At 72.0% G+C, this 56,465-nt stretch carries 52 protein-coding genes and 1 riboswitch (2 of these 53 running past the window's edge); of the genes, 20 read left to right on the top strand and 32 right to left on the bottom strand.

The annotated features are described in order from the left end of the window. A protein-coding gene (locus ACH35V_RS26110; RefSeq protein ID WP_395975884.1) for an FHA domain-containing protein crosses the window boundary here: on the top strand, nt 1-230 show its final stretch. Its footprint begins 1,069 nt before the window's first position; only the last 230 of its 1,299 coding nucleotides appear in the window; its start codon lies off the left edge, out of view; the stop codon is at nt 228-230. Nucleotides 231-335: 105 nt separating this feature from the next. Here ACH35V_RS26110 and typA read toward each other — a convergent pair whose 3' ends face one another. Beyond that, entirely contained in the window at nt 336-2,189 is a 1,854-nt protein-coding gene (typA, locus tag ACH35V_RS26115; protein WP_395975886.1) for a translational GTPase TypA, read from the bottom strand. A 193-nt stretch (nt 2,190-2,382) separates the two neighbouring features. Beyond that, a riboswitch (cyclic di-AMP (ydaO/yuaA leader) is annotated at nt 2,383-2,517 on the top strand. A gap of 7 nt (nt 2,518-2,524) precedes the next feature. Between typA and ACH35V_RS26120 the strand changes: the two genes are divergently transcribed. Continuing rightward, nucleotides 2,525-3,553, top strand: a complete 1,029-nt coding sequence (locus ACH35V_RS26120; protein ID WP_395975888.1) for an NlpC/P60 family protein — start codon at nt 2,525-2,527, stop codon at nt 3,551-3,553. A gap of 334 nt (nt 3,554-3,887) precedes the next feature. Here the strand turns inward: ACH35V_RS26120 and ACH35V_RS26125 are convergent, their stop codons facing one another. Next, nucleotides 3,888-4,265, bottom strand: a complete 378-nt coding sequence (locus ACH35V_RS26125) for a (deoxy)nucleoside triphosphate pyrophosphohydrolase (RefSeq protein ID WP_395976292.1) — start codon at nt 4,263-4,265, stop codon at nt 3,888-3,890. 37 nt (nt 4,266-4,302) lie between these two features. Beyond that, on the bottom strand, nt 4,303-5,049 hold the full coding sequence (locus tag ACH35V_RS26130; RefSeq protein ID WP_395975890.1) for a Mut7-C RNAse domain-containing protein: 747 nt from the start codon (nt 5,047-5,049) through the stop codon (nt 4,303-4,305). 115 nt (nt 5,050-5,164) lie between these two features. Between ACH35V_RS26130 and ACH35V_RS26135 the strand changes: the two genes are divergently transcribed. Next, nucleotides 5,165-5,689, top strand: a complete 525-nt coding sequence (locus ACH35V_RS26135; RefSeq protein ID WP_165969347.1) for a MarR family winged helix-turn-helix transcriptional regulator — start codon at nt 5,165-5,167, stop codon at nt 5,687-5,689. Nucleotides 5,690-5,704: 15 nt separating this feature from the next. Here the strand turns inward: ACH35V_RS26135 and ACH35V_RS26140 are convergent, their stop codons facing one another. The 9 genes from ACH35V_RS26140 to ychF form a co-directional block, all read right to left on the bottom strand. Continuing rightward, entirely contained in the window at nt 5,705-6,754 is a 1,050-nt protein-coding gene (locus tag ACH35V_RS26140) for an NlpC/P60 family protein (protein ID WP_395975892.1), read from the bottom strand. After that, entirely contained in the window at nt 6,751-7,389 is a 639-nt protein-coding gene (locus ACH35V_RS26145) for a hypothetical protein (RefSeq protein ID WP_395975894.1), read from the bottom strand. The genes ACH35V_RS26140 and ACH35V_RS26145 overlap by 4 nt, the downstream gene beginning before the upstream one ends. Next, nucleotides 7,389-9,881, bottom strand: a complete 2,493-nt coding sequence (locus ACH35V_RS26150; protein WP_395975896.1) for a type IV secretion system protein — start codon at nt 9,879-9,881, stop codon at nt 7,389-7,391. Before ACH35V_RS26150 ends, ACH35V_RS26145 begins: the two co-directional genes overlap by 1 nt. After that, complete coding sequence (locus ACH35V_RS26155) at nt 9,878-12,367, bottom strand: ATP-binding protein (RefSeq protein ID WP_395975898.1); 2,490 nt, start codon at nt 12,365-12,367, stop codon at nt 9,878-9,880. Before ACH35V_RS26155 ends, ACH35V_RS26150 begins: the two co-directional genes overlap by 4 nt. Then, nucleotides 12,364-12,612 (bottom strand): hypothetical protein, encoded by a 249-nt coding sequence (locus tag ACH35V_RS26160; protein WP_395975900.1) that lies wholly within the window; start codon nt 12,610-12,612, stop codon nt 12,364-12,366. The genes ACH35V_RS26155 and ACH35V_RS26160 overlap by 4 nt, the downstream gene beginning before the upstream one ends. Continuing rightward, nucleotides 12,609-15,182, bottom strand: a complete 2,574-nt coding sequence (locus ACH35V_RS26165; RefSeq protein ID WP_395975902.1) for a TcpE family conjugal transfer membrane protein — start codon at nt 15,180-15,182, stop codon at nt 12,609-12,611. The genes ACH35V_RS26160 and ACH35V_RS26165 overlap by 4 nt, the downstream gene beginning before the upstream one ends. A gap of 57 nt (nt 15,183-15,239) precedes the next feature. Beyond that, on the bottom strand, nt 15,240-15,524 hold the full coding sequence (locus ACH35V_RS26170; RefSeq protein WP_395975904.1) for a hypothetical protein: 285 nt from the start codon (nt 15,522-15,524) through the stop codon (nt 15,240-15,242). Between the two features lie 63 nt (nt 15,525-15,587). Then, nucleotides 15,588-16,628 carry a conjugal transfer protein gene (locus ACH35V_RS26175; RefSeq protein WP_395975906.1) on the bottom strand — a complete coding sequence of 347 codons (1,041 nt, stop codon included), beginning with the start codon at nt 16,626-16,628 and terminating at the stop codon, nt 15,588-15,590. Between the two features lie 486 nt (nt 16,629-17,114). Next, nucleotides 17,115-18,206: a redox-regulated ATPase YchF gene (gene ychF, locus ACH35V_RS26180; protein WP_395975908.1), complete on the bottom strand. Its 1,092-nt coding sequence runs from the start codon at nt 18,204-18,206 to the stop codon at nt 17,115-17,117. A 154-nt stretch (nt 18,207-18,360) separates the two neighbouring features. Here ychF and ACH35V_RS26185 point away from each other — a divergent pair, with 154 nt between their 5' ends. Next, the gene (locus ACH35V_RS26185) at nt 18,361-19,815 is read left to right on the top strand and encodes a DNA recombination protein RmuC (protein ID WP_395975910.1); all 1,455 of its coding nucleotides are present in this window, start codon (nt 18,361-18,363) and stop codon (nt 19,813-19,815) included. Continuing rightward, a complete protein-coding gene (locus ACH35V_RS26190) occupies nt 19,812-20,426 on the top strand; it encodes a DUF6542 domain-containing protein (protein ID WP_395975912.1) in 615 nt (204 codons plus the stop codon). The genes ACH35V_RS26185 and ACH35V_RS26190 overlap by 4 nt, the downstream gene beginning before the upstream one ends. A gap of 55 nt (nt 20,427-20,481) precedes the next feature. Here the strand turns inward: ACH35V_RS26190 and ACH35V_RS26195 are convergent, their stop codons facing one another. After that, nucleotides 20,482-21,459, bottom strand: a complete 978-nt coding sequence (locus ACH35V_RS26195) for a 4-hydroxy-3-methylbut-2-enyl diphosphate reductase (RefSeq protein WP_395975914.1) — start codon at nt 21,457-21,459, stop codon at nt 20,482-20,484. Between the two features lie 275 nt (nt 21,460-21,734). Here ACH35V_RS26195 and ACH35V_RS26200 point away from each other — a divergent pair, with 275 nt between their 5' ends. The 3 genes from ACH35V_RS26200 (at nt 21,735) to ACH35V_RS26210 (ending at nt 24,274) form a co-directional block, all read left to right on the top strand. Next, nucleotides 21,735-22,715, top strand: a complete 981-nt coding sequence (locus tag ACH35V_RS26200; RefSeq protein WP_395975916.1) for a hypothetical protein — start codon at nt 21,735-21,737, stop codon at nt 22,713-22,715. Between the two features lie 83 nt (nt 22,716-22,798). After that, nucleotides 22,799-24,013 carry an exodeoxyribonuclease VII large subunit gene (gene xseA / locus ACH35V_RS26205; protein ID WP_395975918.1) on the top strand — a complete coding sequence of 405 codons (1,215 nt, stop codon included), beginning with the start codon at nt 22,799-22,801 and terminating at the stop codon, nt 24,011-24,013. Between the two features lie 24 nt (nt 24,014-24,037). Next, nucleotides 24,038-24,274, top strand: a complete 237-nt coding sequence (locus ACH35V_RS26210) for an exodeoxyribonuclease VII small subunit (protein WP_395975920.1) — start codon at nt 24,038-24,040, stop codon at nt 24,272-24,274. Between the two features lie 37 nt (nt 24,275-24,311). Here ACH35V_RS26210 and ACH35V_RS26215 read toward each other — a convergent pair whose 3' ends face one another. Together ACH35V_RS26215 and ACH35V_RS26220 are read right to left on the bottom strand one after the other, a co-directional pair. After that, entirely contained in the window at nt 24,312-25,022 is a 711-nt protein-coding gene (locus tag ACH35V_RS26215) for a DUF4245 domain-containing protein (protein WP_395975922.1), read from the bottom strand. Nucleotides 25,023-25,042: 20 nt separating this feature from the next. After that, entirely contained in the window at nt 25,043-25,708 is a 666-nt protein-coding gene (locus tag ACH35V_RS26220; protein ID WP_395975924.1) for a TetR/AcrR family transcriptional regulator, read from the bottom strand. Nucleotides 25,709-25,923: 215 nt separating this feature from the next. Between ACH35V_RS26220 and glpX the strand changes: the two genes are divergently transcribed. Then, nucleotides 25,924-26,958: a class II fructose-bisphosphatase gene (glpX, locus tag ACH35V_RS26225; protein WP_395975926.1), complete on the top strand. Its 1,035-nt coding sequence runs from the start codon at nt 25,924-25,926 to the stop codon at nt 26,956-26,958. 5 nt (nt 26,959-26,963) lie between these two features. Here glpX and ACH35V_RS26230 read toward each other — a convergent pair whose 3' ends face one another. After that, the gene (locus ACH35V_RS26230; protein ID WP_395975928.1) at nt 26,964-27,587 is read right to left on the bottom strand and encodes a DUF1707 domain-containing protein; all 624 of its coding nucleotides are present in this window, start codon (nt 27,585-27,587) and stop codon (nt 26,964-26,966) included. Nucleotides 27,588-27,671: 84 nt separating this feature from the next. Here ACH35V_RS26230 and ACH35V_RS26235 point away from each other — a divergent pair, with 84 nt between their 5' ends. From ACH35V_RS26235 to ACH35V_RS26245, 3 genes are all read left to right on the top strand, one after another. Next, nucleotides 27,672-28,625: an ABC transporter ATP-binding protein gene (locus ACH35V_RS26235; protein ID WP_395975930.1), complete on the top strand. Its 954-nt coding sequence runs from the start codon at nt 27,672-27,674 to the stop codon at nt 28,623-28,625. Nucleotides 28,626-28,627: 2 nt separating this feature from the next. Next, nucleotides 28,628-29,425 (top strand): ABC transporter permease, encoded by a 798-nt coding sequence (locus ACH35V_RS26240; protein WP_395975932.1) that lies wholly within the window; start codon nt 28,628-28,630, stop codon nt 29,423-29,425. A 75-nt stretch (nt 29,426-29,500) separates the two neighbouring features. Then, entirely contained in the window at nt 29,501-30,745 is a 1,245-nt protein-coding gene (locus tag ACH35V_RS26245; RefSeq protein ID WP_395975934.1) for an MFS transporter, read from the top strand. Nucleotides 30,746-30,832: 87 nt separating this feature from the next. On the opposite strand, the gene ACH35V_RS26250 is transcribed toward ACH35V_RS26245, so the two are convergent. Next, on the bottom strand, nt 30,833-31,063 hold the full coding sequence (locus ACH35V_RS26250; protein WP_395975936.1) for a hypothetical protein: 231 nt from the start codon (nt 31,061-31,063) through the stop codon (nt 30,833-30,835). Nucleotides 31,064-31,092: 29 nt separating this feature from the next. Next, entirely contained in the window at nt 31,093-32,520 is a 1,428-nt protein-coding gene (locus ACH35V_RS26255) for a PLP-dependent aminotransferase family protein (RefSeq protein WP_395975938.1), read from the bottom strand. Nucleotides 32,521-32,634: 114 nt separating this feature from the next. Between ACH35V_RS26255 and ACH35V_RS26260 the strand changes: the two genes are divergently transcribed. The 4 genes from ACH35V_RS26260 to ACH35V_RS26275 all read left to right on the top strand — a co-directional run bounded on the left by ACH35V_RS26260 (nt 32,635) and on the right by ACH35V_RS26275 (nt 38,125). Beyond that, entirely contained in the window at nt 32,635-33,585 is a 951-nt protein-coding gene (locus ACH35V_RS26260; protein ID WP_395975940.1) for a DMT family transporter, read from the top strand. 1 nt (nt 33,586) lies between these two features. Continuing rightward, a complete protein-coding gene (locus ACH35V_RS26265; protein ID WP_395975942.1) occupies nt 33,587-35,257 on the top strand; it encodes a fumarate hydratase in 1,671 nt (556 codons plus the stop codon). 127 nt (nt 35,258-35,384) lie between these two features. Continuing rightward, complete coding sequence (locus ACH35V_RS26270) at nt 35,385-36,638, top strand: serine/threonine-protein kinase (RefSeq protein ID WP_395975944.1); 1,254 nt, start codon at nt 35,385-35,387, stop codon at nt 36,636-36,638. Between the two features lie 80 nt (nt 36,639-36,718). Then, a complete protein-coding gene (locus tag ACH35V_RS26275; RefSeq protein ID WP_395975946.1) occupies nt 36,719-38,125 on the top strand; it encodes a class II fumarate hydratase in 1,407 nt (468 codons plus the stop codon). Between the two features lie 34 nt (nt 38,126-38,159). Here ACH35V_RS26275 and ACH35V_RS26280 read toward each other — a convergent pair whose 3' ends face one another. The 9 genes from ACH35V_RS26280 to ACH35V_RS26320 all read right to left on the bottom strand — a co-directional run bounded on the left by ACH35V_RS26280 (nt 38,160) and on the right by ACH35V_RS26320 (nt 49,388). Next, nucleotides 38,160-39,131: a lytic transglycosylase domain-containing protein gene (locus ACH35V_RS26280; protein ID WP_395975948.1), complete on the bottom strand. Its 972-nt coding sequence runs from the start codon at nt 39,129-39,131 to the stop codon at nt 38,160-38,162. A gap of 639 nt (nt 39,132-39,770) precedes the next feature. Then, nucleotides 39,771-41,183, bottom strand: coding sequence for a PhoH family protein (locus ACH35V_RS26285; RefSeq protein ID WP_395975950.1), 1,413 nt, complete (start codon nt 41,181-41,183; stop codon nt 39,771-39,773). Nucleotides 41,184-41,261: 78 nt separating this feature from the next. After that, entirely contained in the window at nt 41,262-42,077 is an 816-nt protein-coding gene (locus ACH35V_RS26290) for an isoprenyl transferase (RefSeq protein WP_395976294.1), read from the bottom strand. A 128-nt stretch (nt 42,078-42,205) separates the two neighbouring features. Beyond that, nucleotides 42,206-42,811 carry a hypothetical protein gene (locus ACH35V_RS26295; protein ID WP_395975952.1) on the bottom strand — a complete coding sequence of 202 codons (606 nt, stop codon included), beginning with the start codon at nt 42,809-42,811 and terminating at the stop codon, nt 42,206-42,208. A gap of 116 nt (nt 42,812-42,927) precedes the next feature. Beyond that, on the bottom strand, nt 42,928-43,455 hold the full coding sequence (locus ACH35V_RS26300) for a hypothetical protein (RefSeq protein WP_395975954.1): 528 nt from the start codon (nt 43,453-43,455) through the stop codon (nt 42,928-42,930). 149 nt (nt 43,456-43,604) lie between these two features. Further along, nucleotides 43,605-44,780 (bottom strand): C40 family peptidase, encoded by a 1,176-nt coding sequence (locus ACH35V_RS26305; protein WP_395975956.1) that lies wholly within the window; start codon nt 44,778-44,780, stop codon nt 43,605-43,607. A gap of 227 nt (nt 44,781-45,007) precedes the next feature. Further along, nucleotides 45,008-46,993, bottom strand: a complete 1,986-nt coding sequence (locus ACH35V_RS26310; protein ID WP_395975958.1) for a thioredoxin domain-containing protein — start codon at nt 46,991-46,993, stop codon at nt 45,008-45,010. Between the two features lie 39 nt (nt 46,994-47,032). After that, on the bottom strand, nt 47,033-48,400 hold the full coding sequence (locus ACH35V_RS26315) for a dihydrolipoyl dehydrogenase family protein (RefSeq protein WP_395975960.1): 1,368 nt from the start codon (nt 48,398-48,400) through the stop codon (nt 47,033-47,035). Then, nucleotides 48,393-49,388 carry a ribonuclease Z gene (locus ACH35V_RS26320; protein ID WP_395975962.1) on the bottom strand — a complete coding sequence of 332 codons (996 nt, stop codon included), beginning with the start codon at nt 49,386-49,388 and terminating at the stop codon, nt 48,393-48,395. The genes ACH35V_RS26315 and ACH35V_RS26320 overlap by 8 nt, the downstream gene beginning before the upstream one ends. Before the next feature lie 78 nt (nt 49,389-49,466). On the opposite strand from ACH35V_RS26320, the gene ACH35V_RS26325 reads away from it, so the two are divergent. Further along, nucleotides 49,467-49,943: a pyridoxamine 5'-phosphate oxidase family protein gene (locus ACH35V_RS26325; RefSeq protein ID WP_395975964.1), complete on the top strand. Its 477-nt coding sequence runs from the start codon at nt 49,467-49,469 to the stop codon at nt 49,941-49,943. Between the two features lie 7 nt (nt 49,944-49,950). Here ACH35V_RS26325 and ACH35V_RS26330 read toward each other — a convergent pair whose 3' ends face one another. The 4 genes from ACH35V_RS26330 to mca all read right to left on the bottom strand — a co-directional run bounded on the left by ACH35V_RS26330 (nt 49,951) and on the right by mca (nt 53,370). Further along, on the bottom strand, nt 49,951-50,820 hold the full coding sequence (locus ACH35V_RS26330) for a hypothetical protein (RefSeq protein WP_395975966.1): 870 nt from the start codon (nt 50,818-50,820) through the stop codon (nt 49,951-49,953). Nucleotides 50,821-50,861: 41 nt separating this feature from the next. After that, the gene (locus ACH35V_RS26335) at nt 50,862-52,127 is read right to left on the bottom strand and encodes a low temperature requirement protein A (RefSeq protein WP_395975967.1); all 1,266 of its coding nucleotides are present in this window, start codon (nt 52,125-52,127) and stop codon (nt 50,862-50,864) included. A gap of 65 nt (nt 52,128-52,192) precedes the next feature. Beyond that, nucleotides 52,193-52,516, bottom strand: coding sequence for a hypothetical protein (locus ACH35V_RS26340; RefSeq protein ID WP_395975969.1), 324 nt, complete (start codon nt 52,514-52,516; stop codon nt 52,193-52,195). Continuing rightward, entirely contained in the window at nt 52,507-53,370 is an 864-nt protein-coding gene (gene mca / locus ACH35V_RS26345; protein WP_395976296.1) for a mycothiol conjugate amidase Mca, read from the bottom strand. The genes ACH35V_RS26340 and mca overlap by 10 nt, the downstream gene beginning before the upstream one ends. 181 nt (nt 53,371-53,551) lie before the next feature. Between mca and ACH35V_RS26350 the strand changes: the two genes are divergently transcribed. Further along, nucleotides 53,552-53,956, top strand: a complete 405-nt coding sequence (locus ACH35V_RS26350; protein ID WP_395975971.1) for a DUF4307 domain-containing protein — start codon at nt 53,552-53,554, stop codon at nt 53,954-53,956. Between the two features lie 224 nt (nt 53,957-54,180). Then, on the top strand, nt 54,181-54,681 hold the full coding sequence (greA, locus tag ACH35V_RS26355) for a transcription elongation factor GreA (protein ID WP_395975973.1): 501 nt from the start codon (nt 54,181-54,183) through the stop codon (nt 54,679-54,681). 143 nt (nt 54,682-54,824) lie between these two features. Here greA and ACH35V_RS26360 read toward each other — a convergent pair whose 3' ends face one another. Then, nucleotides 54,825-55,376 (bottom strand): Lrp/AsnC family transcriptional regulator, encoded by a 552-nt coding sequence (locus tag ACH35V_RS26360; RefSeq protein ID WP_395975975.1) that lies wholly within the window; start codon nt 55,374-55,376, stop codon nt 54,825-54,827. Nucleotides 55,377-55,513: 137 nt separating this feature from the next. Here ACH35V_RS26360 and hppD point away from each other — a divergent pair, with 137 nt between their 5' ends. Beyond that, on the top strand, nt 55,514-56,465 hold the 5' portion of the coding sequence (gene hppD, locus ACH35V_RS26365) for a 4-hydroxyphenylpyruvate dioxygenase (protein WP_395975977.1). Its footprint extends 140 nt past the window's final position; 952 of the gene's 1,092 nt are visible here — the first part of the coding sequence; it begins with the start codon at nt 55,514-55,516; the stop codon falls past the right edge of the window.

Here is a 56,465-nt window from a genome sequence, read left to right on the forward strand (position 1 = left end):
CGGGCCAGTCACCGGTGGCGTCCACGTTCACCCAGTACGACAACGTGTCTCGGCGGCACTCGACGGTGTGGCTCGACCCGTCCGGGACGGCGTGGGTGCGTGACGAAGGCTCCACCAACGGGACGTTCGTCAACGGCGAGCGGCTCCCGCGCGGCGTGGAGGCCCCGCTCCGCAACGGCGACCAGCTCCGCCTGGCCGCCGACGTGACCGGCACCGTCCAGCTGAACTGACCCCGCGGCCCAGGCCGGACGACAACGCAAAGAGACGGCAACGCGAAAGGGGCGGCCCCGCGGTTCAAGACCTGCGGGGCCGCCCCTTTGGCGTGACCCTTCCGGTCAGCCGGCGCGCTTGGAGCGGGCGCGCATGCGCTCGCGCTCCTTGGCGTCCAGGACGACCTTGCGGATGCGGACGGCGCGCGGCGTGACCTCGACGCACTCGTCCTCGCGGCAGAACTCCAGCGCCTCCTCCAGCGACAGCAGCCGCGGCGGAGTGAGCCGCTCCAGCTCGTCGCCGGTCGACGACCGCATGTTCGTGAGCTTCTTCTCCTTGGTGATGTTGACGTCCATGTCGTCGGACCGGGAGTTCTCCCCGACGATCATGCCCTCGTACACCTCGGTGGTCGGCCCGACGAAGAACGTGCCCCGCTCCTGCAGGTTCGTGATCGCGAACGGGGTGGCGGCGCCGGCGCGGTCGGCCACCAGCGACCCGGACGGACGGGTCCGCAGCTCCCCGAACCACGGCTCGTAGCCCTCGAACACGTGGTGCGCCATGCCGGTGCCGCGCGTCTCGGTCATGAACTCGGTGCGGAACCCGATCAGGGCGCGCGCCGGGACGAGGAACTCCATCCGGATCCAGCCGGTGCCGTGGTTCGTCATGTGCTCCATGCGCCCCTTGCGGACGGCCATGAGCTGCGTGACGGCGCCGAGGTGCTCCTCGGGGATGTCGACGGTGAGCCGCTCGACCGGCTCGTGCTTCTTCCCGTCGATCGTCTTCGCGACGACCTGCGGCTTGCCGACCGTCAGCTCGTAGCCCTCGCGGCGCATGTTCTCGACGAGGATCGCCAGGGCCAGCTCGCCGCGGCCCTGCACCTCCCACGCGTCCGGACGCTCCGTCGGCAGCACCCGGATCGACACGTTGCCGACCAGCTCCCGGTCGAGCCTGTCCTTGACCATCCGGGCGGTGACCTTGGTGCCCTTCTCGCGACCGGCCATCGGGCCGGTGTTGGTGCCGACGGTCATCGAGATCGCGGGCTCGTCCACCGTGATCAGCGGCAGCGGGCGCGGGTCGTCCGGGTCGGCGATGGTGTCGCCGATCATGATGTCGGGGATGCCGGCGATCGCGATGATGTCGCCGGGGCCCGCCTCGTCGGCGGGCTTGCGGGCGAGCGCGTCCGTCATCAGCAGCTCGGTGATCTTGACGCGGTCCACGCTGCCGTCGTGCCGGAACCAGGCGACCTGCTGGCCCTTCTTGATCGTCCCGGCGTGGACGCGGCACAGCGCGATCCGGCCGAGGTAGCTGGAGGCGTCCAGGTTCGTCACGTGCGCCTGCAGCGCCGCGTCCGGGTCGTAGGACGGCGCCGGGATCGTGTCGGTGATGACCGTGAACAGCGGCTCCAGGTCGGGGCTCGCGGGCATCTCGCCGTCGCCGGGCTTGTCGAGCGAGGCCCGCCCGGCGCGCCCGGACGCGTACACGATCGGGAAGTCGATCTGGCCCTCGTCGGCGTCGAGGTCCATGAACAGCTCGTACGTCTCGTCCACGACCTCGTCGATGCGGGCGTCCGGCCGGTCGGTCTTGTTCACCACCAGGATCACCGGCAGTTTGGCCTCCAGCGCCTTGCGCAGGACGAACCGGGTCTGCGGGAGGGGGCCCTCGCTGGCGTCCACCAGCAGGACGACGCCGTCCACCATGGACAGCCCGCGCTCGACCTCGCCGCCGAAGTCGGCGTGGCCCGGGGTGTCGATGATGTTGATCGTCATCCCGCCGTGCCTGACCGCGGTGTTCTTCGCGAGAATGGTGATCCCCTTCTCGCGCTCGAGGTCGTTGGAGTCGAGCACGCGGTCGTCGACGTCCTGGTTCTCGCGGAAGGCGCCGGACTGCCAGAGCATGGCGTCGACCAGCGTCGTCTTGCCGTGGTCGACGTGAGCGACGATCGCGACGTTCCGGAGGTCGTCGCGCGTGGAGATGGGCATGCTGGCTCGCCTTGGGTGAGAGTTCGGGGTTCGCCGCCGACACGCGGCAGGGCCCATTCTACTTGGCCCCGCATACCCCCCATCCCGGACCGCCCGGGGGCCCTCCGCCGCCCGCCCCCCGATTGGCCAACTCTGCTGATCCTTTGTAATGTGCCCGACGTCCGGCCGTTCGGAGCCCCATCCCCTCGGGGCTGCGGCCGGAGCGCCGAATCTCCCGCCCGCGGGAGAACCGGGGACCCACACCTTCGGGGTGAATCGACACACGTCGTAGGGCGACTCCTGGCCCGAACCCGTCAGCTAACCCGGTAGGCGCGCGAGGAGAGGAGAACACCGGCTTGGCACCGGATCCCCACCGGCGGCGTCGCGTCACGCCCGCCGCCGCGGCGACCATGCTCCTGATCGGCCTCGGCGCCGCCGCGCCCGCAGTCGCTCACGCGGCGCAGCCGTCCGGCCACGGCCTGCCCGCCGCCGCGCCGAATCCGAGCCCTTCCCCTCTCCCGACGACGGAGCAGGGCCTGCGCAAGAGCCTGGACGCGCTGAACGAAGAGGCCGAGATCCTCACCGAGAAGTACAACAAGACCCGCGTCGAGCTGGGCAAGGCGCAGAAAGCGGAGCGTGCCGCCGCCCAGCACGCCGCGACGCTCCGCGCTGCGGCCGCGCCAGCACGGGAGCGGCTCGGGCAACTCGCCGCGGCGAACTACATGTCCGGCGCGCCCGACGCGATCTTCGGCGCGAACGGCTCCCCGGAGGGCCTGTCCGACCGCGCCTACCTCGCGCAGAACCAGACCACCGTCGTCCAGGCCCTGCAGAAGCAGATCGACCAGGCGGACGCGGCCCAGCGCACCGCCCAGACGAAGATCGCCCAGGTCAAGCAGGCCGCGGCGGACGCTGAGAAGGCCCGCCAAGCCGCCAAGGCCAAGGTCGCCGAAGTCACGAAGCGACTCGACAAGCTGACCACCACGCACGTCCGCGACCCGCGCAGCGGCCTCCGCGCCACCGTGAAGGGCACCGGCCTGCCCGCCAAGATGGCCCGCAGGGCCCTGACCAAGCTCGGCTCCCCCTACGTGTGGGCCGCCGCCGGACCGAACTCCTTCGACTGCTCCGGCCTCGTCGTCTGGGCGTACACCAGAGTCGGCAAGCCCGGCCTCCCGCACTACACGGGCGACCTCTACGGCCTCGGGACGAAGGTCTCCCGAAGCGAACTCCGCTCCGGCGACCTCGTCTACTTCGGCGCCAGCCTCCACCACATGGGCGTCTACCTGGACGACGGCAAATACCTGCACGCCCCCCAGACCGGCGATGTGGTGAAGATCTCCAAAATGTCCGACCGCTCCGACTACGCGGGCGCCAACCGAATCTCCTAGCCCCCAGATCTACAAGGCCCCTCCTGCGGCGCGGTAGGAGGGGCTTTGTTTATTGTATTTCTCTCCTCCTTCGGCCCTGGCGGGCCTCCATCGTCGAGAAACACGGTGCGATCGCTGGCATCGCTTCGACTCGCCTGGCGGCTCGCTGCGCGATCAGGTTTCTCGCAAGCTCGAAACCTGCCTTCGGACGCGATCGCAGTGGTTTGGGTTGTTGCGTGGTTGCGGTGGTGGCTGGGCGCCGTTCGTGCCCCAGTAGGCGCTTTGGTTCCTAGCAGGCGTTGAGGTCGTTGCGGGTTGCGGTGGTGGGTGAGCGCCGTTCGTGCCCAGTGGGCGCCTAGGTTCCTAGCAGGCGTTGCTGGGCTAGGGCGTTGATTACGGGGAGGTCGCCTGGGAGCCAGTCGACGTCGTAGAGGTCGTCTTGGGAGAGCCAGCGGAGGGCCAGGTGTTCCAGGGCGCGGGGTTCGCCTTCGATGATGCGGGCCGTCCATACGCGGAGGACGGCTCGGTCGCTCAGGCGCCAGTCGTCGCCGATCCTGCGGCCCAGGCGGACCTTGATGGCGAGTTCCTCGTGGCATTCGCGTACGAGCGCGTCCTCGTCGGACTCGCCCGGGTCGACCTTGCCGCCCGGCAGTTCCCAGCCGCCCGCCATGTGCGGCGGCTCGGCCCGTTGCGCGCTCAGCAGCCGTCCGTCCCGGATGATCGCCGCGCCCACCACCACGAGAACGATGCCGACCAGCCCCTCTCCCCTGTCACTTCGCGGCGCCGGCCGCCTCGACCTGCCGCGTCGCCTCGTGGACGATCTTCTCCAGGTGGCCGCCGTGCGCGCCGCGCCAGTAGACCTGGCCGCAGTCGGCGCAGCGGCCGTAGACGTCGTAGCTGCGGCGGGTGCCCGCCTCCAGGTCGCGTTCGATCTCCTGCTTGTCGACCGGGACGAGTTCGCCGTTGCAGGCGGTGCAGCGCGTCCACGGCCGCAGGACGGGCGCGAAGCGGTCCAGCACGTCGCGGAGCTGGTCGTCCGGGCGCGAGCCGCGGACGTACGCGCCGAACCACAGCGCGCGGCGGCGGAGCAGCCCGCGGTCCTGGGTGAGCAGGACGCGGCGCTCCTCGTTCGCCTGGACGACCAGCGCCGGGTCGTCCATGTCGTTGCGGTAGGCGGTGTCGAGGCCGAGGAGGCGCATCCGGCGGGCGAGCGTGCCGAGGTGCACGTCGAGGACGAAGCGCGGCGCGACCTGCCCCGGCTCCAGCGGGACGGGCTGCGGGCGCGGCACGGCCGCCACGCGCACCTCCGCGCCCGCGTCCGGACGGGTCGAGGGGCCGACGGGCTCGCCGCCGACGGTCATCGGGCCTGCTTCGGGCAGCGGGACGCCGAGCGACTCCACGAGATGCCCCAGCGTGGACGTCCCGTCGGACGGCACGCGGCTCACCGGCCCCCGCCGCGCGGCCGGCAGGAACATCAGCAGCTCGTCGGCGACTCGGATGGTTATCTCGGGCTCCACGCGATCAGCATGCCACGCCGCCCTCCGGTTCCCCTCCGTATTTATCGACGGCGGGCGTCCCGCGTCGGGCCCCGGCGAAGGCGGGTCCGGGTGGACGGACGCGTATTCTCGGGGCGTGCGGGTAGACGACAGCGGGCCGCGGGACGACATCGACGCCGTGGCGGACGCGTGGCGGCGGGACGGCCTGTCCGAACCGCTCATCGCGATGCTGGAGGTCAGCAAGCGGGCCGGGCGGATCGCGATGCTCGTCCAGCAGGCCGTGCGCGCCGAACTCGCCGAACTCGGCCTCACCTACGCCGAGTTCGAGGTGCTGACCGTCCTGCGTCGCGAGGGGGAGCCGTACCGGCTGCGGCCGAGCGAGCTCACCCGGTCGGCGTTCCTCACCTCGGGCGGGACGAGCAACGTCCTGCAGCGGCTGCAGCGCGCCGGGTACATCGAGCGGGAGGCCAACACCGGAGACGCCCGCAGCCGCTTCGTCCAGCTCACCGGGGAGGGGCTGCAGGTCACCGAGCGCGCCCTGGAGGCGTCGGGCGTCGCGCACGAGGAGGTCATGGCGGGCGTGCCGCCGCGGGACGTCCGGGACGCCGCCGACGCGCTCCGCGAGATCCTGCTGGTCATCGGCAAGCGCCGCTTCCGCTGACGCCCGTCGCGGAGGCTACTCGGCCGCCAGTTCGTTGACCTTCTTCTTCAGGTCGGGGCGCGCGAGCGGACGGGTCGTCCCCACCCAGTCGGAGCGCTTGTAGGGCTTCACGCCGATCGCGGGGACGCACGTCGAGCAGCTCGCCACGATCATCTTGCCCTTGCCGATCACCATCCCGACATGCCCGGGATTGTTCGCCGACGTCCCCGGACCGGAGTCGAAGAACACCAGGTCGCCGGGCTGCTCCTTGCCCTTCGCGATCTTCACGCCGTAGGGCCACTGCTCGAAGGTGGTGCGCGGGATGCCCAGGCCGACCGTCCGGTACGCGGCCTGGATGAGGCTGGAGCAGTCCCACGCGTCGGGCCCGTTGGCGCCGAACACGTACGGCTTGCCGCGCTGCGCCATCGCGAACGTGATGATCCGCTGGACGAGCCCGGACGCGCTCGCCGGGAGGTCGTTGTCCTCGCACTCGATCCCGTTCGCCTGGACGACCTTGAAGTCGCCGCCCACATAGCGCTTCGCCCAGTCCAGGACGAGGTTCACGTAATCCCACGAGTGGTTGTACTGGAAGATCGCGGTCCGCATGCGGCGCGGGGCGCCGTTGTGCTTGAGGTACGCGGCGGCGGACGGGATCGCGTCCACCGGGTCGTACCGGTCCTTCTTGCCGTCCTTGTTGCCGTCGACCGCGAACGCGTCCCACGTCGGCTTCAGGAACTGCATCGGCCCGCCCGCGCCCGCGTAGTTCTCCCCGCTCTTGACGCCGGGCAGGTTGGACGTCCCGTGGCTGGTCTCGACCTTGCCGATCCCGGCGAGGACGTTCCACGGGATGCCGGACTTCTCCCCCGCGCTCTTGTAAAGCTGCAGGTAGTTCGCTGGGATGGCCTTCGCGTCGGTCGCCGCGGCAGGCTGCGCCTCGGCGCCCGACACGCTCACGCAGTTGCCGCCCGCGACGCCGCCGCCGAACATGAACCGGCTCGCGCCGAGCAGCACGGGGACGACGATCAGCCCGGAGAACATCACCGCGGCGGCGCCGAGCGCCGCGGCGATCAGCACGCGGCGGTTCATCCCGTGTCACCCGCCTGGCCCACGTCCGCCGGCTGGAAGGAGTAGATCTTCAGCGAGCCGCCGTCGCGCGCCACGGTCACCGCGTACCGCTTGCGGTCACTGCTCTCGGCGTCGCCCTCGCTGACCCGCTGCGTGCCCGTCACCACGAAGATGATCGAGTTGTTCTCGATGGTGCGGACCTGGTCGAGGCTCGCCGAGCCCTGCGCGACGACCTGGTTCCGGCGCCGCTCCTCCAGCAGGCCGGGCGTGGCGGCGTCCCGCGCCAGCTGCGCTCTCAGGTCGTCGGTGACGAAGCCGGACAGCCGCGTGGCGTAGGTCTCGGGCGGCTCGTCGAAACGGTACGTCCCGTAGGCGGCGACGAAGCGCTGCGCCAGGTCCGCCGCGGTGGCGAACTCCGCGCGGCTGAACGGCAGCAGCCGGTAGATGTCGAAGTCGTTCGGGTTCACGGGGTTCTGGATGCCGGGGGGCGGTGACGCCGGGCCGGTCGGGCCGGCGGTGGGCGAGTTGCTCGGACGCGCCTGCCGACGGTCCTGGTCGTCGTCGGGCGCGGCGAACGTCAGGTACAGGCCGATGGCGGCGAGCAGCACGACGAGGCCCCCGAACAGGAACCGGCGCTGCCGGTCGTTCAGGTTCATCAGTCGTCCCGTTCCGCCTCACCGGACGGGCGGTCGACGGGACGCAGCCAGAACGGGAGCGACGGGCCCTGCTGCGAGGCGCCCCTGCCCCACAGCGGCGGAGGCGTCCGCCGCTCTCCCGGCTGGGACCTCGACGGCGCGCTCCCCGTGCCGCCGCGCGGCCGGGGGACGTTCGACCCGGATCCACCACCGGAGCCACCGGAGCCGCCGGAGCCGCCGCCAGAACCGCGGGAACCGCCGCCTCCGCCACCGCCGCCGCCGTTGCCGGAGCCGCCGCGGCCACGGCCGCGCTGGGCCGCGCCGGGCGAACGACCGCCGCCGCCTCCGCCGAACCAGCCGCCTCCGCCCCAGCCGTTCCCACCGGAACCGCCGCCAGAGCCGCCGGAACCTCCGGAGCCGCCGCCGGAGCCACCGCCGCCCGAACCGCCGCTGCTTCGGCCGCCGCCAGATGAGCCGCCATTGCCGCCTCCGCTGACGCCGCCGCCGGAACTGCCGCGTCCCGTCCAGGAGGGCGGGCGCTTGGTCCCCGCGCCCGAGCCGGCATCGGGGGACGACTTGCCCCCGCCGACCACGACACCTTCGACGGGACCGCCGGAACCGCCGCCGCCTTCAGTGCGACGGTCGCCCGCTGCGGCGCGGGACGGCAGGTTAAGGGGCGGAGCGCCGCGCTGGGACCGTCCCTGGCGCGCCGCGGTGCCGGTACCGCCGCCGCGCGGCCGGGCCGCCAGCACCGGCGCGTCCTCAGGCGACTGCCCCTCGGCCGCGCCGGCGCCGCGCCGGTCGGCCGCGATCGCGGTGCCGGGCGCCGTGTCGCGCTGCGCCGTGGCCGCGGCGCCCTCGGACGCCGCCTCCCGCTTGGCCCAGCGCGCGAGCCCGGCGCCGCCGAACGGGGCGACGGCCGCGATCGTGCTCCGGCGCGTCTCGGAGACGGACCGGTCGAGCATCGCCTCGCTCTTCTCCCGCGACCCCACGGCCCCGTAGCCGACCGCGGAGAACAGGTGCTGGAACGGCCTGCGGTACACGAACGCCGCGAACGTCACCAGCGCGATGAGCAGGATCTGCAGGCCCCACGGCAGCGTCTCGCCGAGGATCAGCCCGTACGCCCACAGCAGCAGCGACAGCACGCCGATCAGAGCCGCCTGTTTGAGCAGCATGGACAGCAGCAGTTCCAGCCAGCGGATGGCGATGACGCGTCCGATGCCCGGATGTATCCCGATCCCGAGGAAGATCGGCCCCGCCACCAGCAGCAGCAGGAACGCGATCTTCACCACGATCAGCGCGATGGCGATGACCATGATGAGCACGCCCGCGACGATCGCCGCGAGCAGCCCGCCGAACGCGACCCCCAGCCGGTTCTCCCAGTTCTTGCCCTGGAAAAGCGGATACGTGCCGGGATGTTTCTCCTCGATGTTCTTGGCGACGTCCTTGTAGGCGTCGGCCTTCTTCCCGAGATCGGCGGAGTTGTCGTCGCCGTACGTCTCCGGCAGGTCGACCGCCTGCGACCACAGCAGCTTGTCGGCGTTGTCCTTGACGATCTTGGCGTTGGGGTCGGTGGTGCCGAACACGCCCTGCAGCCACGGTTTGCAGACCAGCGCCACCCACAGCCGGTTCGCGTTGCGGGTCGTCTCGTCCAGGTTCGCCGACGCCGACGGATCCGGTTTGCCGCCCGGCGCCGGAACGCACACTCCGCCCTTGGTGTCGCTCTGCGGCAACGCCGCGTTGAACGCCGCGCTCGTCGCCTCCGACGTCGTCGTCCCGAGCGTGGTGAAGTCGGACGGCCGCGCGATCAGCCAGACCAGCGCCACCATCGCGACGACCATCCAGATCACGCCCTCGGTGACCTTGCTGGCCCGTTTGCGGACGAGCCCCCACCAGGCCAGCCACATCGCCCCGAGGATGACCACCCACGACCAGTAGCGCGCGTTGAACGTCTGGCCCATGTCGGTGATGACGCCGTCGACGGTGTCCTTGAGCCAGTCGAGCAGCGACTCCGACGCGGCCGCCTGGTAGACGCTGATCGTGGCCCGGTCGATCGCCCGGACGAACGTGAACACGGTGTTGGCGAGGCCGTTGCCCATCAGCGCCATCGCGTCCGAGCAGCCCATGTCGACCGCGTACCAGTACTGCCCCGCGGTGCCGTACCGGTCGTAGTAGGTCAGGTTCTCGACCGGGGTCTGCTGGAGCTTCTCGCTCGGATAGTCCGGCGGCTTGATCATGCCGTCCGTCCCCGACCCGTACTGCTCCGGAGCCGGACTCTCCGCCGGGCTGCACGCGTCGTTCGGGGTCGGCGGCTTCGGGATCGACGCCATCGCGGGCGACAGCGGGCCGATCATGAACAGCGCCATGACGACCAGCAGCAGCACCGAGCGGCGGGCGCGCGGATGCCTGCGCCGCCGCCGCGGCGGGCGGCCCCGCCGCTTCAGGACGGCGCGGTCGAGCCCTTCGCCGGGCGAGCGCTGCAGGCGCGCCGTCCCGTCGCGGGGACCCCTCATCGACTGACCTCCTCGACCTCGGCCCCCGCGGCGGTGAGTTCGGACGAGCCCGGACGGGACCGGGTCGGGTTGGTGTCCAGCCAACGCTGCAGTTCCTCGGAGATCAGGTCGACGCCGATGCGTCCCGCCCGGCCGTCGAGGTCGCGGAAGACGCATTCGCCGTTGCCGAGGTTGCGCAGCACGGCCTTGTGCTCGTCGGACGCCTCCACCCCGAGCAGCGCCATGACGTTGCCGACCTCGACCCGCTCCGTGGAACGGAAGCAGAACACCGACGACAGGCAGTTCGTGACCTGCTCGTTCAGCAGGTCGCCGGCGTTCTGGGAGACCAGGATCAGCGCGGTGTTGCGCGACCGTCCCATACGCGACACTTCCGGCACCAACTTCGCGCCCTCCGGCGTGGACGTGATCGCCCACGCCTCGTCCAGGAAGATGGCCTTCGGCATCCGCCGGTCGAGGCCGTGCATGAGCCGCCGCGCGAACTGCGACACCAGATACATCAGCGCCACCGAGAGGCGCTGCTCGTAGGAGTAGTCCTCCCGCGAGATCGCGACGTCCGGCAGGGTGAGGCCGCCGAGCGTGAACACGGTCGTCCATCCGGCGGTGTCGATGCGGTCGCCGCCGGACGGGTCGAAGCACAGCCGCGCGAGCCGCATCTCCGACATCGACCGCAGCACCGCGCCGAGGTTCTTGGACGCCGGGTCGTCCGCGCCTTCGAGGTAGTCGACGACGCGTCCGAGCGACGGACGCTCCGCGTTGGCGACCGCGCCGACCGCCTGGATCATCGCGGACTCGCGCTCCTCCGACATCCGCGGCAGCAGCAGCCGCAGCGTCTCCGTCGCCATCGTCTTCATGGTGGCGAGGTCGTCGCCGAACGAGAACGGGTCGAGCAGGCCGGGCGCCGCCGACCCGAGCGGCAGGATCCGCGCCTTCCTGCCCCGCGCCTTCAGCAGCTCCACCAGCGACTCGGCGTCGCCCTTCGGGTCGATCGCCGCGATCGTGACGCCGCGCAGCGCCATCTGGTAGATCAGCAGCAGCGCCAGGGTCGTCTTACCGCCGCCCGGCTCGCCGGTGATCGCCACCGCGGTCGGACGGTTCCGCGCCGCCGCGACGAGCGGGTCGAAATGCACGATCGACCGGGCCCGGCCGAGCGTCTCCCCGACGTACGGGCCGATCCAGCCCTCGTCGTGCTCGTCCGTCCGGTCGCCGAGGTCGACGGTCGCGACCGGCATGCCGCCCGCGATCGTCCGCAGCGGCTGGCGCTGCGCGTACGCGTTCAGCCTGATCTGGTCGCCGGGCAGCGACTCCAGGAGCAGCGAGAACTGGTCGCCGGTCGAGTTGACGACGTCGATGCCGATGTCGCGGTAGTGCTCGACGACGGCGTCCACCCGCTGGGCCAGCAGCTCCTCCGTCGGCGCGGACACGATCAGCCGGTGCCACCCGTACACGAACGGGAGCCGCTCCTTGGTGATGCCGTGCTCCAGCATCCGCGCCGCGTCGATCTGCTCCGCGAGCGCGATCGGCGCCTCCGCGCCCGCCTCCCGGATGTGCTGGTCCATGTCGCGGGCGTGCGCGAGTTTGCGCGAGACGTCCTTGGACGCCTTCGCCGGCGGGATCAGCTTCATCCGCGCGCTGATCTCCACGGGGAACGGGAGCGCGTCGGCGTAGTGGAACCACGGCTCGCCGTCCGGGAACGGCATCAGGTCGGGGAAGCGCGCGAACGACAGGTACGCCACGTAGGACGCGGCCGTCGCGCCCGCACCGGTGCCCGTGAAGTTCGGCTGCTCGATCCGCAGATACGAGCGCCCGTTGTGGATGGCGCCCTCGACGAGCGACTCGATCTCGCCCTTGCCCCACGTCCTGCGGGGGACGGCGGACGGCGGCGGATCGGCCAGCGACCCCGTCACGGCGTGCTGGAACAGCCACGCCACCTCGGTGGACGTGGCGTGCCGCGCGTAGAGCGCCGACCCGCCGAGCGCGCGGCCGACGCGTTCGGCCTGGTCGTTCCAGCGCCCGATCTCCTTCTTGTCGATCGCGTCGTCGTGGACGCCGAGGACCTTCTCGCTGCGCTTGTAGAACCCGAGGAGCTGCGACAGCACGCCGCCGGACAGGTGCGCGCCCATCCCGCGCGGCCCGAGCCGGACCCCGAGGTAGACCTCCTTGGTCCAGAAGTCCTTGGCCCACACGTGCGCGTACGTCTCCTCCAGGTACTCCCGCCACCCGGGGCCGTCGTCGGACGTCCGGTCCAGCGCGAGCGCCCAGTCGGCCGCCGGGTACGTCCGGTGCGCGATCCGCAGGTGCACCTCGGCGTCCTGCATCCGGATGCCCGCGAGCGCGATGGTGATGTTGGTGGCGAGCGCCTCGCGCTCCTCCCCCGTGGTGAACTCGTACGACACCGTGGGCAGGCGGAAGTACGCCCAGGCGGCGTTGTCGGTGAGCAGCACCCTGTCGTCGAAGTACCGCACGGCCAGCCGGCTCGACTTGCTCATGCCGTCCTCCCCATCCCGGTCCATTGTCCCGAGGCGCGGACGGTCGCGAAGGGCCGCGCGGGGAAGTGTTCGCCTTCCGGATGGTCATCAACGTCAGGCGCGCCCGCAAGGAAGCCCTTGCCCATATGGGTTTCGGCCCAGCTGATGGAGGTCTCCGCCCGGCTGATGCCGGTCTCTGCCCGGCTGATGTAAGTCTCCGCCCGGTCGGTGTAGGTCTCCGCTCGATGCCCGCGAGGGGCGCTCATCGGGTGGCCTCCTGCTCGTGCTCGAACTCCTGGTAACGCTCGGGCATCACGGTGAAACCGCCGGCGACCACGCCGGCGAGGGCAAGATAGGCACGCCGCGTCGGCGAGCGCAACGACTTCAGCTCGTTGCGGGGCGCGCGGTCCATGCTCAGGTGATCATCCCACGGAATGCGCACCAGCGCCCGGCAACGCCCCCGCGCCATCGACTCGGCCTGCTCGACGTCGTCCATGCTGCGGCGGCTCACCCCGTTGATGACGGTCACGGCGCGGGAACGCAGCTCTTCGTAGCCGTGGCCGTCCAGCCACTCGAACGTCATCGCGACCGCGCGCGGCGCGTCGGCGCTGGCCGGGGCGACGAGCACGAGCTGGTCGGCGTACGGCAGGACGCGCGCGACGACGGCCGCGGCGGCGTCCAGCAGCGTCACCGAGTAGAACCGGTCGATGGTGCGGATCGCCAGGGCGTAGTCACGGTCGTCCAGCGCTTGCAGCGGGTTCTTGCCTGCCGCGATGACGTCCAGGCCCGACTTCGCCTGCGAGGTGTAGCGGCGCATCGCCGTGAGGGAGCCGACCTGGTCGGCGCGCGTGATCAGGCCGGTCAGCGTCTCGTTGGTGTCGCTGCGCGTCCGCCGCGCCAGCGCGCCCGGCCCGGGGTTGACGTCGACGGCGACGATCGGCTCCCCGTTGTGCTGCGCGAACGTGTGGCCCAGCATCAGCGCCGTCACCGTCTGCCCGGCGCCGCCGGTGCAGCCGAGCACGACGACGTGCCGCGTCCCGCGGAAGGGCTGCTGGAGGCGCTGCTGGTACTCGGCGTCGACGTCGCCGTGCCCCCCGCCGACGGCGTGGAACAGCCGCCGCAGCCCGCCGCCGGTGACCTCGTGCTCGGGATCGGGCGGCGTGATCGCGGGACCGGACGGCGGCGGCGCCGGGGGCGGCGGCAGCGGCCTCGGCCGGACGGGCGACGCCGGCTGCGACCGGACCTCGCGCGGCGGGGCCTGCTGCTCCTCCACCGGGCCTGGCCGGTGCGGCTCGACCGGCGGCGCCTCCGGCTCCGGCTCCGGCGCGGGCTCCGGAACCGCGCGCAGCGGCTTGGACAGCCCCTTCGACCAGGGCCTCGGCGCCTCCATCCGCGGGGCCGGGACCTCCTCGGCCGGGCGCGCCCCGTTCGCGGGCGGCTCCTCCGGCCGCGACCCGAACGCCCCGGGCACCACCGGAACGTCCGGCCGCGTCACGGGCGGCGGCGGGCCCTGCTGTTGCGGGCCCTGCTGCGGCGTCCAAGGCCCAGTTCGACCTTGAGAGGGCGCAGGGGGAGCGGCCGGGCTTTGAGCGGCTGCGGGTGGGGCGGCCGGTTCCTGGCGTGGCGGGGGCGTCCGCCGGCCGGCGACCTTCTTGTCGCCGATCTCTCCGTTGGACCTTTGGCGCAGCCTCTGGCCTTCGTCCGGGGCGTCGCGCTTGGTGAGGTCCTGCCGCGCGGGCTCGGCGGCCGCGGGCGGCTCCTGCCGGACGTCGCGGCGCATCTCCCCCTCCGACCAGACCTGCTCGCGAGGCGGCTCGCCGGACCCGGCGGCCGCGCCTCCAGCGACCCGGATGTCGCCCTCCTCACCGGCCTGGCGCGCCTGCTCGGCGGGCGGGGCGGGGGTGGCGTTCGTCACCGCTTCCGGGGTCGGACGGGTGTCGGCCTGCGGGGTCTGCTGGGGGATGTCGGGACGGGTGGTCGGCGGGGCGGCGACCGGCCAGACGTGGGTGGGGGCTCGGGGGCGGCGGACGCCGGCGGCGAAGGCGCGCTGGCCGGTCCGGGGGGGCGGGGCGGGCGGCGGGAGGTCCACCTGGGGGGTCGCCGGGGGGTGTTCGAGGTCGGCGGGGACGGCCTGGACGTCGTCCTCGTGGGAGATGTCGCGGGTCGTCCGGCGCCAGGGCTTGGGGGGCGCGGGCGCGACGGATGCGGCAGGCGCAGGCGCGGCGGGCGCCGCAGGAGCGGCGGACGCAGGCGCGGGTGTGGTGGGCGGTTGGGCGGCTGGGGTGGGCGGGGTGGGGTGTTGGGCGGCGTAGTCGGCCAGGGACGGTGGCGCCGGGGCTGCGGACGGGCGTGGCAGCAGGACGGGGACGGCCGCCGGGTGAGCGGTGGCGGGCTGCGCGGCGGCCTGCTTGCGCTTGCGGCGGGACTTGATCGCGGCGCGTTCCGGGGCGGCGACGGGGGCGGGGGCCTCGGCGCGGCGCCAGACGCGGGCCACGATGACGACCTCGCGGGGTTCGCGGATCGGGGTGAGGCGGCACCAGGTGCGGGGCTCGGCGAGGTAGCGGCTCTGCGAGATCAGCAGTTCGGTGAGGCGCTTGCCCTCGATCACGGGACGGGTGGCCAGCCAGGTCAGGACGCCCGGCGGGACAATGTACAGCACGTGCCAGGGCGACTCGAAGGGGATGCCCGCGAATCTGAGCATGACGATCCAGGGCACGAACACACCGAGGAACACGCCGATCTGGACGAGCGGCAGCGGCATGGGCAGCCGCAGGTCGTACAGCTTGTACAGCCGTTTCTCGATGCGCCAGATGTTCGTGTACGTGGGTAGATCCACGCCCCTACTCCCCTAACTGCGCGAGCACGGGTCCGCCTGCCGATCCTCCGTCCGGAGTCAGGAGACGTCCACGCCGAGGGCCCTGGCTATCGCCCTGGCCGTGGTCTCGATGATGTTGGGCACGTAGAAGACCACCCCGATTCCGATCGCCAGCACGATGAATTGGACGAAACGCGTGATCTCGCGCGTGAACAGGAAGAAGATCGCCACAATGGAGACGATCACCAGGAAGAGCGGACCGAATATCTGCCGCAGCCAATCGGCGAGATCGTCGGTTTTGAGTTCGTCGTTCGGCGCCGCCAGGATTTCGTGGGGAATCGACGCCATGATGTGGTGCAGCATCGACTGACTACCTTCCTCGGTTGGCGGGTCGGCTGGGGGGTGCATTCGTCAAAGCGCGGCCTCTCATGATGCGCTCGGTTCCGTGGTGCCGCGGATATCGCGCACGAGCCAGGTCGTGCCCTTCTTGACCATGGTGAGCCGGTAGGTCTGGTCCAGCTCACCGCCGCCGCCCTGGGCGAGCTGCCACACGACCGTCGCGGTGACGGTGCGCTCGCCCGCGGCCCCCTTCGGCGCCACGACCTCCTTGACCTGCATGAAGCGGACGGTGTTGGCGAGGCCGGCGATGGTCGTCCCGTCGGAGGAGAAGCGGGACAGGGCCGCCTGGTTGCCGGTCGCGTACTCCTGGAAGAACGTTCCGAGGAACGGCTGGAGTTCGCTTTCGAGCGCGGTGTCGCGGTCTTGGACGCCGCCCTGGGGAAGCTTGGCCTTGGTCGGCGGGGGAAGGAGGGCGGGGCGTGCGGACACGACCAGGGAGCCGTTCCTGTCGGCGTAGACGGGAACGGCGAGGCGGAGCCACTGGTCGGCGGTGCGGGCGAGCAGGGTGACGGTCGCGTTGTTGGCGTCGCGGGCGTCCACTCCGGCGACCTGGACGGACTGGACCTGCATCTTGCCGGCGCCGTTCCAGCCGAATTGGGCGTCGGCGCCGTCGGGCAGGAACGTCCGCAATTGCGCCTCGCGGGCGGGGGCCGTCTTCTGGTCGTAGTTGAGATAGACGTTGGCGAACTGGAGGGCGAACGCGCCCGCCGCACTGCTGGGGAACCCGGTGCCCCTCGCGGGCTTCGGCCCGGTGACCGGGGCGGCCGGGTCGTCCTCGGCGGTGAGGCGCTCGAACGGCGCGCGGACGCCGTTGACGAGGATGACGAGGATGACGGCCCAGAGCACGGCGCGTCCGGCCCACACCCACCAGCGTCCGCCGGATCCGCCCCAGCGGCCGCCGCGCGGGCCGTCGCCGCCGCCTCCGCGGCCGCCGCGCCTGCGGTCGGCCGGGTCGCCGGCGGGCAGGCCCCACGGGTCGGCGGACGACGCGAGCGCCCGGCCGGGCGGCGCCGTCTCGTCGACGACGGCGGTGTCACGGCCGCGTCCCACGGCCGACCTGCGAGCCATCCTGCCTCCGCTCGCGCCTCGCCCCCGGTCGGCGCGGTCCTTGTGCCTGGTCGTGTTGCCCGGTGGCCTTTCTGAACCCACCCCGGGCCCAGCGTAACCACGAGCGTCAATTGTTCCAGCGCATCGCAGTGAAGCACAGCCCCGGCACGCGGTTGTGGATAATGCAATCCACCTCAGCAGGAACGGGGAAGATTGCCAAACGGTGACGATCCCCTATCCAAGGCTCCGAACGGCGCGCAGGTCCAGGATCCGGACAAGCGCCGCGAGTCGGGAGTTGCTTGGTTACCTGGTGACGTCCCCGACCGCAATTCGTTCCCAAAGAACCCGGCAAAGTGTCCGTTTCGGGACGTCTACCATCAAAACGCCCAGCTCACGCGACGCTCAGGCCACACACGCCCCATCGGCCCCAGAGGCAGTCGCAAGGCACCGCTGTTGTCAAAATCACACAGGTCACGGCCCTGTTCAGATACGCGCCGTGGGCCGCGGTCACACGTTGAAGCGGAACTCCACGACGTCGCCGTCCTGCATGACGTAGTCCTTGCCCTCCATGCGGACCTTGCCCGCGGTGCGCGCGGCGGCCATGGACCCGGCGGCGGTGAGGTCGTCGTACGAGACGATCTCGGCCTTGATGAAGCCGCGCTGGAAGTCGGTGTGGATGACCCCGGCAGCCTCCGGCGCGGTGGCGCCCTTGCGGATCGTCCAGGCCCGCGACTCCTTGGGGCCCGCCGTCAGGTACGTCTGCAGGCCGAGGGTGGCGAACCCGATCCGGACGAGCTGCGACAGCCCCGACTCCTCCTGCCCCATGCCCTGCAGCAGTTCGAGCGCCTCGTCGTCCGGCAGCTCGATCAGCTCGGCCTCGATCTTGGCGTCCAGGAAGATCGCCTCGGCGGGGGCGACCAGGGAGCGCAGGCGCGCGCGCAGGGCCTCGTCGGTCAGCTCGCCCTCGTCGAGGTTGAAGACGTAGAGGAACGGCTTGGCGGTGAGCAGGTGCAGGTCGCGCAGCAGCGTCAGGTCGATCCCGGCGGCCGCGGCGCCCGCGAACAGCGTGACGCCGTCGTCCAGGAGTTTCTGCGCGGCGTTGACGGCGTCGACGACCGCGAGCTTCTCCTTGTCCTTCTTGGTACGGGCCTCCTTGTCGAGGCGCGGCAGGGCCTTCTCGATCGTCTGGAGGTCGGCCAGGATCAGCTCGGTGTTGATCGTCTCGATGTCGCGGGACGGGGCGACGTCGCCGTCCACATGCGTGACGTCCGGGTCCTCGAAGGCGCGGATGACCTGGCAGATCGCGTCGGTCTCGCGGATGTTGGCGAGGAACTTGTTGCCGAGCCCCTGCCCCTCGGACGCGCCCTTGACGATGCCGGCGATGTCCACGAACTCCATCGTCGCCGGGATGATCTTCTGCGAGCCGAAGATCTCCGCCAGCACGGCCAGCCGCGGATCGGGCACGCCGACCACGCCGACGTTCGGCTCGATGGTCGCGAACGGGTAGTTGGCGGCCAGCGCGTCGTTCTTGGTCAGCGCGTTGAACAGGGTGGACTTGCCGACGTTGGGCAGCCCGGCGATTCCGATGGAGAGGCTCACGGCGGTCAAGTTTACGGACGTCCGCCGACCGCTTGGGCTGCCCAGATGATCCGGGGGCCCGCGGGTTGGTGAATGTTGGGCCAAATGTCCGGGGACGGTGGGCGTCACGGCGCGTCGCGGTCGTCGTTCGCGGGCGCGCTGTCACGATGAGCTGATGGACGTCGCGCTGTTCGCCGGTCTCCTCGTCGGCGCCGTGTTCGGCGTCGTCGTGGGGTACGCGCTCGCGACGAGCCGGCAGGGCGCGCTGATCGCGCGGGCGCGGGCGGCCGAGGAGAAGCTCGCCTACGCCGAGGAGCGGATGGCCGAGCACTTCGAGAACCTGTCCGCGAAGGCGCTGGACGCGAGCAACCAGCGGTTCCTTGAGCTGGCGGACGCGCGGCTCAAGGCGGCGGGCGTCGAGGCGGCCGGCGAGCTGCAGCGGCGGCAGCAGGCCGTCGAGCACCTGGTCGCGCCGCTGAAGGAGACCCTCGCGAAGGTGGAGGAGCAGCTCCGCGAGGTCGAGACGGGCCGCCGCGAGTCGCACGCGATGCTGGCCAAGCAGGTCGACTTCGTCCGGCAGAGCTCCGACCAGCTGCGCCGCGAGACGCAGTCGCTCGTCCGGGCGCTGCAGCGGCCCGAGGCGCGCGGACGGTGGGGCGAGCTCCAGCTCCGCCGCGTCGTGGAGCTAGCCGGGATGACGCCCCACTGCGATTTCGACGAGCAGGCCACTGCCGTGACCGTCGACGGGACGGTACGTCCCGACATGGTGGTGCGCCTGGTCGGCGGCAAGAGCATCGTGGTCGATTCCAAGGTCTCCCTGGCGGCGTACCTCCAGGCCGCCGAAAGCGGTGACGCGGTACGGCTGGACGCGCACGCCCGGCATCTGCGCGACCATGTCGACCGTCTGTCTGCTAAGTCGTACTGGCAGGCGTTCAGCCCGGCGCCGGAGTTCGTCGTCCTGTTCATTCCGGGCGAGGCGTTCCTGGCGCCCGCGCTCGACCGCGATCCCAGCCTGCTGGAGTACGCGATGCGGCGGCGCGTGCACATCGCCACGCCCACGACCCTCATCACCATGCTGCGGACGGCGTCCTACGCATGGCAGCAGGCCGCTCTCTCCAAGAATGCCCGCGCGGTCTTCGATCTCGGCAAGGAACTGTACGAGCGCCTGGGAACGATGGGCCAGCACGTAGACGAACTGGGACGCGCGCTGACCGGCGCCATCAAGTCCTACAACCGGACGATCGGAACGCTGGAAACGCGCGTGCTGGTCAGTGCGCGCAAGCTGAACGAGCTGGGCGTGGTCGAGGACGAGCTGGACGGAGCCCGTCCCGTCGAGGAGAGCCCGCGCACCCTCTCCGCCGCGGAACTCACCGCACACGACGAACCGTTCGACACCATGCACGACGAACCGTTCAACGCCATGCACGACGAGCCGTTCGACGCCATGGAGGACGCGGCGGTCAAGGACGACCAGATGCCCGATGAGGAATGGTCTCAGCCTGGATCGGCCGCGGAACCGATAGGTTTCGGCGGACGGGCCATCCCCGAGCAGACTGATCGGCGAAACACCCATGAGCGAAGCGAACCGGGGGGTACGGGAGGTCGTCCCACCGGGGAGGGGTGGCGATGAGGTCATCGACGGTACGCGACGCGCCGGGCGGCGCCTCGCCGGCCCTGGAGGGTCCAGTGGGACGTGAGCGCGGCGACTCACCCGCACGGGCGCGCCCGGCGGCCTCGTCCGGCGGCCCGATCAGCCTCACCGGACGCGGCGGCATCGTCGTCATGTTCGCCGCCGGGGTGGTGTGCGGGCTGCTGTCGCGCTGGTTCGGCGTGCCGCTGCTCGCCGGCGGCGGCTTCGCGGCCGGCTGCGCCCTCGCCGCGTTCGCCACGCGTCCCGCCGATCTGCTCACGCTGGTCGTCAGCCCGCCGCTGGTGTTCTTCGCCGCCACGTTCACGGTCGTCCTCGCCACCGCGCTCGGCGACGGGTCGCTGTTGCGCGCCGTGACCGTCGGCGTCGTCACCGCGCTCGCGTCCACCGCGCCGTGGCTGTTCTTCGGGACGGTGCTGGTGGTGGTCATCTGCCTGGCCCGCGGGCTCAGGACGAACATCAGGGAGCTGCGGGACAAGCTCGCCGGGGTCCGGCTCTTCGAGAAGGAGGAGAACGAGAACCCCGTGCGGTGGGACGAGTCCCCCACCACGACCCAGGAACGCCGCCGCCTGCACCACGGCGACGTGGACTGACGCGGACTGACCGGCCTGACCTGGGCTGACGTGGGCTAGGGGATCAGACCCGAACTCAGACGGGTGTGATGGGGAGGGCCTTGCGGAGGTCCTGGCGGAGTTCCTTCGGGAGCGAGAACCGCATGTGCTCCTCCACGGACTCGATCTCCTCCGCCTCACCGAAGCCGCGCTCGTACAGCCAGGCCAGGACCTCCTGGACCAGCTCGTCCGGGACGGACGCGCCGCTGGTGACGCCGACCGTGGCGACGCCGTCCAGCCAGGCCGGGTCGATGTGCTCGGCGTAGTCGACGAGGTGGGCGTCGTCGGCGCCGTGCTCCTTGGCGACCTCGACCAGCCGGACGGAGTTGGACGAGTTCACCGAGCCGACCACGATGACGAGCTGGGACTGCGCCGCCATCTCCTTCACCGCGACCTGCCGGTTCTGCGTGGCGTAGCAGATGTCGTCGGACGGCGGGTCCATCAGGTTCGGGAACCGCTCGCGCAGCTTCTCGACGGTGGCGACGGTCTCGTCCACCGACAGGGTCGTCTGCGACAGCCACGCGACCTTCTCCGGGTCGCGGACGGTGACGTTGGCGACGTCGCCCGGGCCGTCCACGAGGTGGACGTGGTCGGGCGCCTCGCCGGTGGTCCCGATGACCTCCTCGTGGCCCTCGTGCCCGATCAGCAGGATGTCGTAGTCCTGGGCGGCGAACCGCACGGCCTCCTTGTGGACCTTGGTGACCAGCGGGCACGTCGCGTCGATGGTGCGCAGGCTCAGGCCCCTGGCCTCCTCGTGCACGGCGGGCGCGACGCCGTGCGCGGAGAACACCACGATGGAGCCCTCGGGGACCTCCTCGGTCTCGTCCACGAAGATCGCACCGCGTTCCTCCAGCGTCTTGACGACGTGGACGTTGTGGACGATCTGCTTCCGGACGTAGATCGGGGCCCCGTACTTCTCCAGCGCGATCTCGACCGTCTCCACCGCGCGGTCGACGCCCGCGCAGTAACCACGCGGCTTGGCGAGCAGGACACGGCGCTTCGTGTTCGCGGTCATGCGTCTATCGTACGAGTGACGGCCTGGGGCCAGTACAGCGGCGGACGGGGCCCGCCGGGCGGGTGAACGCCCCCGGGCGGCGGGACGAAGCCCTGGTGAAGCCCGCGATGTGATCCACCGCACGCCGCTTTTGGACAGAAATCCATTAACCCGGGGTGACCACGATCGCACCCATGGGGCAGAGTGACATTCGACAAGCCAGTGCCGTACGACCCGATTCGGTGTTCACGTCCGCAGGGAATCGGTGTTCACGTCGGCAGGGAAGAGGAAAGACGATGACGAGATCGCCGCGCCGCCTCAGACAGCAGGTGCAGGACACGGTGGGCGAACAGGTCCGCGACCTTCCGCTGCACGCCGTCCGGCTGGCCATGTTCGGCGTCGGCCGGGCGCTCCTCCTCGGCGACCGGGTGACCAGGGACTACAAGGAGATCACCGAGGGCGGCGGCGTGAAGCCGGTGCTCGGACGGCTGCGCGACGACGTCCAGACCACGGCCGGGAAGGTCGTCGGACGCGTGGCGGAGCGCGTCCGCGGCGAGGAGCCGGCGGGCGGCGGGGAGCCCGCGGACGAGCCCGTCCGCCGCACCCGCGTGGCCGAGCCTCCGGCCCGCCCGAAGCCCGCCGCCGCGGGGAACGCCGCCGGGAACGGCGCCGCCGCCACGGCCGGTGAGGAGATCTCGATCGGCAAGCCGGGCGCCGGGACGGGGCACACGCCGAAGCACGCCCGTCCGGGAGCGCCGCCGAAGCCCGCGCGGCCGGGCGCGCTGGGCAGGCACCACAAGGCGGCGGAGAAGGCGGGGCCGGTCGCCGAGCCCGCGCCGAAACCGGAGCCGGACGAGCCGAAGCCGGAGCCCGCGCCGCAGGCCAAGCCAGCGCCGAGCCCGAAGGCCGCCACACCCGCCAAGCCCGCCGAGCCGGTCAAACCCGTCAAGCCCACCAAACCCGCCAAGGCGGCGAAGCCCGACACGTCCGGGAAACCGGCGAAGCCCGCCAAGAAGCCCGAGGGCGGGGACGAGGCGGCGTTCGAGCCGAAGCCGGAGACCAAGCCCGCCGCGCCGGCCGAGGCCGAGCGCATCGCGGCGGACCTGCCGGTCCCCGACTACGACAACGCCACGCTGCCTCAGCTCCGCGCGCGCTTGCGCGGCCTGTCCGTCGACCAGGTGAAGCTGCTGCGCGAGTACGAGCGCAAGCACGCCGCCCGCGAGGACGTCATAGGCATGTACGAACGCCGCATAGCCAAGCTCAACGGCACCAGCTGAGCCACCGGCTGAGCACCGGCTGAGCACCGGCTGAGCCGCAGTCGGCCGCCCGGGGCGGGTGGGGTTCACCGTAGGCTTCCGGCATGGCTATGGAGACCACGGCCGAGTCTCCCGTCCCGGTGCGGACGGTCCTGCAGGCGGTGAGCGGCTGGATCGGCAAGCTCGGCCGGATCTGGGTCGAGGGCCAGATCACCGACCTCAACGCCCGCGGCGGGACGGTCTACATGACGCTCCGCGATCCCGTGGCGAACATGTCGGTGCGGGTCGTCGGGCCGCGCGCCGTGTTCGAGGCGGCGGGGCCGGCGGTGACGGACGGGGCGCGCGTCGTCGTCCACGCCAAGCCCGACTTCTGGATCAACCGCGGGACGTTCTCGCTCAGCGTCCTGGAGGTCCGGCCGGTCGGCGTCGGCGAGCTGCTCGCCCGGCTGGAGCGGCTCAAGCGGGTGCTGGCCGCCGAGGGCCTGTTCCGGCCGGAGCGCAAGCGCCCGCTCCCGTTCCTGCCCGGCAAGATCGGGCTGATCTGCGGGCGCGACTCCGACGCCGAGCACGACGTCCTGCAGAACGCGCGGCGGCGGTGGCCGGCGGTGGCGTTCCGGGTGGAGAACACCGCGGTGCAGGGCCCGTACGCGGTCGGCGAGGTCATGGAGGCGCTGCGCGCGCTGGACGCCGATCCCGGCATCGAGGTGATCATCATCGCGCGGGGCGGCGGCGCGATGGAGGACCTGCTGCCGTTCTCGGACGAGGCGCTCGTCCGCGCGGTCTCCGCGGCCCGCACGCCCGTGGTCAGCGCGATCGGGCACGAGCAGGACGCCCCGATCCTCGACCTGGTCGCGGACGTGCGCGCCTCGACCCCGACGGACGCGGCGAAGAAGGCCGTCCCGGACGTGCGGGAGCAGCTGCAGCTCGTCCGGCAGCTCCGCGACCGGGGGCGGCGCTGCCTGGCCGGCGGCGTGGAGCGGGAGGTGGCGTGGCTGCGGGCGATCAGGTCGCGGCCCGCGCTGGCCGATCCGGTGCGGGAGATCGAACGGCAGTCCGAGCAGGTCATGGCGTTGCGCGACCGGTCGCGGCGGTGCCTGTCCGGCGCGCTGGACCGGGCCGGGGACGAGCTGTCGCACACCCGCGCCCGGCTGCTGGCCCTCTCCCCAGCCGCGACGCTGGAGCGCGGGTACGCGATCGTCCAGCGGGAGGACGGGGCGGTGGTGCGGGAGTCGTCGGCGGTCAAGGACGGCGAGCGGCTTCAGGTCCGGCTGGCCGAGGGCCGTCTCGGCGTGACCGTTTCGGAGCGTGCGGATTCGTGAGGGAAGAGTCCTAGGGTGGGGCAGATGGCGGACGAGAAGGGGACGGCTGAGAAGCCGTCGTACGAGCAGGCGCGCGACGAGCTGGCGGACGTCGTCAAGCGGCTGGAGGCCGGCGGGCTGACGCTGGAGGAGTCGCTGGCCCTGTGGGAGCGGGGCGAGAGGCTCGCCGCGATCTGCGAGGAGTGGCTGGAGGGCGCGCGGGCCCGGCTGGCGGCCGCGCTGGACAGGCCCGAGAACGGCGAAGCCGCCGCGCCCTTCTGAGGATCCCGCCATGCCCCGCAACGCGCCCTTCTGAGGGTCAGGGGCCGGTCGTGGGGGTCGCCGAGGGGGTCAGGCCCGCGTCCTTCTTGCTCTGCGGCTTGAGCGACGCGGCCAGGATCGTCAGCTCCTCGTAGGAGGCCGTGCCGGTCACGACGAGGCTCACGCCGTCGGGGAGGGTGCGGGCGAGGGAGTTCGCCTTCTTGTCCTTGCGGTGGTACTTCGTCCAGGCGACGCCGTTGATCTGCTGCGTCCCGACGACCTTGCTGCTGTTGGTCATGCGCGGGACGTACTCGGACGCCTTCTCGTTGCTCTGCTCCAGCGCCGCGTACTCGTCGCTGGGCGTCACGAACCCGAGATGCCAGGCGACGGGCTTCTCGCCGTCGGAGCCCATGCCGTGCAGCCGGGAGCTGGTCGGAAGCCACGCCGCCGGGAGCCCTTCCGGCGAGTGCGCGGTGAACGGCGCATCGTTGCGCATCGCCCACAGCTGCGCCCCGTAGTCGACGGTCGGCAGGAGCTCCTCGTTGCTGCGGGGCGTGATGGCGTAGATCGCCAGGACGACCAGCAGGCACGCGGCCATCGCCATCGTGAAGCCGCCGAGCCCCGTCGTCAGCCGCTTGTGGACGGCCGGGCTCACCTCGATCACGGGCCGCCCGTCCGGAGCCTTCTCGGCGGGGCTTCCGGAGGGGCTCTCGGCGGCGCTTCCGGCGGCGCTTCCGGCGCGGCTTTCGGATACGTCCTCTTCGGTCACCCCTCCAGGATCCCGCACGGTCAGCGCTGCCCCGTACCGGGGTTGGTGATGGTGCCGACGATGGCCATGATCTCGTCGGCGAGCCTGCGGGCGGCGTCCTCGTCGTCCATGAGGGAGATCTCCGACACCGCGCCCGCCATCGCGCCGGTCAGCACCACGACCAGGGCCTCGTCCACGCCCCCGTCGCCGGTGTGGAACAGCGCGGCGCTGCGGCGCGCCCACTTGCCGAGCCGCTGCCGCATGACGCGGTCGAAGCCGGGCGGGCCGTCGCCGGAGATGAACAGCCGGGAGACGTCGCGCTCCGCCAGGCAGCCGTCGAGGTAGGCGCGGGCGCCGGCGAGGAACTGGCGCATCGGGTCGGTCTCGCCCGCCTCGCGGACGGCGTTGATCGCCTTGCGGGTGCGTTCCTGCTGCCCGACCTGGAACTCCTCGAACAGCGTCAGGTACAGGTCGGCCTTGCCGCTGAAGTGGTGGTACAGGCTGCCGACGCTCGCGCCCGCTTTGGCGACGATGTCGGTCACCGCGGCCTGGGCGAAGCCCGACTCGCAGAAGACGTCACGCGCGGCGGCCAGCAGGGCGCCGCGGGTCGCGGCCCCGCGGTCGGACGTGCGCGCGGGGGCGCCGGCGGTCCCCGTCTCGCCGTTCGGGGTCACCTCGCCGGACGGGACGTCGATGTGGCTGCTCATGTCGCCTGAGATTACGCCCTCTCCCAAGGGGAAACGATCCCTTGCCAGTGCGACCGCGGAATCCGGCACCGCGCCGGAGGCGCCGCGCCGGACGCGCCGTCGTGCCGGTACGTGTGCCGGTATGACTCGTGACCCCGGCTGGTCTGGTCCAATTTGTGGCTGGACGTCCGGTCCACGGAGAATCCGGGTGACACCGACCGAAGGGCTGGGCCGCCATGTCCGATGAGACCGCCGTTTCCTCTCCGCTCACGACCGAGCCCGAGGCCCCGGACCGCAACCTGGCGATGGAGCTGGTCCGGGTGACCGAGGCCGCCGCGATGGCCGCCGCCCGCTGGGTTGGCCGCGGCGACAAGAACGGCGCCGACGGGGCCGCCGTGAACGCCATGCGCCAGCTGATCAACACCGTGTCCATGCAGGGCGTCGTGGTGATCGGCGAGGGCGAGAAGGACAACGCGCCGATGCTGTTCAACGGCGAGGAGGTCGGGGACGGCTCCGGCGCCGAGTGCGACGTCGCGGTCGACCCCGTGGACGGGACGCGGCTCACCGCGCTCGGCATGAACAACGCGATCGCGGTGCTGTCGGTGGCGCCGCGCGGGTCGATGTTCGACCCGTCCGCCGTGTTCTACATGGAGAAGCTCGTGACGGGCCCGGAGGCGGCGGACGCCGTCGACATCGAGCGTCCGATCGCCGACAACATCCGCGCGGTCGCCCGCGCGAAGGGCTCGTCGCCGCAGGACGTGACCGTCTGCATCCTGGACCGTCCGCGGCACGAGGGCATCGTCAAGGAGGTCCGCGAGGCCGGGGCGCGGATCAAGTTCATCCTGGACGGCGACGTGGCCGGCGCGATCATGGCGTGCCGTCCGGGGACGGGCGTCGACGTGCTGCTCGGCATCGGCGGCACCCCGGAGGGCATCATCGCGGCATGCGCGATCAAGGCGCTGGGCGGCGTGATCCAGGGGCGGCTGTGGCCGCAGGACGACGAGGAGCGGCAGCGGGCGGCGGACGCCGGGCACGAGCCGGGCAAGCTGCTGACGACCGACGACCTGGTGACGTCGGACGACGTGTTCTTCGCCGCGACCGGCATCACGGACGGGGAACTCGTCGACGGCGTCCGGTACAGCAAGGGCACGGCCGTGACGCATTCGCTGGTCATGCGCTCCCGCAGCGGGACGATCCGGACGATCGACAGCGAGCACCAGCTCGGCAAGCTCCGCGCCTATAGCGCCATCAACTTCGACACGGCGGTGTAGGGCGGCTAGCCGCGGGTGAAGCGGTCGCGGACGCGTGCGCGCAGGGTGCGCCGCGGCGCCCGGACGCGCACGGAGCCGAAGATCATCGTGCCGCCGACCTCGATGGTGGGGCCGTCGGCGACGGGACGGGCGCGGAGGTCGCGGGTGCTGAGGATGGTGCGCCCGGTGACGTCCACGCGGACGCCGTCGGGGACGAGCAGCCGGATCCGGCCGCCGAGGACCATCGAGTCGACCACGATGTGGCGGCGCTGCAGGACGGCCTCGCGCAGGTCCAGCTCGACCGTCCCGAACAGGGCGAGCAGCGGGAGCTTCACGGGGACGACCCAGCGCCCGTCCCGGCGGGTGCGGCCGAAGAAGACCGTGACGGGACGGTCGTCCACGAGGATCGGCTGGGCCTCCTCGGGGCTGAGGTCGACGGTGAGCCCGGTGAGCTCGCCCAGCGTGCGGGCGGCGTAGGCGCGGGCGGTGCGGTCGGCGTGCTCGTCGGCGGTGAGCCGGCCGTCGGCGAAGGCCTCGCCGAGGACGGCGGCGACGCGTTCCCGGTCGGCGTCGGACGCGCGCAGGTCGCGGACGCGCGTAGCCTTCGCGTCGGCGGGGCGCGGCCGGGCATCTCGCTGGGGGACGTCCACACCATGAGGTTAGCCGCAGGCAGCCGATCCGCCCCACGGAAAACCAGTGGGGTTATGTCCGATTATTTCCCTAGTGTGAGAGGCATGACCGTGCAACGTGCGCAGCTCGCGGCTGCCCGGGAGAGCTCCGCCACGGCGGCGATCAGCCTTCGCGGCGTGGTGAAGCGCTTCGGCGACTTCACCGCCGTGGACGGGCTCGACCTGGAGGTCCCCGCGGGCATCTGCATGGGACTGCTGGGCCCGAACGGCGCCGGCAAGTCGACCACCATGAAGATGCTGACCGCGCAGGCGATCGCCACCGAGGGCAGCATCCGCGTGCTGGGCTTCAGCGTCCCGCGGGAGTCCAAGCGCGCGCGGGCCGCGATGGGCGTCGTCCCGCAGCAGGACAACCTCGATGAGGAGCTGACCGCCCGCGAGAACCTGGAGGTGTTCGCGCACCTGTACCGGGTGCCGCGGCGGGCGCGCAAGCAGGCGGTGGACGACGCGCTGGCGCTCGCGCACCTGACCGAACGGCAGCTCACCAAGGTGGACGACCTGTCCGGCGGCATGCGGCGGCGGCTGCTGATCGCCCGCGGGCTGGTGCACCGGCCCGCGCTCGTCCTGCTGGACGAGCCGACCGTCGGCCTCGACCCGCAGGTGCGCGCGGAGCTGTGGGGGCTGATCGACGGGCTGCGCGCCGGGGGCACGACCGTGCTGATGTCGACGCACTACATCGAGGAGGCCGAGCGGCTGGCGGACGAGTGCGCGCTGATGTCGCACGGCCGCGTCATCGCCCGCGGCTCCCCGTCGGACCTGGTGGCCGAGTACGCGGGCGACCGGGTCGTCGAGCACTACGGGCCGCCCGACCGGCTGACGGAGGTGGAGCGGCTGGCGAAGGCGGCCGGGCTGCCCACGCGCCGCACCGGCCCTTCGGTGTCGGTGCTGAAGGCGGAGACGATCGCGCCGTCCCTGGAGGACGAGCTGGGCCCGGACGGCGTCCGCCGCGCCGCCAGCCTTGAGGACGTGTTCGTGATCCTGACCGGGGAGCGTGTGGAGTGAGTGTGGAGGCCCGCGTAGAGCGGGCGCCGCGGTTGCGGCGGTTCGAGTTCGCGCCGGTGCGGGGCATCTGGCGGCACGAGCTGGCCCTGTACAAGCGGTACTGGAAGTCGCAGTCGTTCGCCTCGATGGTGGAGCCGACGTTCTTCCTGCTCGCCTTCGGCTACGGGTTCGGCTCGATGGTCGCGGTGATCGGGAACTACCGGTACCTGGACTTCGTCGCGACGGGCGTGGTCGGCACGGCCGCGCTGTTCACGTCCGTGTTCCCGGGGATGTTCAACGGCTACATCAGGCGCGTGTTCCAGCACACCTACGACGGGATGCTCGCCGCGCCGGTGGACGTCCACGAGCTGGTGACGGCCGAGGCCCTGTGGATCGCGGCGAAGTCGTCGGTGTACTCGTGCACGCCGATCGTCGTGGGGATGTTCTTCGGCCTCGATCCCGCGTTCGGGATGCTGCTGGTGCCGTTCGTGACGTTCTTCACCGCGCTCGGCTTCGGCCTGTTCGGGATGTGGACGTCCTCGGTGGTCCCGTCGATCAACTCGTTCGACTACGTGATCACCGGTGTGGTGACGCCGCTGTTCCTGATCGCCGGGACGTTCTTCCCGATCGACTCGCTGCCGGGCTGGGCGCAGAACGTGTCGTACCTCAACCCGCTCTACCACTGCGTCGAGCTGGTCCGGGACGCGGTCTTCGGCCTGGACCCGCTGGCCGACCTGGGGCATCTGGCGGCCCTGATGGTGTTCGCGGCGCTGATGTGGCTGATCGCCGTCCGCGGGATGCGCAAGCGCCTCATCGACTGACCGTCCTCCAGCCCGCGCTCGCGAGGTACGCTGACGCGAATCTTCTTCACATTGCGTGCGGAGAGGCAGGGCCGCATGGATCAGGGCAGCGCCGTGCGCGGCATCACCGCGCGTGACCGCCGTGCGCGGTTCTCCGCGTATGCCGCGTTCGCCGTCCAGGGGCTCTGCTTCGCGTCCCTCGTGACGCAGGTCCCGCAGATGCAGAAGGCCCACCATCTCAGCGACGCCACGCTGTCGCTGGTGCTGCTGATGGTGCCGCTGATCGCGGGGGTGGGGAGCGTCGCGTCCGGCGCCCTGTTCCAGCGGCTCGGCAGCGGACCGGTGCTGCGCGTCTCCCAGCCCGCCGTCGCCGTCACGATCGCCCTGATCGGCCTCACCGGCGACAACGACCTCGCGCTCTACGCCGCGGTCGCCGCGTTCGGCCTGTTCGTCGGCGCGGTGGACGCCTCGATGAACGCGCAGGCCATCGCGGTCGAGCGCCGCTACGGCGTCAGCCTGATCACCGGCTTCTACGCGGTGTGGAGCGTCGCCGGGATCCTCGGCGGGCTATGGGCGTCCCTCGCCAACAAGATCGACCTTTCGCTGTTCACGGGCTTCGCGATCGCCGCCGCCATCGGGATCGCCGCGTCCCTCGCCACCGGGCACCGGCTCTACGCCCGCGCGGAGGAGGGCGACGGGCCGACCGCCGAGGAGCTGAAGGCCGCCGGACGGAGCGTCCCGTGGCGGCCGATCCTCATCGTCGGCGCCGCGATGGCCGTCGCCTACCTCGCCGACTCCGCGATCTCCAGCTACGGCGCGAAGTACCTGGACGACGAGCTGTCCGGCAGCGACTGGATCGCGCCGCTCGGCTACGTCGCGTACCAGATCGCCATGGTGATCAGCCGTGCCGTCGCGGACCTCGCCGTCCGCCGCTCCGGGCCCGTGCGGGTCGTGCGGCTCGGCGGCGCCGTCGGCATCGTCGGCATGGCCGGCGTGGTCGCGGCGCCGAACGCGGCCGTCGCCATCGCCGCGTTCGCGGTCGCCGGGCTCGGCCTCGCGGTGATCGCCCCGGTGTCGTTCTCCGCCGCCGGACGGGTCGACCCGACCGGTCTCGGCGTGGCCGTCGCCCGCGTGAACATCTTCAACTACGTCGGGTTCGTCCTGGGGGCGGCCGTCGTCGGCGCCATCGCACCGCTCAGCGACGACCACGGCCTGCGCCTGGCGTTCATCATCCCCACGGCGCTCATCCTGGTCGTGTTCGCCACCGCCAAGGGGTTCGATCCCGTCCCGGTCAAGGGCGCCCGGCCGGACTCCCCTGCCATGGAACGGCCCGTCGCCTGACGCGCGCGGCGGCCGCGTCCGCAAAGTTCAAGCCCCGCAAAGTTCAAGCCCCCGTCCACGCGGGACAGGGGCTTGGACGACGAACGGTCAGGCGTCTTCGAGCGCGGTGACGGCGCGTTCGCCTTCGGCCAGGGCCTGCTCCGGGGTCAGGTCCTGGAGGGCGCGGCTCAGGGCCACCTCGGCGGCGTCGGCGGCGGCCCGGAGGGTCACGGCGTGCTCCTGCGCCCTGTCGAGGTCGCCCAGGCCGACACAGTCGAAGGCCACCTGCGCGTCGTGGCCCGCCATCTTCAGCTGCCGCGCGGCCTCTTCGAGACTCATGAACAACTCCTACCTCGGGGATGCTTGTCCTACCCCTCGGCACCGCCCGTAACCGCTCGGCCCAGCAGTTGGGCGGCTTTGACCAGGCGGGGCTCGGCGAGGCTCGCGTACCCGAGGACGAGGGCGGGCGTGGCGTGGCCCGCGCGTCCCGGCGACCACATGGGACGGGCGCCCGCGACGGACACGCCGGACCGCGCGGCGCGGGCCACGACCGCGTCCTCGTCGCTCCCCCGGGGAAGTTCCACGTAGAGGTGGATGCCCGCCGAGACGCCGCGAACCACGGCGCCGGGCATCCGGGAGTTCAGCGCCCCGGCCAGCGCGTCCCGCCGGGCCCGGTACCGCCGCCGCATCGTGCGCAGGTGCCGGTCGTACCCGCCGCTCCTGATCAGCTCGGCGAGGGCGTACTGCTCCAGGACGGGCGCGCCGAGGTCGGTCGTGCCGCGGTGGTCCCGCAGCCGCTTGGCGAGGGCCGGGGACGCGACGGCCCAGCCGAGGCGGAGCGCGGGCGCGAGGGACTTGCTCACCGACCCGAGCAGGACGACGCGGTCGGGGTCGACGCCCTGGAGGCAGCCGACGGGCTCGCGGTCGTAGCGGAACTCGGCGTCGTAGTCGTCCTCCAGGATCAGGCCGTCGACGTCCCGTGCCCAGGCGATCAGGTCGGCGCGCCGGGACGGGGACAGCACGACGCCGGTCGGGTACTGGTGCGCGGGCGTGACGAGGACGGCCCGCGCCCCGGTGCGGGCGAGCGCGGCGACGTCCAGCCCGTCGGCGTCGACGGGGACGCGGATGACCCGCAGGCCGGACGCGTCCAGCATCGGGAGCTGCCGGTCGCTGGTCGGGTCCTCGACGGCGAGCAGCGTGTGCCCGCTCGCGCGCAGCAGCCGAAGCAGCGCGGACAGCCCCTGCGCCACCCCGTTCATGATCACGACGCGGCGGGGGTCGGCGTGCGCGGCGCGGACCCGGCCGAGGTAGCCGGCCAGCTCGGCGCGCAGCGCCGGGACGCCGCCCGGATCGGGGTAGGTGAGCGCGTCGTGCGGCAGCGTGCGCAGCGCGGCGCGGGCCGCCGAGATCCAGCGCTCGCGCGGGAACGCCGACAGGTCCGGCTTGCCGGGCCACAGGTCGTAGGCGGGCGGGGGCGCGGGGTCGGGCCGGGGCTCCCGGGACGGTCCTGGCACGCCGTTCGACGAGGCCGGGGACGCCTCGTCGGGACGGGCCAGCGGCGCGATGCGGGTGCCGTCGCCGCGCCGCGCGACCAGGAAGCCCTCGGCGGTCAGCTGCTCGTAGGCGGCGACGACGACGCCGCGGGAGACGTCCAGGTCGCGCGCCAGGTCGCGGCTCGACGGCAGCCTCGTCCCGGCGGTGAGCCGGCCCGTGCGCACGGCGGTGCGGAAACCTGCGGCGATCTGCGCGGCGAGCCGGCCTGCGGACCGGTCGAGCGGGAGATGAAGGTCGGTCACATGACTCTCAGCGTCAAGAGGGAGTGCGAACGTCACGGACCGCACAATGGTCCATATTTCGGCCCGGAGATTGGCTCTGTCACCCGGACCAAGCGAGATTCTAACGTTCCATCCATGAACACTTCTCACAGCCGGGGCATGGCGGGGGCCGGATCGGCGATGTTCCTCGTCGGGACGCTCACCGCCGTGTCCGCGACGATCGCCGACTATCCGGTGTTCGGCGGCCAGGCGGCGCGGTACACGGTCGCCGCGCTGATCCTGCTGGCCGTGGTCCGGTTCGCCGGCGGCCCCTCGCGGCGCCCGACCCCGCGGGACTGGCTGCTGCTGGCGGCGCTGGCCGGGACGGGCCTGGTCGCGTTCAACGTCTGCATCGTCGCGGCCACCCAGGACACGAGCCCCGCCACGATCGGCACGGTGATCGCGACGGTGCCGATCGTCCTGGCGCTGATCGGCCCGCTGCTGGAGGGACGCCGTCCCGCCCCGGCGCTCGTGCTGGCGGCGTGCGTGGTCGCCGCCGGGGCCGCGCTCGCCAACGGGCTGGGCGGCGGCAGCCTGCGCGGGCTGCTGCTGTCGCTCGGCGCGCTCGCCGGAGAGGTGTGCTTCTCGCTGCTGGCCGTCCCGCTGCTGCCCCGGCTCGGCCCGCTGCGGGTCTCGGCGTACTCCGCCGCGCTGGCCGCGCCGATGCTGCTGGCCGTCGGCCTCGCCGTGGACGGGACGGCGGTGCTCCGCACCCCCACGGCCGGCGAGCTGGCGGGCTTCACCTACCTGTCCGTGGTCGTCACCACGATCGCGTTCCTGCTCTGGTACAGCGCCATCGGACGGCTCGGCGCCGACCGGGCCGGGCTGTTCGCGGGCCTGATCCCGGTCAGCGCGGTGCTCACCACGGTGGCGCTCGGCATCGACCGTCCGGGCACCGCCGACCTGACGGGCGCCGCCCTGGTCGCCGCGGGCGTCGTCCTCGGCCTGCGCGCCCGCGTCGCCCCCCGCGAACCGGCGCTTTCCGAGGTCGTAACCTGTGATTCCGTAGACACCGCCCCCATCGGAATCGCGCGAGGATCTGCCTGAGATGTCTGAGTTCTCCTTCACCGACCTGCTGCCGCTCGGCCCGGACGAGACCGATTACCGTCTCCTGACCTCCGACGGGGTCTCCACTTTTGAGGCCAACGGACGGACGTTCCTCCAGGTCGAGCCGGAGGCTCTGCGGCTGCTCACCGAGACGGCGATGCGCGACATCTCGCACCTGCTGCGTCCCGCGCACCTGGCGCAGCTCCGCCGGATCCTGGACGACCCCGAGGCGTCCCCCAACGACCGGTTCGTCGCGCTGGACCTGCTGAAGAACGCGGGCATCTCGTCCGGGGGCGTCCTGCCCATGTGCCAGGACACCGGGACCGCGATCGTGATGGGCAAGCGCGGCCAGCACGTCCTGACGGACGGGAACGACGAGGAGCACATCTCGCGCGGCGTGTACGACGCGTACACGAAGCTGAACCTGCGCTACTCGCAGATGGCGCCGGTGACGATGTGGGACGAGAAGAACACCGGCAGCAACCTGCCCGCGCAGATCGAGCTGTACGCGTCCCCCGGCGAGGCGTACAAGTTCCTGTTCATGGCCAAGGGCGGCGGCAGCGCGAACAAGTCGTTCCTCTACCAGGAGACGAAGGCCGTCCTGAACCCGAAGCGGATGATGTCCTTCCTGGAGGAGAAGATCCGCTCGCTCGGCACGGCCGCGTGCCCGCCGTACCACCTGGCGATCGTGGTCGGCGGGACGTCCGCCGAGTACGCGCTGAAGACCGCCAAGTACGCGTCCGCCCACTATCTCGACACCCTGCCCAGCGAGGGCTCCCCGCTCGGCAACGGCTTCCGCGACCTGGAGCTTGAGCTGCAGGTGTTCGAGCTCACGCAGAAGCTCGGCATCGGCGCGCAGTTCGGCGGCAAGTACTTCTGCCACGACGTCCGCGTGGTCCGGCTGCCGCGGCACGGGGCGTCCTGCCCGGTGGCGATCGCGGTGTCGTGCAGCGCCGACCGGCAGGCCCTCGCGAAGATCACCGCGGAGGGCGTGTTCCTGGAGCGGCTGGAGACCGACCCGGCCCAGTACCTGCCCGAGACGACGGACGAGCACATCGGGGTGGGCGGTGGGAATGGAGGCGGCCGCGATGACGAGGTCGTCCAGATCGATCTGAACCGTCCGATGGCGGAGATCCGGGCCGAGCTGACCAGGTACCCGGTGAAGACGCGGCTGTCGCTGACCGGCCCGCTGGTCGTGGCGCGCGACATCGCGCACGCCAAGATCAAGGAGCGGCTGGACGCGGGCGAGCCCATGCCGCAGTACCTGCGCGACCACGCCGTCTACTACGCGGGCCCGGCGAAGACGCCGGAGGGCTACGCGTCCGGCTCGTTCGGCCCCACCACGGCCGGGCGCATGGACTCCTACGTCGAGCAGTTCCAGGCCGCCAGCGGCTCGCTCGTCATGCTGGCGAAGGGCAACCGGTCCAAGCAGGTCACCGACGCCTGCAAGGAGCACGGCGGCTTCTACCTCGGCTCGATCGGCGGCCCCGCCGCCCGCCTCGCCCAGGACTGCATCAAGAAGGTGGACGTCCTGGAGTACCCGGAACTCGGCATGGAGGCCGTCTGGAAGATCGAGGTCGAGGACTTCCCGGCGTTCATCGTCGTGGACGACAAGGGCGAGGACTTCTTCGCCGATACCACGGGTCCGGTCCTGAGCATAGGCAGACGCTGACGAACGACAGCGCCTGCCTGCCGGATTCTTGGGGATTCTTGCCAGTAGGTCACATTGTTGGCCGAAAACTAGGTTGGTCCAGAGGTCTCCCCGATGACCGCCTGGCCACTCCGGTATCTTTTCCGCCATGTCACGGTCAGAGCGCCTCGTTCTCGCGGCGCGCTACCGGTTGGTCGCGGAAATAGGTCAGGGCGCCAACGGCACCGTGTGGAGAGGGCATGACGAACTCCTCGATCGCGCCGTGGCGATCAAGGAGCTCCGGCTCCCCGAGGACCTCACCGAGGACGACCGGGTGGTCTTCTACCGCCGCACCCTCCGGGAGGCGCGCGCGCCCGCTCAGCTGCGCACGCACTCCATCGTCGAGGTGTACGACGTCGTCATCGAGCAGGGGCGTCCCTGGATCGTGATGGAGATGATCGAGGCGCCCAGCCTCGAACAGCTCATCGAGCGGTCGGGCCCGCTGCCGCCCGAGCGGGTCGCGCACATCGGCCGTGCCCTCCTGGACGCCCTCAACGCCGCGCACAAGGCCGGGATCGTCCACCGCGACCTCAAGCCCAGCAACGTCCTGCTGGACGGCGACCGCGTCGTCCTCACCGACTTCGGCCTGGCGTTCTCGTCCGGGTCGGCCAGCCTGACGAAGACGGGCCACTTCATGGGCTCGCCCGCGTACGTGGCGCCCGAGGTGGCCGCCGGCGAGAAGGCGACGCCCCGCTCCGACCTGTGGTCGCTCGGCGCGACGCTGTACGCCGCGCTGGAGGGCCGTCCGCCGTTCGAGCGCGAGAACGTGATGGCGACGCTGAGCGCGCTCGCCAACGAGTCCACCCCCGCCCCGCAGAACGCGGGCGGGCTCACCCCGGTGATCGTCGGGCTGCTGGAGAAGAACCCGACCCGCAGGCTCAGCCACGCCCGCGCGGTCGACCGGCTCGACCGCGCCGTCGCCGGCCCCCGGTCGGGACGTCGCGGCCACACGCCCCGCTACCGGCTGATGGTCGTGATCGGGCTCGTCGGCGCGACCGTCGCGTCCTGCGGGATCGGCGCCACCGCGCTCATCGTCGGGATGATGCGGGAGAGCCCGGGGGCGTCCCCGACCGGAGCGGCGTCCAGCCCGGCGGGCGGCGCGCAGGGCGTCCCGCCCGGCGTCGAGACCAGCACGCTGGTCGTCCGCGCCCGCAACGCCGTCTGCAAGGTCTTCGTGTCGGTCCCGGGCGGCGCCGTGCTCAGCGACGAGACCCTGCGGGAGGGCGAGGCCCGCCAGTACGACCAGCCGCGCCTCAACGCGGTCGTCTACGACGCGTCCGCCTGCGACGTCTGGGTGAACGGCCTGCGCAAGCCCCTCGGCTCCCCCGGCGAGCGGAAGAACTACTCGCTCACCAAGGAGTGACGCGTCTCACCCCGGGGAATGCGGGAGCCACCGGCCCGGCTGCCATGAGTGGCGGCCACGGACGCGAAGGGGAGGCCCGGATGGGCGAGCAGGAGTTCCGCGTCGAGCACGACTCGATGGGCGAGGTCCGCGTGCCGGCGGCGGCGAAGTGGCGGGCGCAGACGCAGCGCGCGGTGGAGAACTTCCCGATCTCGGGACGGCCGCTGGAGGCGTCGCACATCGCCGCGCTCGGCCAGATCAAGGCCGCCGCGGCGACGGTGAACGCCGAGCTCGGGGTGCTGGACGACGACGTCGCCCGCGCGATCGCCGCCGCCGCCCGCGAGGTCGCCGACGGCCGGTGGGACGACCAGTTCCCGATCGACGTGTTCCAGACCGGGTCCGGGACGTCCTCGAACATGAACGCCAACGAGGTCGTGGCGACGCTGGCGGAGGAGCGGCTCGGGCGGCCCGTCCATCCGAACGACCATGTGAACGCCTCTCAGTCGTCGAACGACGTGTTCCCCTCGTCCATCCACATCGCGGCCACCGGCGCCGTCGTGACCGACCTGGTCCCCGCGCTGCGCCATCTGGAGGCCGCCCTCGCGCGGAAGGCGGACGAGTTCCGGACCGTGGTCAAGTCGGGCCGCACCCACCTGATGGACGCGACGCCCGTGACGCTCGGCCAGGAGTTCGGTGGTTACGCGGCGCAGGTCGGGCACGGCGTGGAGCGTCTGGAGGCTGTCCTGCCGCGGCTGGCCGAGCTGCCGCTGGGCGGGACCGCGGTCGGCACCGGCATCAACACCCCGGACGGCTTCGGCGCCAGCGTCATCGCCGAGATCGCGCGGGCCACGGGACTGCCGCTGACGGAGGCCCGCGACCACTTCGAGGCGCAGGGCGCGCGGGACGGCCTGGTCGAGGCGAGCGGCGCGCTCCGCACCGTCGCGGTCAGCCTCACCAAGATCGCCAACGATCTGCGCTGGATGGGCTCGGGCCCGCGCGCCGGGCTCGCCGAGATCCGGCTGCCCGACCTGCAGCCCGGCTCGTCGATCATGCCGGGGAAGGTGAACCCGGTGATCCCGGAGGCGGTCGCGCAGGTCGCCGCGCAGGTCATCGGGAACGACGCGGCGGTCGCGTTCGGCGGCGCGTCCGGCAGCTTCGAGCTGAACGTGATGCTGCCGATGCTGGCCCGCAACGTGCTGGAGTCGATCACCCTGCTGGCGAACGCGTCGCGGCTGCTCGCCGACCGCTGCGTGGACGGCGTCGAGGCCGACGTGGACCGGATGCGCGAGTACGCCGAGTCGTCGCCGTCGATCGTGACGCCGCTCAACCGCTACATCGGCTACGAGGAGGCGGCGAAGGTCGCCAAGCAGGCGCTCAGAGAACGCAGGACCATCCGCGAGGTGGTCCTGGAACGCGGCTACGTGGACGACGGAAAACTGACCGTCGAGCAGCTGGACGCCGCGCTGGACGTGCTCGGAATGACGAACGCGTCCCAGAAGTCCTCCTGACTGCCTGGGACGCGCTCGAACGGGTCAGTACGCGTCAGTACCAGCCGACGGACTGGGAGTGCGACCACGCGCCGCACGGGGTGTTGTAGCGGCCCTTGATGTAGCCGAGGCCCCACTTGATCTGCGTGGTGGCGTTGTTCTGCCAGTCGGGCCCGGCGCTGGACATCTTGGAACCCGGATTCGCCTGCGGAATGCCGTACGCCTCGGACGAGGGGTTGTCCGCGTGCACGTTCCAGTGGCTTTCCTTGTTCCACAGCTTCACCAGGCAGCCGAACTGGCCGTCGCCGGTGAACCCGTACTTCGGCATCAGCTTCTTGGCGATCTCCTGCGCCTCGCCCGCCGGGACCGGGTCGCCGATCGGGCCGGTGCCGCCGCCGTCCTCGTCCGGCTTCTTGGTCGGGACCGGCTTCCCCTTCGGGTGCAGGGACGGGGTCTCGCCCTGGTCCTGGCGCGCCGCGCGGGAGGCGCGGTCGAGGGCCAGCTTGCGCCGCTGCTCCTCCAGGACCTTCGGGTCGACCTTCGGCGCGGCGTCGGCGAGCTGCTTGGTCGGCTTGACGGTCGCCTCGTCGCCGCCGGAACCGCCGGTCAGCGCGAACGCGGCGACGGCTCCGCCGCCGATCGCCACCGCGGCGCCGGCGGCGACGGCGATGATCCGCATGCCGTTGCGCCCGCCGGAGCCTCCTCGCCCGCCGGAGCCTCCTCGCCCGGCGGAGGGGCGCGGCGCCCGGTGCCCGGACACGATCTCGTCGCGGGGCCCGTCCGCGGACGGGCCGGTGCGGAGCGGCTCGCCCGGAAGGGCCTGGAAGCCGAGCGTGTCACCGGCGGGAGCGCCGCCGACCTGGGTGGGGGCGCTTCCCGCGACCTTCACGTCGTCCTCGTGCGGCGCGGACGGCGGCCCGGCCTGCGCGAACGGATCGCCCTGCCCGAACGAATCGCCCTGCCCGAACGGATCGCCCTGCGCGGGCGGCGCGAACGGGTCGGCTTGCGCGAACGGGTCGTCCTGCACAGGCGGCCCGGGGGGCGCGGGCGGCGTCGCGAACGCGCCGGTGGCCTGGACCGGGATCTGGGGGGACGGGGGCTCCGGTGCCGGGATCGGCCGGCCCGGAGGGTGAGCCGCGCCCGTCCACGGCCCTTGGGGGTCGAAGTTCTGTCGTTCGTCTCGCCTAGGGGACCCTGGATGGTCTCCGTACAAGGCGGTCCTTCCGACGGTCGCACGCGCATGGACACGCGCCCGAGCTGCTTCACCCCTGGCCCGTCCGGCCGCCTGGAGGTCTCGGCGGCCCGGGCCCGGACCGGCGCCGTGCCCGCCGCGCGTGAGGGGACGCGCTCCGGCTCGGCACCGCTCGGGGGTGCTTACGGGGAGACACAATGCCCGAGGCCGAGGGAGGCTTCGCAACCGAAACGAGACGAAAGCTGCGGCTGGGACGATTGTCAACTCGCCGGGCGAACCGCCGAAACCGCCACGGGACCAGGGGATCTCGGGCCCCGGGCACCAACCTGTGACCTTCATCACAAATCCACGGTCCGGGGTTTGCTGATCACGTTCCGTAGACGGAATCCCGGACGTCCTGAAACGCGAACCCCGGCGGGCCGCTCGCGCGGCACCGCCGGGGTTCCACTGTCACACGCGGCTCAGGCCGGCGCCTCAGCCACCGACATCGCCGAGAAGGTCGGTGACCAGAGCGGCGATCGGCGACCGCTCCGACCGCGTCAGCGTCACATGCGCGAACAGCGGATGCCCCTTGAGCTTCTCCACCACCGCCGCGACGCCGTCGTGCCGCCCGACCCGCAGGTTGTCGCGCTGCGCCACGTCGTGCGTCAGGACGACCCGCGACCCCGCGCCGATCCGCGACAACACGGTCAGCAGGACGCCGCGCTCCAGCGACTGCGCCTCGTCCACGATCACGAACGCGTCGTGCAGCGACCGGCCCCGGATGTGGGTGAGCGGCAGGACCTCCAACATGTCACGGTCCACGACCTCGTCGATGACGTCCGGCGTCGTCACCGCCGACAGGGTGTCGTAGACGGCCTGCGCCCACGGCGACATCTTCTCGTTCTCCGAGCCGGGCAGGTAGCCGAGCTCCTGGCCGCCGACCGCGTACAGGGGGCGGAACACCACGACCTTGCGGTGCCGGCGGCGCTCCATCACCGCCTCCAGGCCCGCGCACAGGGCGAGGGCCGACTTGCCGGTGCCGGCCCGGCCGCCGAGCGAGACGATGCCGACGTCCTCGTCCATCAGCAGGTCCAGCGCGATCCGCTGCTCCGCGGACCGGCCGCGCAGCCCGAACACCTCCCGGTCTCCGCGCACCAGCCGCACCGACTTGTCCGGCTGCGTCCGGCCGAGGGCCGAGCCGCGCTCCGACAGCAGCCGCAGCCCCGTGTGGCACGGCAGGTCCCGCGCCTCCTCCACGTCCGCGGAGCCCGACTCGTACAGCTCCTCGACGACCCCGGCGGGCACCTCCAGCTCCCGCATGCCCGTCCAGCCGGACTCCACGACGGCCAGCTCCGCCCGGTACTCCTCGGCGGCGAGGCCGACCGCGGACGCCTTCACCCGCATCGGCAGGTCCTTGGAGACCAGGACGACGTCGCGCCCCTCGCGCGCCAGCCACGCCGCGACCGACAGGATGCGGGTGTCGTTGTCGCCGAGCCGGAACCCGTCCGGCAGGACGCTCGGGTCGGCGTGGTTCAGCTCCACCCGGACCGTTCCGCCCTGGTCGCCGAGCGGGCCGTCCACGGACACCGGCTCGTCCAGCCGGCCGTGCCGCAGGCGCAGGTCGTCCAGCATGCGCAGGGCCTGCCGGGCGAAGTACCCGAGCTCGGGGTGATGGCGCTTGGCCTCGAGCTCGGAGATCACGACGATGGGGAGTACGACCTCGTGCTCGGCGAACCGGGTCAGCGCCCCCGGGTCGGCGAGCAGGACGCTGGTGTCGAGGACGTACGTGCGCCGGTCCCGTTCCGTGTGGGGGGACGACCCCCCACACCCCCCGGAAACACCCGGGACGGACGCCCCGGAGGTGTTCCCGGACAGGCCGGGACGGCGCGCGGAGGTTGTGGCCACTCGATCTCCCTGATGATGGGGAACCTACAAGTGGCGCCGTGGTCCGCCGCGCGGGCGGTGGGGGCCGGAGGTCGGCCGTCAGGTACCGTAGCGCCGGTGCCGCGCGGCGTACGAGCGCATGGCCCGGAGGAAGTCGACCTTGCGGAAGTCCGGCCAGTGGACCTCGCAGAAGTGGAACTCCGAGTGGGCGCTCTGCCAGAGCATGAAGCCGGAGAGACGCTGCTCCCCCGAGGTGCGGATGACCAGGTCCGGATCCGGCTGACCGCGCGTGTAGAGATGCTCCGCGATGTGTTCCACGTCGAGGATCTCGGCGAGTTCCTCGATGCTGGTGCCCCGGCTCGCCTGCTCGATGAGCAGTGAGCGCACCGCATCAGCGATCTCACGTCTACCCCCATACCCAACCGCGACGTTCACAATCAGGCCGGGTGCGTCCGATGTGGTCTCACCCGCGTCTTTCAGGACACGGGCGGTCTTATCGGGCAGCAGGTCGAGGGCGCCGACGGGCTTGACGTGCCAGCCGTCGGAGGCGAGCTTCCGGACGGTGTTCTCGATGATCTCCAGCAGCGGGTCCAGCTCGGCGGCCGGGCGGTTCAGGTTGTCGGTGGACAGCAGCCACAGCGTGACGTGCTCCACCCCGGCCTCCGCGCTCCACTGCAGCAGCTCGGAGATCTTCTGGGCGCCGCGCTGGTGGCCGGAGTTGACGTCGGCGAGGCCCATCGACCTGGCCCAGCGGCGGTTCCCGTCCAGGATCACGCCGACGTGGCGCGGCGTGACGTCCTTCGGGAGCGACGCCTCGACCCGGTGCTCGTACATCCGGTAGACGACGTCGCGGACGCTCGCGTACGGGCCGCTGTGGCGGATGGCGGAGGTCAGCCGTCCACCGGCCTTCCGCATGCCGGTGCGCGGCTTTCCCGTACGCCGAACCCCCATGTGGGCTTCCCTTCGAGCGGCCGTCCCTGGCGGGAGAACGCTCAATTATGGCCCGACGGCGCTACTTATCTCACCGTTCCCGTCATGTCAGGCTAATGCGCGGGACGCTCCGGACTTACCATTTGGCCTGCTCCGGCCCGTTCTCCCGTGGGGGGACGACCCCCCGCACCCCCCGGAAGGGATCTTTCGGCCTCCACGAGAAGATCGGCGAGGAAGCGGGCGAGGTCGGCGGAGGTGAGGACGGCGCGGACGCCGCGCCCGCTCGCGCCCCACGCCTCGATGACGGCCCGCCGCGCGACCCGCCACCGTCCGGCCGCGGACTGCTGCCGTCCGACCCACATCGAGGACGTCCGCAGGGCGCAGCGCAGCTCGCCGGTGCTCACCACGTCGCCGCGGTCGCGGTAGCGGAACGCGAACAGCTCGGGTTCGCGGGCAGCTCCGCCGACGGGCGGCTCCGGGAACCGGTCGTCGGGGTCGGGCCAGCGGACGGCCTGCGGGGACCCGTCGGCCCTGGCCTCGGCCACCCGGACGGCGAGATCGGCCAGGAAGTACCCGCACCGCTCCCCCACCGCGCCGAACGAGTCGCCGTCGCGCCACAGCTCCAGCGTGACCTCGAACGGGTTGCCGCCGCGGTCGAGCGAGGCGACGGGCACCACGGCGAGGTCGGAGCCGTCCAGGCAGCGCAGCCCGTGCACCACCCGACCACCCCCTCCTCGCCGCCCGCGCCCGCGCGGACGCCCGCCTGAAGGCACAGTAGAGCAGGCCGGCACCATGATCACACCCAGTGATCATTAAGTTCCGGTATGAAGCCGGGTCAGGCCTGGGGGCCGGCGGCGCGGGCGCGTTCGACGTGCTGCAGCGCGGTGCGCAGCTCGGACAGCCATTCGTCGGTGTTCTTGCCGACGAGCCGCACGCACCAGGCGAGCGCGTCGCTGCGGCTGCGGGCGACGCCGGCCTCGACGAGGGTGTCCAGGACGCGGCGTTCTGGCTGCCGGAGCCGGGTCATGACGGGCACCGACAGGGTGGTGAACATCTCCCGCTCGCCGCCGCACTCGACGCCCCAGGAGACCTTGTGGCCGAAGCGCCGTTCGGCCTCGCGGGCGATGGCGATGCGCCGGTCGCGGGTCTCCTCGCGGAACCGCTGGACGTGCCCGGCGATCGCGCCGGCCCGCTCCGCCTCGGACGACTCCGCCGCCTCGGCGGCGGGCGGTTCGGCGAGGCGGCCGACGACGCTGACCTCCTCGCGGTCGAGGACGACCTCCGGCGGCGCCTCGAACCAGTCGTCGGGGAGCCGTCCGGAGAACCAGCCGCGGAGCTGCTCCGCCGCTTCATTCGTACTCATGTAATCAAAATTACAACCCGTTGGCGGCAGACGCCAGCCCTGGCCGCCATGAGATCCACGACCTTCTGGAAGTCACTCTCACCCGGGGTGTTCGGCGCGGCGTCGCTCGCGGCGCGGCCGCGGCTGCCCGCTCCGGCGGCGAGCGCCGCTCAGCGGGCCAGGCCGTTGGCGGTCTTGGGGCTCACCCGGACGGCGCCGCGCATGTTGCGGGTGTAGACGTCCTGCACCTGGACCACAGTGCCGCGCCTCGGGGCGGCCAGCATCTTGCCCTTCCCGAGGTAGAGCGCGATGTGGGAGATGTAGCCGGGCGCGGTCGGGTCGTTGGCCCAGATGAGCATGTCGCCTGGCTCGGCCTTGCTGTACGGGACGACCCAGCCGACGCGCGCCTGGTCGGCGGCGACGCGCGGGAGCCTGATGCCGGCCTTGGCGAAGGCGTACTGCATGAGGCCCGAGCAGTCGTAGCCGCCCTCCTGCTCGGACTCGCCGCCCCACACGTACGGCCAGCCGAGCCGGGTGTAGGCGGCCTTGATCACGGTCCGGACCTGCCGGGCCGTCATGACCTGGCCGTTGGCGGTGGGCACGTCCCCGGCCGCCGGGTAGTCGATCTCCGGGTTGACCTCGACGGCCTTGGTGTTCTTCGGCAGCACCTTGCGGAGCTTCTTGATGAACGTCTTCGGCTCGGTCTTCGGGACGCTGATCAGCATCGCGTTGCCGGTGGGCATGCCGAGCGCCTGCGCGGTGGTGCGCGAGACGACCGCGTCGACGTCGCCGATGCCCATCGTCGCGTACGCGCCCACGCGCAGCGGCGACTGGGCCCGCCGGCCGCCGACGGGGACCTGGCTGCCGAGCTGCACGCCGCCGTCGTTGCCCATCGTGAAGGAGATCGCGACGTCGCCGGCCGCGACGTTGCGCCACAGCGCGTCCGACCTGGCGGTGGGCTTCGGCGTGTAGTTGCGGAACGTGGACGGGTCGACGCCCATCAGGCCGACCCGCTTGCCCGCGACCATGCCCTGCACGGCGTCCACGACCTCGACGCCCTTCACGCTCTTGGCGCGGCGCACCTTCGCGACGAGGTCGGCCGGGAGGGTGGACGGCGCGGCGACGAGGACGTGCGGGGTGAGCCGCCCGCCCTGGGGCGCGACGGCCGCGGGCGAGAGCCGGGTGCTGTCGGAGGCGGCCACGAACTGGGCGCGCTGCTCGCCGCCGCGGCCCGGCGCGGGAGCGTCGTCGCCGCGCGCCACCAGGACGGCGACGTTGGCGCCGAGTGTCGTCAGCACTGAAACGCCGATGATCGTCGGAAGGGCCCGGCGGTTCGGCTTTCCCACTGCCACACTCCTCGGAAGGTCGCCCGGTCTGACGGTCGCACGTGCTCCGGAACCGACTATGGCGCAGCCGCCCGGCCACCGTCCAGATACCCGGCGGGCCGGCGGCCACCCTCGTCCGGACGGTCCCGTTGGGTCAGCCTCAGTCCTGCTACCCAGTGGTAACACCAAGCGGATACGAGATCAAGGTCACGCTGCCACAAAATGGACCTATCGTCCAATGTCCCTTGTCAGCCCGTTTGTCCGAGCAATTCTCGCGTCAGCTCGGCCGGGGACGTCACCGGCCGCCGGCAGACGAACCCGCGGCACACGTATGCCGACGGGACGCCGTCGACCAGCCCGCGTCCCTCCAGCAGCGGGACGCCCTCCGCGTCCGGCGGGCCCACGCTCACCACCGCGCCCGGCGCGACCGCCATCAGCGCGGTCCGGTGCAGCGCGCGGGTGCGGTCGTCGTCCGGGTCGCCGATCACCGCGATCTCCGCCGGGCCCGACGCCCGCGCCTCCGCCACGGCCAGGCCCCAGCCGGCGAACCGCGCGTGCTTGTCGGCGAGCGTGCCCGCCGGGGCGAGCGCCGCCTCCGCTGACTGCCGGTGCCAGTCCGACGCGGTGAGCGCGGCGAACGACAGCAGCGCGCCCGCCGCGGCGAACTGCCCCGATGGGACCGCGTTGTCGGTCGGGTCCTGCGGACGCCGGAAGAGCCGCTCCGCGTCGTCGGCGGTGTCGTAGAACCCGCCGGACCCGTCCCCGAACCGTTCCAGGACGGTGTTCAGCAGCTCTCCCGCCAGCCGCACGTGCCGCGGGTCTCCCGTGACGCCGTGCAGAGCGAGCAGCCCCTCGGCGACGTCCGCGTAGTCCTCCAGGACGCCGGCGTTCGCGCCCGCCACCCCGGCCCGCGACGTCCGCGCCAGGCGTCCGTCACGCAGATGCACATCGACCAGCAGCCGCGCCACCTCCTCGGCCTCCCGGACGAGATCCGGACGGTCGAACAGCGCCCCGCACTCGGCCAGTGCGGCGATCGCGAGCCCGTTCCAGGCCGCCACGACCTTGTCGTCCCGCGCGGGCGGAATCCTGTGCGCGCGCGCCGCCAGCAATGCCGTCCGGACGCGCTCGTACCGTTCGGCGTCGTCCGGGTCGTTGAGGAGCTGCAGAACCGACGTTCCGTGCTCGAACGTCCCTGTCACCTCGAACAGGCTCTCCGCGAACGCGCCGTCTTCGTCCCCGAGGACCTCGCGCAGTTGCGCGGGCGTCCAGACGTAGTACTTGCCTTCGACGCCTTCACTGTCGGCGTCCAGTGCGGAGGCCAGGCCGCCTTCGTCCGTCCGCAGGTCGCGGAGCATCCAGTCGCACGTCTCCAGGGCGATCCGCCGCGCGAAGGGCGTCCCGGTGAGTCGCCACCAGTGCGCGTAGACACGCGCCAGCAGCGCGTTGTCGTAGAGCATCTTCTCGAAGTGCGGGACGACCCAGCGCTCGTCCACCGAGTAGCGGGCGAACCCGCCGCCGAGCTGGTCGTACATCCCGCCCCGCGCCATCGCCTCCAGGGTGTGCGCGGCCATGGTGAGGGCCTCGTCGTCGCCCGTCCGCGCGTGATGCCGCAGCAGGAACTCCAGCGCCATCGACGGCGGGAACTTCGGCGCGCCGCCGAACCCGCCGCGCGCCGTGTCGTACGACGCGGCCAGCACCTTCACCGCGTGCGCGAGCATCTCCTCGCCCGGCGCCTCCGTGCCCGCGAGGCCCGATCCGCGCGAGGTGAGCGCGTCGACGACCTGCAGCCCCTGGCCCACCACCTCGTCGCGCTGCTCCGTCCACGCCTTGTGGACGGCCTGCAGCAACGCCCTGAACTGCGCACGCGGGAAATACGTCCCGCAGTAGAACGGATGCCCTTCCGGGGTCATGAACACCGTCATCGGCCATCCGCCCTGGCCCGTCATGGCCTGGGTCGCCTCCATGTAGACGGCGTCGATGTCCGGGCGCTCCTCCCGGTCCACCTTGATGTTCACGAACAGCTCGTTCATGATCCGCGCCGTCTCGCCGTCCTCGAACGACTCGTGCGCCATCACATGGCACCAATGGCAGGCCGCGTATCCGACGGAGAGGAGGACGGGGACGTCGCGCCGCCGCGCTTCGGCGAACGCCTCGTCGCCCCACTCCCACCAGTCGACCGGGTTGCCCGCGTGCTGCAGCAGGTACGGGCTTGTCGCGTCCTTGAGCCGGTTCATGCCACCGATCCTGCCCGATACGGACGCGCCCTCACGCCCTCACCCCGACCGGCGCGCCAGGGCGGCGAGTGCGGGTTCGATGGCGCGGTGGAAGGTGGGGTAGGCGTAGATCATCTCGCGGAGGACGGCCGTGGGGGTCTCGGTGTGGACGGCCACGGACAGGAAGCCCAGGATCTCGCCTCCGGACGGGCCCGCGGCCGTGGCGCCGACCAGGGTCCCCCATTCGATGTTCTCGACGAGCTTGACGAAGCCGTCGTTGCCGACCTTGTGGATCCAGCCCCGCGTCGACGCCGGGATCTGCGACGTGCCGGTGCGGACGGGAAGGTTCTGGTCGCGCGCCTGCGCCTCGGTGAGGCCGACGGAGGCGATCTCGGGATCGGTGAACGTGACGCGGGGAACGGCCCGGTAGGCGGCGGGCGTGCCTTCCTCGCCGAGGATGTCGCGGACGGCGATCGCCGCCTGGTACATGGACACGTGCGTGAACGCGCCCATGCCCGTGATGTCGCCGATCGCCCATACGCCGTCGGCGGCGCGGAGGTGACCGTCCACGGGGATGCTGCGCGCGTTCTCGTCCAGGCCGACGTTCTCCAGGCCGAGACCCTTGAGGTTGGGACGGCGGCCGGTCGCGACGAGGAGCCGGTCGGCGTTGAGGGCCTCGTCCCCGAGGTGCATGGTGAATTCGCCGTCCTCGTGCGTGACGGCGGTGACGTTCACGCCGGTGCGGACACCGATGCCCTCGCGCTCGAAGACGTCGCGGATCAGGGCACTCGACTCCGGCTCCTCGTTGAGAAGGAGGCGGTCGGCGGCCTCGACGACCGTGACGCGGCTGTCGAAGCGGGAGAAGACCTGCGCCATCTCGGCGCCCACGACGCCGCCGCCGAGCACGATGAGCGACTCGGGGACCTCGGTCGCCTGGACGACCTCGCGGTTCGTCCAGTACGGGGTGTCGGCGAGACCGTCGATGGGCGGGGCCGTGGGCGAGGTGCCGGTGTTGAGGACGATCCCGCGGCGCGCGCGGAACACCCGGCCGTCCACCGTCACCTCGTGGGGGCCGGTGATGCGGCCCTCACCCCGGACGAGCGCGGCGCCCTTGCCGGTGAGGCGGTCGGCGGCGGCCTTGTCGTCCCACGCGTCGGTGGCCTCGTCGCGGATCCGGGCCGCGACCGGCGCCCAGTCGGGACGGACGTCCGCGTCGCCCGCCATCCCCGGGACGCGGCCGCCGTCCGCGAGGAGCCCGGCGGCGCGCACCATCATCTTGGTGGGCACGCAGGCGTAGTACGGGCATTCGCCGCCGACCAGCCGCGACTCCACCGCGACCACCGACAGTCCCGCCTCGGCGAGCCTCCCCGCCACGTCCTCGCCGCCGGGTCCGAGACCGATCACCACGACATCGACTTCGTCAGCCATGCCCGGACTCCTGCCCACGATCAGCTTCGGTTAGGCGGGCCTGTTCGCTTCGCCTCGCCGGTGCGCGGCGGGGCATCGGGATCCGGTCCAGGTCGTGGACGAGGCTGATGTCGCCGCTGAACTGGGCGGACGCCTCGTCCAGGAACCGGTGCTGGTCCTCGGCGCGGTACCGCTCGGAGAAATGCGTCAGGACGAGGTGCCGGACGCCCGCGTCCGCCGCCGCCTTGGCCGCCTGCGCCGCCGTGAGGTGGCCGTACTCGGCGGCCAGGGCCGCGTCCTGGTGGAGGAACGTGGACTCGATGACGAGCAGGTCGACCCCGTCGGCCAGCTCCCGGACGCCGTCGCAGAGCCGGGTGTCCATGACGAACGCGACCTTCTGCCCTGGACGGCGGGCGCTGCACTCGTCGAGCGTGACCGTCCGGCCGTCCGGTGCGGTGACGCGGCCGTCCTCCTGGAGCCGCCGGACCAGCGGGCCGCGCACTCCCCTCGCGGCGAGTTCGCCGGGCAGCATCGTCACGCCGTCCGGCTCCTCCAGCCGGTACCCGTACGCCTCCACCGGATGGGACAGGCGCCGCGCGACCAGCCTGAACGGAGCGTCGCCGGTCTTGAGTTCCATCCCCTCGCCCGAGACCGGGTGCTCGCGGATGACGTCGGTGTCGCGGAAGGCGGCCGCGTGCCGCAGCCGCTCCCAGTACCGCGCGCCGCTCGCCGGGAACGCCGCGTCCACCGGGTGCTCGACGCCGTCGCGCGCGATGCGCTGGACGATGCCCGGGACGCCGAGGCAGTGGTCGCCGTGGAAGTGGGTCACGCAGATCCAGGTCACGTCGTGCGCGGAGACCCCGGCGCGCGTCATCTGCCGCTGCGTGCCCTCGCCCGGGTCGAACAGCAGGCCGTGGCCGTCCCAGCGCAGCAGGTACCCGTTGTGGTTGCGGGCCTTGGTGGGCACCGCGCTGGCCGTGCCCAGGACGATCAGATCGCGCACCGACATCCCCCCATGGTGCCGCCTGCGATCCCGGGCAAGCGCTTGGTTATGCTGTGCGCGTCATCGACCGAGATGGGGTGCTCCGTGGCCGCTGGGAAGCGCGAGAAGATCCGGATGACGCCGGACGAGGCGGCGTCCTATCTCGCCGCCAACTTCAAGGTCCAGGTCGCCACGGTCGGCAGGGACGGCGCGCCGCACCTCGTCACGATGTTCTACGCGCTGCTCGACGGCAAGATCGCGTTCACCACGTACCGGGCGTCGCAGAAGGTGCTGAACCTGCGCCGCGACCCGACCATGACGTGCCTGGTCGAGGACGGCGTGGAGTACGGCGAGCTGCGCGGCGTCGCCCTCTACGGCCGCGGCGTCGTCATCGAGGACCCGGAGCCGCGCTCGAAGGTCGGCATGGTGGTCGGCTCCCGCATGGCGGGCCTTCCCGTGCCCGAGATCGGCGAGGCGATCGACCCGGTCGTCGCCGAGGGCATCGAGCAGGCGATCGCCAAGCGCGTCCTCGTCGTCATGGAACCCGACCGCGTCGTCAGCTGGGACCACGGCAAGCTGTAACCGCAGGTCACTCCACGGACGCGCGGCGGGTGGCGAGCGGCGCGGCCTTCGGGCTCCGGATCGACTCGTACAGTTCGACGGCGCGATCGAGGGCGGCGCCCTCGGCGGCGTGGTCGCCACGCTGGCGGGCCGCGTCGGCGATGTGGACGAACATGACCGCCTCCTGGTCGACGGCGTCGTCCTGCTTCCGCATGATCTCCAGGGCCTGCCCGAAGAAGTTGGTCGCCGCGACGGGACGGCGAGCGCGCAGGTACGCCTCGCCGAGGCTCGCCAGCGCGCGGGCCCGGCTGTAGTCGTCCGGCTCGGGGAGGGCGGCGAACTCGTCCGGGAGGGGGCCGAGCAGGTCGATGGCGCGGTCGAGGTCGTCCGCCATGGTCAGGGCGCGGGCGAGGTTGTGGCGGGCCGTCAGGATGGTGTGCGGGTCGCCGTCGTCCTCGGCGCTGCGCAGGCCGTCCTGCAGCGTCTCGACGGCCTCCGCCCAGCGCTCCCGTTCCAGCAGCGCCAGCCCCTCGGCCTCCAGCTCTCCTTCGCCGGACGCCGCGTCCCGCCCGCCCGTGGCCGTGGCGGCGAGGTAGTGGTCGAGGACGCGGCGGAGCGCGGCGTCCCGTCCGGCCGCGGTCTCCTCGCGTTCCGCCAGCTCGCGGGCGAAGCCGCGCAGCGGCCCCGGCAGGCTGAACCGGCCCTCGCCGGACGCGGCGGCGAGCCCGCGCTGCGCGAGCGTCTCCAGCAGCTCGCGGGCGTCGGCTTCGGGGACGTCCGCCAGCGCCGCGGCCGCCGCGAGCCCGACGTCGTCGCCGGGATGCAGGCCCAGCAGCCTGAACAGCCGGGCCGCCGCCGGGCCGAGACCCCGGTAGGCGTCCTCGAAGTTCGCGCGCACGTCGAGGGTCCTCCCCGGACGCGCCCGGATCCAACCGGCCGTCAGCCGGCCTTCAGCGGCCCCGGCAGCGGGGGCCGCTCGCGGAGCTGCAGCCGGTACGCGCGGACGTCCCACAGCGCCAGCGCCACCACCACGACCGCGGCGCAGATGTGCAGGGCCAGCGGCGTCAGCGAGTCGAGCGCGAGGGCGGGCACCGCCAGCGCGGCGAGGGCGAGGAGCGCGGTCGCCCTGGCGCGCGTGAACCCGCCGAAGACGGCCCGCTTGAACAGCGCGTGCCCGGCGACGAACAGGGCCGGGCCGCCGAGCGCGACAATGGTGAACGCGGTGCTGATGTGGCCGCCCGGATGCGCCAGGACCTTCTCGTCCGCGACCGCGCCGACGACGATGCCCGCCACCATGACGATGTGGACGAAGGTGTAGGCGGACCGTCCGAGCCGTCCCGGATCGGCGGACGACGCGATCCGCTCGGCGGCGGCGTCCGCGGTGTGGTCGAAGTAGATCCACCAGAGCGCGACGGTGCCGACGAACGCCGACACGAGCCCGGTCGTGACCGCCGCGGTCGGCGTGTGGTCGCCGAACGTCGCGCCGGTGACCAGCACCGTCTCGCCGAGCGCGATGATGAGGAACAGCTGGCAGCGCTCGGCCATATGGGCGCCGTCGATCGTCCACTCGGCGGTGCTGGACCGGCCGAGCAGCGGTGTCGCGTAGCCGTGCCACGGCGCGAGGTACTCCAGCGCGACGGCCAGCAGCCACAGCCCGGCGCGGGCGTCATGGCCGTCGACGAGGGCGCCGCCGATCCACAGCGCGCCGGGGACCGCCTGCCAGAACAGGACCCGCTGGAAGTTGGGGCCCAGCTCGTGCCCCCAGGTCCAGACCACGACGATCAGGGTGCGGCCGACCTGGATCGCGACGTAGGCGGCGGCGAACCACATCGCCTTGTCGCCGAACGCGCCCGGCAGCATCGCCGCCATGAACAGCCCGGCGACCATCACCGCGACCAGCATCAGCCGGACGGCCGGATGGTCGGGGCTGAACCAGTTCGTCGTCCAGCACGTGTACATCCACGCCCACCAGACCGCCAGCAGGAGCAGCAGCGTCTCTGCGGCGCCGCGCACCGTGAGGTGGTCGAGCAGCAGATGGGACAGCTGGGTGATCGCGAAGACGAAGACGAGGTCGAAGAAGAGCTCGAAGAACGTGACCCGCGCGCCCTGCTCGCCGCGCTCGCGCAGCAGCGCGGTCACCCTGTGCGGACGCGCCCCCGCTCCGGGCGCCGTGAAGCCCTCTGGACGATGCGCCGCGTCCGCCATGAGCGCTCCCGCTTGAAGTCAGGCGTCTGCTGTTGCCAGGCGCGCCGTTTCAGCCGGGGCGGGCGTCAGGCTTCGTCGTCGTCCGACGGCGCCGTCCCGGGCTTCTCGATCTTAGCGGCGTCGCCGGTGCTCGCGGCGGTCGCGGCTTTTCCGGCGGGCTGCTCCGCGGGCTTCCCGGCGGCGGCCTTCTCGGCTTCGGCGCGCTCCCACTCCCGCTGCTTCAGATCCGCTTCCCGCGGCGCCTGGATCTTCTTCATCTGCTTGTTCATCGAGCGGAGGAGGAACACCGTCGCGACGAGCAGGCCGATGAAGACGGCGAAGCCCAGGACGCCGGGGCTGACGGTGTCGTCGTTCAGCGGGACGTCGGCGAGCACGGGCACTACAGACACACCCTCTCCCGGACGCCGGCGAACAGGTCGTCCTCCGGCAGTTCGGTGTCGACCAGGGACCTGGCCAAATGGTAGTCCTCGGTGGGCCATGCCTCGCGCTGGACGTCCAGCGGGACGACGAACCAGAAACCGTTGGGGTCGATCTGGGTGGCGTGGGCGAGCAGGGCGCGGTCCCTGGTCTCGAAGTGGTCGGCGCAGGGGACGCGCGTCGTCACGTCCCAGTCGGCGCGCTTCTCCTTCTTCTCCTCGAAGCCCTCCAGCCATTCGGCGTACGGCGACTCCAGGCCGGCGTCCTCCATGGCGGTGTGCAGGGCGAGGATCCGCTCCTTGCTGAACGTCATGTGGTAGTAGAGCTTCAGCGGCTGCCACGGCTCGCCCGCTCCCGGGTAGCGCTCCGGGTCGCCCGCCGCCTCGAACGCCTCCACCGACACCTCGTGGCACTTCACGTGGTCGGGATGCGGGTAGCCGCCCTTCTCGTCGTAGGTCAGGATCACGTGCGGACGGAAGTCGCGGACGGCGCGCACCAGCGGCTCGGACGCGGACTCCAGCGGCTCCAGCGCGAAGCAGCCGTCCGGCAGCGGGGGCGGCGGGTCGCCCTCGGGGAAGCCGGAGTCGACGAAGCCGAGCCAGCTCTGCCGGACGCCGAGGATCTCCCTGGCCCGCGCCATCTCCGCCTCGCGGACCTTGCCGATGTCGGCCTTGACCTCGGGACGGTCCATCGCCGGGTTCAGGATGTCGCCGCGCTCGCCGCCCGTGCAGGTGACGACCAGGACCTCGACGCCCTCGGCGACGTACTTCGCCATCGTGGCCGCGCCCTTGCTGGACTCGTCGTCGGGGTGGGCGTGCACCGCCATGAGGCGCAGCCGCTCGCCGCCGACGGCCGGCGCGTCGTCGTTGACCGCCGTATCGATGACCTCGGACACGTAGGGATCTCCTGTTCGGACCGTGATGAGCGGACCCCGGTTCGAGGCACGCGCGATGACAGACGAGAATTGTCCCTGACAACGTCCGCCCACCGCACGGAGATTCCCCGCCATGACGACGAGCCTGTCGAAACCAGCGGCGTCCGACGACTCCGGGCGGGGCCCCGCCGGAACCCTGCGCGGACGTGCCGGGCTGGTCGTGATCGGCGTCGTGACGGCGCTGGCCGCGGGCGGCTTCGGGATCATCGCCGCCTACGCGGGCCAGACCCCGGGCATCGTCGCGCAGACCGTCACCTATGACATCGCCGACACCGGCGTCGAGATCAACTATTCGGTGGCGAAGGGGAAGGGCGACGTGGTCCGGTGCACCGTCGACGCCTTCGACGAGAACTTCACGGTGCTCGGCGCGCAGGAAATAACCGTGCCCGCCGGAAAGTCCAGCGTGGACGGGACGGCGACGCTCCAGACCCCCCGCCGGGCCACCGGGGCGAGGATCCACGACTGCCACGCCGTCTGACGAGCCCGGCGGGCGGGCAGCCCCGGATGAGCGCGCCCCCAACTGGACCCTTACGCCCGGTGAAGGACGAAACACAACTGGCGGATTGCAGACGTCGTGTTCAGGGAACCTTTACTCGAACACACCGGATAGGCTAGAGGTTTCACCTGGCCGCACTTCATGTCGATGTGACACCCGCTCCACGGCGGGCGGGCGAGATCGCAACATGTGGATGAGGAGTACCCGTGACCGAGACCCGCGCTGACAACGTCACCTGGCTGACCCAGGAGGCGTACGACCGGCTCAAGGCAGAGCTGGACCACCTGTCAGGCCCGGGCCGCATCGAGATCGCGCAGAAGATCGAGGCGGCGCGGGAGGAAGGCGACCTGCGCGAGAACGGCGGCTACCACGCGGCCAAGGAGGAACAGGGCAAGATCGAGGGCCGGATCCTCCAGCTCCAGGGCATCCTGGAGAACGCCCGCGTCGGCGAGGCCCCCCGCACCGAGGGCGTCGTCGGCCCCGGCATGACCGTCACGGTCTCCTTCGAGGGCGACGACGAGGAGGTCACGTTCCTGCTCGCGTCCCGCGAGGAGGTCGGCGCCCCCATCGACGTGTACTCCCCCAAGTCGCCGCTCGGCGCGGCCATCAACGGCAAGAAGGTCGGCGACAAGGCCACCTACACCCTGCCGAACGGCCGCGGCATGACCGTCGAGATCATCGACGCGACCCCCTACGGCGCCGGCTGACCCCCGCGCGCCTTCACGAGCTCCCACGCGATAGGTGACGGCCGAGGCCGGGCGATCTCCACTGGAGTCGCCCGGCCTCACCACGTCCCACACCGAACCGGCGTCTCACACCGAACCCGGCGTCTCACACTGAACCCGGCGTCTCACACTGAGCCGGCGCCCCGGCCGGACGGTCCCGCGGCGCGCACCGGGCGTTGCGCGGGCGCGTCCCGCTGGGTGGACGCCGCCCGGACCAGCGGGAGCGTCCGGTACGGCACCTGCGTGGCCAGCGAGATCACCGAGGACGCGCGTTCCACGCCCGCCACGTCCACGATGACGTCGATGACGCGCTGCAGGTCGGTGTTGCTGCGCGCCACGACCCGGCACAGCATGTCGCCGGGGCCCGTGATCGTGTGCGCCTCGATCACCTCGGGCACCTGCGCGAGCCGCGCCCCCACCGGATCGTGCCCGCTGTGCCCCTGCCCCAGGCTCTGCCTGAGTTGCAGCGTCACGAAGGCCGTGACGCCGTAGCCGAGCGCCGCCGCGTCGATCTCCGGGCCGTAGCCCGCGATGACGCCGTCCCGGGCGAGCCGGTCGAGCCGCGCCTGGACGGTCCCGCGCGCCACCTTGAGCCGCCTGGACGCCTCCAGCACGCCGATCCGGGGCTGGGTGGTGAACAGCTCGATCAGGCGTCCGTCCAGCTCGTCGATCGCCACGCGCCCCTCCCAGCTCGCTCCCGCTCATGGTCAGGATGTACAGACCGCCCGGCGGGCACCGCACCCGACTGTACAGATTGACCAGCGATTCAATCCACCCTTGCGCAGCTTGTAGGCGCATGTCGAGATTGGGTGGTATGGATGAGTTTCCGGTCAAGGGCATGGACGCCGTCGTCTTCGCCGTCGGCAACGCCAAGCAGGCGGCGCACTACTACTCGACCGCGTTCGGCATGCGCAGGGTCGCCTACCGCGGCCCGGAGAACGGCAGCCCCGACGAGGCCGTGCACGTGCTGGAGTCCGGCAGCGCCCGGTTCGTGTTCCGCGGCCCGGTCAAGGCGGGCACGGAGATCGGCCGGCACATCGCCGCGCACGGCGACGGCGTGGTCGACCTCGCGATCGAGGTCCCCGACGTCCACGCCGCCTACCGGCACGCGGTCGCGAAGGGCGCCACGGGCCTGGAGGAGCCGCACGTCCTGGAGGACGACCACGGCAAGGTGACGATCGCCGCGATCGCCACGTACGGGGAGACGCGGCACTCGCTGGTCGACCGGTCCAACTACTCCGGCCCGTATCTGCCGGGGTTCGTGTCCGCCGACCCGATCGTCGCGCCGCCGGAGAAGAGGTTCTTCCAGGCGATCGACCATTGCGTCGGCAACGTCGAGCGCATGGACGAGTGGGCCGAGTACTACCACCGGGTCATGGGCTTCACCGACATGGCGGAGTTCGTCGGCGACGACATCGCGACCGAGTACTCGGCGCTGATGTCCAAGGTCGTCGCGGACGGCACCCGCAAGGTGAAGTTCCCGCTGAACGAGCCGGCGGAGAGCAAGCGCAAGTCGCAGATCGACGAGTACCTGGAGTTCTACGGCGGGCCCGGCGTGCAGCACATCGCGCTCGCCACCAACGACATCGTCGCGACCCTCGACCAGATGCGGGCCGCGGGCGTCGAGTTCCTGCAGAGCCCCGACTCCTACTACGAGGACCCCGAGCTGCGCGAGCGCATCGGCGACGTGCGGGTCCCGATCGAGGAGCTGCAGAAGCGCCGGATCCTGGTCGACCGGGACGAGGACGGCTACCTGCTGCAGATCT

Source organism: Actinomadura sp. 1N219, from assembly GCF_044326405.1.
Lineage (GTDB): Bacteria > Actinomycetota > Actinomycetes > Streptosporangiales > Streptosporangiaceae > Spirillospora.

What these genes read in the sequence shown, in the direction of transcription:
- mca (WP_395976296.1), bottom strand. Translation starts at nt 53,370, where the DNA reads ATGGCGGTGCACGCCCACCCCGACGACGAGTCCAGCAAGGGCGCGGCC.
- ACH35V_RS26200 (WP_395975916.1), top strand. Translation starts at nt 21,735, where the DNA reads ATGACGAGATCGCCGCGCCGCCTCAGACAGCAGGTGCAGGACACGGTG.
- ACH35V_RS26155 (WP_395975898.1), bottom strand. Translation starts at nt 12,367, where the DNA reads ATGAGCAAGTCGAGCCGGCTGGCCGTGCGGTACTTCGACGACAGGGTG.
- xseA (WP_395975918.1), top strand. Translation starts at nt 22,799, where the DNA reads ATGGCTATGGAGACCACGGCCGAGTCTCCCGTCCCGGTGCGGACGGTC.
- glpX (WP_395975926.1), top strand. Translation starts at nt 25,924, where the DNA reads ATGTCCGATGAGACCGCCGTTTCCTCTCCGCTCACGACCGAGCCCGAG.
- ACH35V_RS26270 (WP_395975944.1), top strand. Translation starts at nt 35,385, where the DNA reads ATGTCACGGTCAGAGCGCCTCGTTCTCGCGGCGCGCTACCGGTTGGTC.
- ACH35V_RS26315 (WP_395975960.1), bottom strand. Translation starts at nt 48,400, where the DNA reads ATGGCTGACGAAGTCGATGTCGTGGTGATCGGTCTCGGACCCGGCGGC.
- ACH35V_RS26195 (WP_395975914.1), bottom strand. Translation starts at nt 21,459, where the DNA reads ATGACCGCGAACACGAAGCGCCGTGTCCTGCTCGCCAAGCCGCGTGGT.
- ACH35V_RS26290 (WP_395976294.1), bottom strand. Translation starts at nt 42,077, where the DNA reads ATGCGGAAGGCCGGTGGACGGCTGACCTCCGCCATCCGCCACAGCGGC.
- ACH35V_RS26335 (WP_395975967.1), bottom strand. Translation starts at nt 52,127, where the DNA reads ATGGCGGACGCGGCGCATCGTCCAGAGGGCTTCACGGCGCCCGGAGCG.
- ACH35V_RS26275 (WP_395975946.1), top strand. Translation starts at nt 36,719, where the DNA reads ATGGGCGAGCAGGAGTTCCGCGTCGAGCACGACTCGATGGGCGAGGTC.
- ACH35V_RS26140 (WP_395975892.1), bottom strand. Translation starts at nt 6,754, where the DNA reads ATGAACCGCCGCGTGCTGATCGCCGCGGCGCTCGGCGCCGCCGCGGTG.
- ACH35V_RS26190 (WP_395975912.1), top strand. Translation starts at nt 19,812, where the DNA reads ATGAGGTCATCGACGGTACGCGACGCGCCGGGCGGCGCCTCGCCGGCC.
- ACH35V_RS26265 (WP_395975942.1), top strand. Translation starts at nt 33,587, where the DNA reads ATGTCTGAGTTCTCCTTCACCGACCTGCTGCCGCTCGGCCCGGACGAG.
- ACH35V_RS26250 (WP_395975936.1), bottom strand. Translation starts at nt 31,063, where the DNA reads ATGAGTCTCGAAGAGGCCGCGCGGCAGCTGAAGATGGCGGGCCACGAC.
- ACH35V_RS26320 (WP_395975962.1), bottom strand. Translation starts at nt 49,388, where the DNA reads ATGTCGGTGCGCGATCTGATCGTCCTGGGCACGGCCAGCGCGGTGCCC.
- ACH35V_RS26170 (WP_395975904.1), bottom strand. Translation starts at nt 15,524, where the DNA reads ATGCTGCACCACATCATGGCGTCGATTCCCCACGAAATCCTGGCGGCG.
- ACH35V_RS26185 (WP_395975910.1), top strand. Translation starts at nt 18,361, where the DNA reads ATGGACGTCGCGCTGTTCGCCGGTCTCCTCGTCGGCGCCGTGTTCGGC.
- ACH35V_RS26210 (WP_395975920.1), top strand. Translation starts at nt 24,038, where the DNA reads ATGGCGGACGAGAAGGGGACGGCTGAGAAGCCGTCGTACGAGCAGGCG.
- ACH35V_RS26175 (WP_395975906.1), bottom strand. Translation starts at nt 16,628, where the DNA reads ATGGCTCGCAGGTCGGCCGTGGGACGCGGCCGTGACACCGCCGTCGTC.
- ACH35V_RS26260 (WP_395975940.1), top strand. Translation starts at nt 32,635, where the DNA reads ATGAACACTTCTCACAGCCGGGGCATGGCGGGGGCCGGATCGGCGATG.
- ACH35V_RS26300 (WP_395975954.1), bottom strand. Translation starts at nt 43,455, where the DNA reads ATGAGTACGAATGAAGCGGCGGAGCAGCTCCGCGGCTGGTTCTCCGGA.
- ACH35V_RS26145 (WP_395975894.1), bottom strand. Translation starts at nt 7,389, where the DNA reads ATGAACCTGAACGACCGGCAGCGCCGGTTCCTGTTCGGGGGCCTCGTC.
- typA (WP_395975886.1), bottom strand. Translation starts at nt 2,189, where the DNA reads ATGCCCATCTCCACGCGCGACGACCTCCGGAACGTCGCGATCGTCGCT.
- ACH35V_RS26220 (WP_395975924.1), bottom strand. Translation starts at nt 25,708, where the DNA reads ATGAGCAGCCACATCGACGTCCCGTCCGGCGAGGTGACCCCGAACGGC.
- ACH35V_RS26160 (WP_395975900.1), bottom strand. Translation starts at nt 12,612, where the DNA reads ATGAGCGCCCCTCGCGGGCATCGAGCGGAGACCTACACCGACCGGGCG.
- ACH35V_RS26245 (WP_395975934.1), top strand. Translation starts at nt 29,501, where the DNA reads ATGGATCAGGGCAGCGCCGTGCGCGGCATCACCGCGCGTGACCGCCGT.
- ACH35V_RS26310 (WP_395975958.1), bottom strand. Translation starts at nt 46,993, where the DNA reads ATGAACCGGCTCAAGGACGCGACAAGCCCGTACCTGCTGCAGCACGCG.
- ACH35V_RS26235 (WP_395975930.1), top strand. Translation starts at nt 27,672, where the DNA reads ATGACCGTGCAACGTGCGCAGCTCGCGGCTGCCCGGGAGAGCTCCGCC.
- ACH35V_RS26150 (WP_395975896.1), bottom strand. Translation starts at nt 9,881, where the DNA reads ATGAGGGGTCCCCGCGACGGGACGGCGCGCCTGCAGCGCTCGCCCGGC.
- ACH35V_RS26350 (WP_395975971.1), top strand. Translation starts at nt 53,552, where the DNA reads ATGACGACGAGCCTGTCGAAACCAGCGGCGTCCGACGACTCCGGGCGG.